This window comes from Aeromonas sp. 2692-1 (assembly GCF_013085505.1).
In the GTDB taxonomy this organism is placed as follows: domain Bacteria; phylum Pseudomonadota; class Gammaproteobacteria; order Enterobacterales; family Aeromonadaceae; genus Aeromonas; species Aeromonas hydrophila.
The window spans coordinates 917,501-974,005 of record NZ_CP038513.1 but is presented as its reverse complement, the minus strand read 5'-3'; the positions used below and the strand labels follow the sequence as shown (position 1 = coordinate 974,005).

50 protein-coding genes, 1 tRNA gene, 2 rRNA genes and 1 pseudogene (2 of these 54 only partly in view) are annotated in these 56,505 nt (G+C 61.9%); 21 read left to right on the top strand and 33 right to left on the bottom strand.

What is annotated here, in order from left to right; genetic code table 11:
• Positions 1-69: the beginning of an AAA family ATPase gene (locus E5E97_RS04785; RefSeq protein WP_118882164.1), read on the bottom strand. Its footprint begins 438 nt before the window's first position; the window shows 69 of its 507 coding nt (coding positions 1-69); its start codon is at positions 67-69; its stop codon lies off the left edge, out of view.
• 572 nt (positions 70-641) lie between these two features.
• Between E5E97_RS04785 and E5E97_RS04780 the strand changes: the two genes are divergently transcribed.
• The 3 genes from E5E97_RS04780 to E5E97_RS04770 all read left to right on the top strand — a co-directional run bounded on the left by E5E97_RS04780 (position 642) and on the right by E5E97_RS04770 (position 2,278).
• Positions 642-1,022: a hypothetical protein gene (locus tag E5E97_RS04780; RefSeq protein ID WP_065480323.1), complete on the top strand. Its 381-nt coding sequence runs from the start codon at positions 642-644 to the stop codon at positions 1,020-1,022.
• Positions 1,023-1,282: 260 nt separating this feature from the next.
• A complete protein-coding gene (locus tag E5E97_RS04775; protein ID WP_118882165.1) occupies positions 1,283-1,687 on the top strand; it encodes a g-type lysozyme inhibitor in 405 nt (134 codons plus the stop codon).
• Between the two features lie 111 nt (positions 1,688-1,798).
• The gene (locus E5E97_RS04770) at positions 1,799-2,278 is read left to right on the top strand and encodes a DM13 domain-containing protein (RefSeq protein WP_171279933.1); all 480 of its coding nucleotides are present in this window, start codon (positions 1,799-1,801) and stop codon (positions 2,276-2,278) included.
• 83 nt (positions 2,279-2,361) lie between these two features.
• Here the strand turns inward: E5E97_RS04770 and E5E97_RS04765 are convergent, their stop codons facing one another.
• Entirely contained in the window at positions 2,362-3,903 is a 1,542-nt protein-coding gene (locus tag E5E97_RS04765) for an AexT-like T3SS ADP-ribosyltransferase toxin (protein ID WP_171279932.1), read from the bottom strand.
• A 198-nt stretch (positions 3,904-4,101) separates the two neighbouring features.
• On the opposite strand from E5E97_RS04765, the gene E5E97_RS04760 reads away from it, so the two are divergent.
• A complete protein-coding gene (locus E5E97_RS04760) occupies positions 4,102-4,482 on the top strand; it encodes a CesT family type III secretion system chaperone (protein ID WP_171279931.1) in 381 nt (126 codons plus the stop codon).
• A gap of 98 nt (positions 4,483-4,580) precedes the next feature.
• Here E5E97_RS04760 and E5E97_RS04755 read toward each other — a convergent pair whose 3' ends face one another.
• The 6 genes and pseudogenes from E5E97_RS04755 to norV all read right to left on the bottom strand — a co-directional run bounded on the left by E5E97_RS04755 (position 4,581) and on the right by norV (position 10,926).
• Entirely contained in the window at positions 4,581-4,880 is a 300-nt protein-coding gene (locus E5E97_RS04755; RefSeq protein WP_029302610.1) for a hypothetical protein, read from the bottom strand.
• Between the two features lie 155 nt (positions 4,881-5,035).
• Positions 5,036-6,262 carry an aromatic amino acid transporter gene (locus tag E5E97_RS04750; protein ID WP_171279930.1) on the bottom strand — a complete coding sequence of 409 codons (1,227 nt, stop codon included), beginning with the start codon at positions 6,260-6,262 and terminating at the stop codon, positions 5,036-5,038.
• Between the two features lie 288 nt (positions 6,263-6,550).
• A complete protein-coding gene (locus tag E5E97_RS04745) occupies positions 6,551-7,768 on the bottom strand; it encodes a 4Fe-4S binding protein (RefSeq protein ID WP_118882169.1) in 1,218 nt (405 codons plus the stop codon).
• 121 nt (positions 7,769-7,889) lie between these two features.
• Positions 7,890-8,231, bottom strand: coding sequence for a DUF1971 domain-containing protein (locus E5E97_RS04740; RefSeq protein ID WP_118882170.1), 342 nt, complete (start codon positions 8,229-8,231; stop codon positions 7,890-7,892).
• A 51-nt stretch (positions 8,232-8,282) separates the two neighbouring features.
• Positions 8,283-9,448 (bottom strand): annotated as a pseudogene (gene norW / locus E5E97_RS04735) (NADH:flavorubredoxin reductase NorW).
• On the bottom strand, positions 9,445-10,926 hold the full coding sequence (norV, locus tag E5E97_RS04730) for an anaerobic nitric oxide reductase flavorubredoxin (RefSeq protein ID WP_118882172.1): 1,482 nt from the start codon (positions 10,924-10,926) through the stop codon (positions 9,445-9,447). Before norV ends, norW begins: the two are co-directional and overlap by 4 nt.
• Before the next feature lie 170 nt (positions 10,927-11,096).
• Between norV and norR the strand changes: the two genes are divergently transcribed.
• Positions 11,097-12,623 (top strand): nitric oxide reductase transcriptional regulator NorR, encoded by a 1,527-nt coding sequence (gene norR, locus E5E97_RS04725; RefSeq protein ID WP_118882173.1) that lies wholly within the window; start codon positions 11,097-11,099, stop codon positions 12,621-12,623.
• 78 nt (positions 12,624-12,701) lie between these two features.
• On the opposite strand, the gene E5E97_RS04720 is transcribed toward norR, so the two are convergent.
• Positions 12,702-13,409 carry a GntR family transcriptional regulator gene (locus E5E97_RS04720; RefSeq protein WP_010635556.1) on the bottom strand — a complete coding sequence of 236 codons (708 nt, stop codon included), beginning with the start codon at positions 13,407-13,409 and terminating at the stop codon, positions 12,702-12,704.
• 284 nt (positions 13,410-13,693) lie between these two features.
• Between E5E97_RS04720 and E5E97_RS04715 the strand changes: the two genes are divergently transcribed.
• The gene (locus tag E5E97_RS04715) at positions 13,694-15,280 is read left to right on the top strand and encodes an alpha-glucoside-specific PTS transporter subunit IIBC (RefSeq protein ID WP_171279929.1); all 1,587 of its coding nucleotides are present in this window, start codon (positions 13,694-13,696) and stop codon (positions 15,278-15,280) included.
• 2 nt (positions 15,281-15,282) lie between these two features.
• Complete coding sequence (locus tag E5E97_RS04710; protein ID WP_171279928.1) at positions 15,283-16,602, top strand: 6-phospho-alpha-glucosidase; 1,320 nt, start codon at positions 15,283-15,285, stop codon at positions 16,600-16,602.
• Between the two features lie 70 nt (positions 16,603-16,672).
• On the opposite strand, the gene E5E97_RS04705 is transcribed toward E5E97_RS04710, so the two are convergent.
• A complete protein-coding gene (locus tag E5E97_RS04705; RefSeq protein ID WP_011704143.1) occupies positions 16,673-17,677 on the bottom strand; it encodes a substrate-binding domain-containing protein in 1,005 nt (334 codons plus the stop codon).
• A gap of 435 nt (positions 17,678-18,112) precedes the next feature.
• On the opposite strand from E5E97_RS04705, the gene E5E97_RS04700 reads away from it, so the two are divergent.
• From E5E97_RS04700 to E5E97_RS04675, 6 genes are all read left to right on the top strand, one after another.
• Positions 18,113-19,234, top strand: coding sequence for a branched-chain amino acid ABC transporter substrate-binding protein (locus E5E97_RS04700; RefSeq protein ID WP_016348967.1), 1,122 nt, complete (start codon positions 18,113-18,115; stop codon positions 19,232-19,234).
• Positions 19,235-19,298: 64 nt separating this feature from the next.
• Positions 19,299-20,225, top strand: a complete 927-nt coding sequence (livH, locus tag E5E97_RS04695) for a high-affinity branched-chain amino acid ABC transporter permease LivH (protein WP_011704141.1) — start codon at positions 19,299-19,301, stop codon at positions 20,223-20,225.
• Positions 20,222-21,490: a high-affinity branched-chain amino acid ABC transporter permease LivM gene (locus tag E5E97_RS04690; RefSeq protein ID WP_130633309.1), complete on the top strand. Its 1,269-nt coding sequence runs from the start codon at positions 20,222-20,224 to the stop codon at positions 21,488-21,490. The genes livH and E5E97_RS04690 overlap by 4 nt, the downstream gene beginning before the upstream one ends.
• Positions 21,491-21,590: 100 nt before the next feature.
• A complete protein-coding gene (livG, locus tag E5E97_RS04685; RefSeq protein WP_171279927.1) occupies positions 21,591-22,370 on the top strand; it encodes a high-affinity branched-chain amino acid ABC transporter ATP-binding protein LivG in 780 nt (259 codons plus the stop codon).
• 10 nt (positions 22,371-22,380) lie between these two features.
• Positions 22,381-23,082: an ABC transporter ATP-binding protein gene (locus tag E5E97_RS04680; protein WP_011704138.1), complete on the top strand. Its 702-nt coding sequence runs from the start codon at positions 22,381-22,383 to the stop codon at positions 23,080-23,082.
• Between the two features lie 3 nt (positions 23,083-23,085).
• Positions 23,086-23,919, top strand: a complete 834-nt coding sequence (locus tag E5E97_RS04675) for an AraC family transcriptional regulator (RefSeq protein ID WP_171279926.1) — start codon at positions 23,086-23,088, stop codon at positions 23,917-23,919.
• On the opposite strand, the gene E5E97_RS04670 is transcribed toward E5E97_RS04675, so the two are convergent.
• On the bottom strand, positions 23,916-24,503 hold the full coding sequence (locus tag E5E97_RS04670) for a LysE family translocator (RefSeq protein ID WP_253265141.1): 588 nt from the start codon (positions 24,501-24,503) through the stop codon (positions 23,916-23,918). The genes E5E97_RS04675 and E5E97_RS04670 overlap by 4 nt on opposite strands.
• A 169-nt stretch (positions 24,504-24,672) precedes the next feature.
• On the opposite strand from E5E97_RS04670, the gene glpE reads away from it, so the two are divergent.
• Entirely contained in the window at positions 24,673-24,996 is a 324-nt protein-coding gene (gene glpE, locus E5E97_RS04665) for a thiosulfate sulfurtransferase GlpE (RefSeq protein WP_011704135.1), read from the top strand.
• On the top strand, positions 24,993-25,826 hold the full coding sequence (gene glpG, locus E5E97_RS04660; protein ID WP_011704134.1) for a rhomboid family intramembrane serine protease GlpG: 834 nt from the start codon (positions 24,993-24,995) through the stop codon (positions 25,824-25,826). Before glpE ends, glpG begins: the two co-directional genes overlap by 4 nt.
• Positions 25,827-25,966: 140 nt before the next feature.
• On the opposite strand, the gene E5E97_RS04655 is transcribed toward glpG, so the two are convergent.
• Positions 25,967-28,381, bottom strand: coding sequence for a VolA/Pla-1 family phospholipase (locus E5E97_RS04655; RefSeq protein ID WP_171279925.1), 2,415 nt, complete (start codon positions 28,379-28,381; stop codon positions 25,967-25,969).
• 301 nt (positions 28,382-28,682) lie between these two features.
• On the opposite strand from E5E97_RS04655, the gene E5E97_RS04650 reads away from it, so the two are divergent.
• Positions 28,683-28,940 (top strand): accessory factor UbiK family protein, encoded by a 258-nt coding sequence (locus E5E97_RS04650; RefSeq protein WP_005307315.1) that lies wholly within the window; start codon positions 28,683-28,685, stop codon positions 28,938-28,940.
• A 129-nt stretch (positions 28,941-29,069) separates the two neighbouring features.
• On the opposite strand, the gene fre is transcribed toward E5E97_RS04650, so the two are convergent.
• The 5 genes from fre to trxA all read right to left on the bottom strand — a co-directional run bounded on the left by fre (position 29,070) and on the right by trxA (position 34,354).
• A complete protein-coding gene (gene fre / locus E5E97_RS04645; RefSeq protein ID WP_171279924.1) occupies positions 29,070-29,768 on the bottom strand; it encodes an NAD(P)H-flavin reductase in 699 nt (232 codons plus the stop codon).
• A 168-nt stretch (positions 29,769-29,936) separates the two neighbouring features.
• Positions 29,937-31,406: a 4-hydroxy-3-polyprenylbenzoate decarboxylase gene (gene ubiD / locus E5E97_RS04640; RefSeq protein ID WP_076362830.1), complete on the bottom strand. Its 1,470-nt coding sequence runs from the start codon at positions 31,404-31,406 to the stop codon at positions 29,937-29,939.
• 30 nt (positions 31,407-31,436) lie between these two features.
• Complete coding sequence (locus tag E5E97_RS04635) at positions 31,437-32,444, bottom strand: hypothetical protein (protein ID WP_118882182.1); 1,008 nt, start codon at positions 32,442-32,444, stop codon at positions 31,437-31,439.
• Positions 32,445-32,554: 110 nt separating this feature from the next.
• Positions 32,555-33,820: a transcription termination factor Rho gene (gene rho, locus E5E97_RS04630; RefSeq protein ID WP_005307308.1), complete on the bottom strand. Its 1,266-nt coding sequence runs from the start codon at positions 33,818-33,820 to the stop codon at positions 32,555-32,557.
• Positions 33,821-34,027: 207 nt separating this feature from the next.
• Positions 34,028-34,354: a thioredoxin TrxA gene (gene trxA / locus E5E97_RS04625; protein ID WP_005307306.1), complete on the bottom strand. Its 327-nt coding sequence runs from the start codon at positions 34,352-34,354 to the stop codon at positions 34,028-34,030.
• 113 nt (positions 34,355-34,467) lie between these two features.
• Between trxA and rhlB the strand changes: the two genes are divergently transcribed.
• The 4 genes from rhlB (at position 34,468) to E5E97_RS04605 (ending at position 38,743) form a co-directional block, all read left to right on the top strand.
• Positions 34,468-35,757 (top strand): ATP-dependent RNA helicase RhlB, encoded by a 1,290-nt coding sequence (rhlB, locus tag E5E97_RS04620; RefSeq protein ID WP_005307299.1) that lies wholly within the window; start codon positions 34,468-34,470, stop codon positions 35,755-35,757.
• Between the two features lie 14 nt (positions 35,758-35,771).
• The gene (gppA, locus tag E5E97_RS04615) at positions 35,772-37,262 is read left to right on the top strand and encodes a guanosine-5'-triphosphate,3'-diphosphate diphosphatase (RefSeq protein ID WP_016348957.1); all 1,491 of its coding nucleotides are present in this window, start codon (positions 35,772-35,774) and stop codon (positions 37,260-37,262) included.
• Positions 37,263-37,467: 205 nt separating this feature from the next.
• Positions 37,468-38,448: a DUF4382 domain-containing protein gene (locus tag E5E97_RS04610; RefSeq protein ID WP_043127990.1), complete on the top strand. Its 981-nt coding sequence runs from the start codon at positions 37,468-37,470 to the stop codon at positions 38,446-38,448.
• Between the two features lie 25 nt (positions 38,449-38,473).
• Entirely contained in the window at positions 38,474-38,743 is a 270-nt protein-coding gene (locus tag E5E97_RS04605) for a Rho-binding antiterminator (RefSeq protein WP_029302594.1), read from the top strand.
• Between the two features lie 59 nt (positions 38,744-38,802).
• Here the strand turns inward: E5E97_RS04605 and E5E97_RS04600 are convergent, their stop codons facing one another.
• The 13 genes from E5E97_RS04600 to E5E97_RS04540 form a co-directional block, all read right to left on the bottom strand.
• Positions 38,803-39,549, bottom strand: coding sequence for a class I SAM-dependent methyltransferase (locus tag E5E97_RS04600; RefSeq protein ID WP_171279923.1), 747 nt, complete (start codon positions 39,547-39,549; stop codon positions 38,803-38,805).
• Positions 39,550-39,643: 94 nt separating this feature from the next.
• Positions 39,644-42,187 carry a bifunctional diguanylate cyclase/phosphodiesterase gene (locus E5E97_RS04595; RefSeq protein WP_171279922.1) on the bottom strand — a complete coding sequence of 848 codons (2,544 nt, stop codon included), beginning with the start codon at positions 42,185-42,187 and terminating at the stop codon, positions 39,644-39,646.
• Positions 42,188-42,391: 204 nt separating this feature from the next.
• Complete coding sequence (gene prlC / locus E5E97_RS04590; protein ID WP_118882185.1) at positions 42,392-44,434, bottom strand: oligopeptidase A; 2,043 nt, start codon at positions 44,432-44,434, stop codon at positions 42,392-42,394.
• Positions 44,435-44,656: 222 nt separating this feature from the next.
• Positions 44,657-45,676 (bottom strand): porphobilinogen synthase, encoded by a 1,020-nt coding sequence (gene hemB / locus E5E97_RS04585; protein WP_024945496.1) that lies wholly within the window; start codon positions 45,674-45,676, stop codon positions 44,657-44,659.
• A gap of 3 nt (positions 45,677-45,679) precedes the next feature.
• Positions 45,680-46,465, bottom strand: coding sequence for a TatD family hydrolase (locus E5E97_RS04580; protein WP_029305262.1), 786 nt, complete (start codon positions 46,463-46,465; stop codon positions 45,680-45,682).
• A 135-nt stretch (positions 46,466-46,600) separates the two neighbouring features.
• The gene (gene tatC, locus E5E97_RS04575) at positions 46,601-47,332 is read right to left on the bottom strand and encodes a twin-arginine translocase subunit TatC (protein ID WP_171279921.1); all 732 of its coding nucleotides are present in this window, start codon (positions 47,330-47,332) and stop codon (positions 46,601-46,603) included.
• Positions 47,329-47,772, bottom strand: a complete 444-nt coding sequence (gene tatB, locus E5E97_RS04570; RefSeq protein WP_016348949.1) for a Sec-independent protein translocase protein TatB — start codon at positions 47,770-47,772, stop codon at positions 47,329-47,331. Before tatB ends, tatC begins: the two co-directional genes overlap by 4 nt.
• Positions 47,773-47,775: 3 nt before the next feature.
• Positions 47,776-48,024: a Sec-independent protein translocase subunit TatA gene (gene tatA / locus E5E97_RS04565; protein WP_011704119.1), complete on the bottom strand. Its 249-nt coding sequence runs from the start codon at positions 48,022-48,024 to the stop codon at positions 47,776-47,778.
• A gap of 40 nt (positions 48,025-48,064) precedes the next feature.
• A complete protein-coding gene (ubiB, locus tag E5E97_RS04560) occupies positions 48,065-49,705 on the bottom strand; it encodes a ubiquinone biosynthesis regulatory protein kinase UbiB (protein ID WP_171279920.1) in 1,641 nt (546 codons plus the stop codon).
• Positions 49,705-50,313 (bottom strand): SCP2 domain-containing protein, encoded by a 609-nt coding sequence (locus E5E97_RS04555; protein WP_043118072.1) that lies wholly within the window; start codon positions 50,311-50,313, stop codon positions 49,705-49,707. The genes ubiB and E5E97_RS04555 overlap by 1 nt, the downstream gene beginning before the upstream one ends.
• Positions 50,314-50,321: 8 nt before the next feature.
• Positions 50,322-51,074: a bifunctional demethylmenaquinone methyltransferase/2-methoxy-6-polyprenyl-1,4-benzoquinol methylase UbiE gene (ubiE, locus tag E5E97_RS04550; protein ID WP_171279919.1), complete on the bottom strand. Its 753-nt coding sequence runs from the start codon at positions 51,072-51,074 to the stop codon at positions 50,322-50,324.
• A gap of 65 nt (positions 51,075-51,139) precedes the next feature.
• Positions 51,140-51,517 (bottom strand): fluoride efflux transporter CrcB, encoded by a 378-nt coding sequence (crcB, locus tag E5E97_RS04545; protein WP_016348946.1) that lies wholly within the window; start codon positions 51,515-51,517, stop codon positions 51,140-51,142.
• An 87-nt stretch (positions 51,518-51,604) separates the two neighbouring features.
• Positions 51,605-52,870: a cytosine deaminase gene (locus tag E5E97_RS04540; RefSeq protein ID WP_171279918.1), complete on the bottom strand. Its 1,266-nt coding sequence runs from the start codon at positions 52,868-52,870 to the stop codon at positions 51,605-51,607.
• Between the two features lie 93 nt (positions 52,871-52,963).
• Between E5E97_RS04540 and E5E97_RS04535 the strand changes: the two genes are divergently transcribed.
• Complete coding sequence (locus tag E5E97_RS04535; RefSeq protein WP_016348944.1) at positions 52,964-53,218, top strand: hypothetical protein; 255 nt, start codon at positions 52,964-52,966, stop codon at positions 53,216-53,218.
• Between the two features lie 49 nt (positions 53,219-53,267).
• On the opposite strand, the gene E5E97_RS04530 is transcribed toward E5E97_RS04535, so the two are convergent.
• The 3 genes from E5E97_RS04530 to E5E97_RS04520 form a co-directional block, all read right to left on the bottom strand.
• Positions 53,268-53,343 (bottom strand) — tRNA-Thr (locus E5E97_RS04530).
• A gap of 106 nt (positions 53,344-53,449) precedes the next feature.
• Positions 53,450-53,564: ribosomal RNA gene (gene rrf, locus E5E97_RS04525) — 5S ribosomal RNA — on the bottom strand.
• 78 nt (positions 53,565-53,642) lie between these two features.
• Positions 53,643-56,505, bottom strand: a 23S ribosomal RNA gene (locus E5E97_RS04520); it runs 26 nt beyond the window's last position.

The window sequence follows — 56,505 nt, the reverse complement described above, 5'->3', positions numbered from 1 at the left end:
CCGCCGGGCCAGAGCCCGTGCTATGGTGCTTTTTCCGCTGCCCGGCAAACCACTGAAGATGATCAGCATGTTCCATTCCCTTGATAAAAGAAGAACCCGAGCCATAGGGTACCGGATTGTCATCGCACCCACAGCGTCTTGTTCAGGGCTGCACAGGATATGCCCGCCAGCGGCTTCTCTTGCTCGACAGCCGTCATCGAATATGCGCGAATATAAGCCTGCCTCTCTACCGATCATCCAAATTTATATGCAGGCTGGCTGCTGCTGATGGATAGAAATAACAACAAAAGATATTTTTTACGCTCTATCTCTTCTTGTTGTGCCTCATCAATGAAGCTGTTATTTATGCCAAGACATACCTAAAAATAAACAACGCAGCATTAAAATGGCGTTGTTTTATATATCCAACCATCTTTCATATCACCGTGATGATGAAAAATTATGACATCCACATTCAAAAACAAACCCTTGAAAATCAACACCTTATTTTCAAGTAAAAATAGGGCACCCAAACAATGCACTTGCAAAGCAATATATAAAATCAATATCAGACTTATCAGAATTAAATAGACATGGCCTTTTCCACCTCCCCATTTTAATTTTCGCCATTCACCCAAAACACACAAATGGAGATGTGTAGAATGATAATGAAACAGAAGTTCGTTATGTTGGCCGCCTTGTCCACCCTGATGTTATCTACCAGTGCCTTGGCCACTTACCGGGTCGACGTGCAGTGTCTTGATCGGGTCATGTTGACCGATGTGCATGCCGGCTATATCAAATCGGCCAGTGGCGGCCCCGACGCCGGCAATGCAGTGGTGATCTCATGGGAAAAGAATTATGAGCAGGGCAGCACGAGCTTCCATGTCTTCAAGAACCTGAATGATTACCCCGGCAGGGGCATGTTCGAGATGGCCCTGCTGGCGCTGGATCGCGGCCTGCCGGTCAGTGCCTGGGGCAATGACTCCCAATGCTCCGGTGGGATTCATCAGTTGAAGATTACCCGCAGCGTCAACCCCTAATCCTGCCCGCGCACTGATTCGAGCGATAAAGGGAGTGAACACCAAGCCGGGCCAGTCAGCTGCGCCCGGCTTTAACAACCCGCGCGACCGTCGCTTGCCTTGCGCTGTAACATGCGAAGCAGCGCCGCCACGTATCTCACCTGTTCATGCCAACTCGGCCGGGACGATATCTCTGGGCCGGATAGGCAACCCGCCGATTTGGGCATATCTTGTCGAGGCGGCTCTGCCAGGGTGACAGGGCCCCTTCACGAGGTGCAACGATGAAACGAGCAATCCAGGCCGCCCTGCTGGCCGCCACCATGGCCGCCGGTGCGCAGGCCGCCGACAAGATCACCACGGTTCCGGTGCAGTTTACCAAGGGGGCCCACAGCGCCCAGCTCAAGGGCAGCTTCACCGGCTATGACACCATCCATTACACGCTAGTGGCCAAGGCGGGCCAGACCATGACGGTCAAGATCGGCGGCAGCAGCAACGCCAACTTCAATGTCTTCGCCCCCGGCGCCCAGCCCGGTCAGGCCGAGGCGATCGGTCGCAACGATGGCGATGGTCAGTGGCAAGGCGCCCTGCCCGCCTCCGGCAAGTACCTGATCCAGGTCTATCAGATGCGTGCCTCCGCCCGTCGCGGCGAGCAGGTGCCCCACACCCTGGCAGTCAGCATCCAGTAAACCCGCCCACGCGATGCCCGTGCAACCACCGTCATGCCCCATCCCGGGCTGGGCATGACGGCGGCCTGCTGGTAGGGTGGTGCCATCAATTAATCAACGACCGAGACAGCCATGCAACGCAAAACCCTGGCCCTGCTGCTGGCCAGCCATCTGCTGGTGGGCGCCGCCGGCTTTGCGGCCGGCATCTATGCCCTGCCGATCCTGATAGCCCCACCCGCCCCCGCCAACGAGCAGGTTGCCGCCCGGCAGGCTCAGGCCAGCTTTCACGGCACCTTTCGCCGGGATCTGCAAGACAGCGACCGGCTACACTGGGGTGAGGGGCAGGTCAGCATCGGATCCGATGCCATCAGCCTGATAGGCAAGCTGGCGCCGGGCCCCGACTACCAGCTCTACCTGTCACCTACCTTCGTCGAGACCGAGGCCGACTTTGCCCGCCTGAAGGAGAAGATGATGAAAATCGGGCCGGTGAAGACCTTCGACAACTTCATCGTCCCCCTCCCTGCCGATGTAAACCCGGCCGACTATGACAGCGTGATCATCTGGTGCGAGACCTTCGGCCAGTTCATCACCGCCGCCCGCTACCGGCAGTAACTCCACAACCGGGCTACTCACCATGCAATAACGGACACCCAGAGGTGTCCGTTATTGCATGCAGTTTCCTTGTAGGGAGCCAATTACTCGAGATAACCGGCCTCGACGCCGATATGGGCCAGGGCCGCCAGCTCCAGCGGGGTCAGCTGGCTGACGGAGTCGATCATGGTCGGCTCACCGCGCGCTGATTCGGGCAGCTGGAGGCGCACCTTCAGCTCGTCGGTCAGGCTGCCCACCAGGTTGCCCATGCGGGTCAGGCGGGAGACCAAGACGGCTTCCGGGCTGCTCTCGCTGTCGGCAAAGGTAGAGACCTGCGCCACCGCGAAGTCGCAGACGGCCTTGGCTCGATCACCAAAATCCCCCTCCAGTTGTAGCAGCACCTGCCGCGCCGCACTGTCGTCAAGACGAGCCAGTTCCGTCTTCATATGGCCGGTATCAAAGCGCAGTCTTGCCCCCGCATCGAGTCGATCCTCCGGCTTGCCAGCGGTCTGGTCTGCCCATGCCTGATCGGTCTGACCGGCAAACTGCATCAGGCCGCCCAGCACCAACCGCTGGTTGGGACGCGCCGAGGCAAGACTGTCGAGTGCATTGCCCAGAGAAGCACCATTGGCATCGCTGCCGCCCGCAAGAGAGAGCGCCAATGTACGCAGGATCTGCAGATCACCCCGGGTCTGCAGCTTGGCCATATGGGAGCCATTGATGGAGCCATCGGCAATGTGCTGGTGCAAGGCATTGAGGTCATCACTGCTCAGGGTAACCTCGGTCGAAGCCTGATCCCGCAGCAGGTAGCTGGCCTGGTAGCTGATGAGCTCCAGCGCCTGCTTGTAACCGGTGATCTCGGTCTGGCGTGCCATGGCAACGGTGTCACGGGCGGCAGGCTTGGCCTCCCCATGTGGAGCCGCCACAACCTCGGCATTAGTGGTGGCCGGCAGAGGTTCGCCGGCGACCTCGGCCTTGACTGCGCACTGCAAGTCGGCCACTTCCGCCATCACGGCATGCAGTTGGTTCATCGCCTCTTGTAACTGCTCCGGGGTGGCACTGGCGATCAACTCCGTTACCTTGCCACCCACCGTGCCCCACTGCTGGAGCGGGATACCAGCGATGGGACGTTCAAGCAACCCGGCCGCCAAGGTTTGGTTCTCCTGCCGCATGGAGCCATCCTTGATCCCGTTCAGTGAGGTTGCCAGCGAGCGCAGGGCGCCATTGCCGGTCGCCAGCCGGGCATGTTCCTGCCCCAGCTGCTGTGCATCTATGTTATTGAGCTCGCTCGCCTTATCGAGGCCACCCAGGGTAAAAGGGAGCGCCTTTTGCAACAGCAGGCGCTTTTGATCGGCCAGGGAGAGATTATCTACCGGCGGAGCAGAGCGGGCGGGCGCTGCGGGGCGAGCCCCCAGCAGATTGCCGATCCACTCTTTCAGTGCCACAAACGGACGGGCCAACTGGGCTCCTAAACGGGACAGCAGCCCCTCTCCTTTTTGCGGTTCGCTGCGGCTGCCCAGCTGAAGGGCATCCTGACTGGTGGCAACCTGACGAGCATCCAGCTGGCCGAACTTGCCAATCCCGGCCGCAGCATCACTGTGCTGGGCGACGGCCTGCAGGCCGCCAGTATGTGTTTGAATCTGCATGATGTTTATCTTCTCGTGATGTTTCGCGCTCAGTCTAGGAGAGGCAATGGGGGCGGACTATCGCGATTGGTCGGGATTTTTGCACTGAGTGCGACAGGCCATCCAACTGGCCGGAAAGCTAAAAAAACAGAGCCACCATTAACAGTGTCGTCAGCGGTGAGCTGCTCTAATTGCACCATCACCAATTTGGAGCCCTCGATGAACTCTCTCTATCACGCCGCCCTCCACCAGCTGTTTCTTTCCCTCTCTCTCCCCATGCCAGCACAGGAAGAGAGCGTCACCAGCCTGCAGATCGGCGAGCAAACCTACCACCTGACCGAACACCCGGCCAACTACCTGCTGATGTTTACCCGCCTGGAAGCCGCCACCAGCGCACAAGCCGCAGCGCAGAACCTGTTCAGCCAGGACCCCTGCAAACCGGTTCTGGCATTCGATCCGGATAGCCTGACCCCAGTACTCTGGAGCCGTCAGCCACTGCAACAGCTAGATCGCGGCCAGATCCATCATCAACTGGAGCAGCTGGTACACGCCGCCAGCGAGATTGGCGCGATCTTACTCGCCCGCAGCAGGGCCGTATGACCGACTGCTGACCACGCCACCCGCAGCCCGATCGGGCTGCAGTTGTCAGCCAATAAAAGAGGCGCCATCAGGCGCCTTTTTGTACTCAACCAAACCACTCAGCTCGGTGGGAAGTGGCCACCTATGCTGATCACCTTAACCTGCTGCAGGGTGCTGTTGATGGTAAAAGCGACCCTGTGCTCCTGGCTGAGGCGGATCGTGTAGATCCCTTTATTCTTGCCGCTCAACTGCTCGTAGTGCATGTCGCCCACCTTGTCGGCAGCATTCTTGGGATCGGTACCGCGCACTATCTCCCGGCGCCACTCGTGGTACTTGCTCATGGCCGACGCCGTCACGGCCACGTGCTTGTCCTTGTTGTAGAGGATGCGGGGTTGCGAATCATCGATAGTCCATGCCATAGCCAGCTCCTATTTTGGCTCCAAAGAGAACCAAACTATAGTGCACACCATCCCACTGGCGAGTCCGAATGGCACCTGACTGCCTGTCTGCGTCACAATTTGGAACGCAAAACGGCGCCATCAGGCGCCGTTTTTTGTCGCAGTCTGCCGGGGTGTCAGCCGGTGTAGACGGGCAGCAGTCCCGCCATGTTGAGCAGGTGGAACGCTGCGGTCAGCACCCCGAACAGGAAGACGCCGGCGATCATCGGCATGCCACCCGGCGCCCGGAAGCCCTCCTGTTTGTCACCTTGCTTGCCCTTGCCGGCGCGCACCTTCCAGGCTAGCAGGGCCGGGATGATGCAGGTCCACAGGGTAGCCACGGCGCCCGCGTAGCCGATGGCCATCAGGAAGCCGAACGGGAACAGCAGGGAGAGCAGCAGCGGCGGCAGGAAGGTGGCCGCCCACGACTTGGCGCGGCCGCCACGGCCGTTGTCGAACTTGAACAGATCCGCCAGATAGTCGAACACCCCCAGCCCCACCCCGATGAAGGAGGAGAGGATGGCCGCCATGGAGAAGAGGTTGAGGGCGCTGGCCACCGCCTCGGATTCGATCACCGAGGCCAGCGCCTTGAGCAGCACGTCGACGTTGCCGCCCTGGGCTACTACGGGGCCGAACTCGCTGCGCGGCAGGTTGCCGAACACGCTCACCAGCCAGATGAGGTAGAACAGCAGCGCGATGGCGGTGCCGCCGAGGATGGCGTAACGGGCGCGGCGCTCCTCACCGTAGTAGGCGCGCATGGACGACACCGAGTGGTGATAACCGAACGAGGTGAGCGCCACCGGCAGCATGGCCAGCGCATAGGGGGCATAGCTGGCGTGCTCGCTCAGGGTATCGAACAGCAGGGTCGGCTTGATGTTGAGCGACAGCCCCGAGATGCCGAACACGAAGCTCAGCCCCATGGCGATGACCAGCACCACTGAGATGCGATCCACCGCCCGGGTGGAGTGCCACACCAGGCCGGAGAAGCCCAGGGTAAACAGGATTGAGCCCCACTGGCTGCCGATGCCGGTCATGCCGTCGATGATGAGGCCGGCCGAGGTGATGTAGGCGTAGAGCAGGATGCCGCCGACGAAATAGACGGTGAGGTTGTTGAGGGCGTTGAGCTTCTCCCCCAGCAGTTCGCGGGTAACGGTATCGAACGACACGCGCAGCGGATAGCCCTGATAGGACTCCAGCAGCATCCAGCCGGAGAGCGTCATCACGATCATGGTCAGGGTGATGGCCAGCACCGACCAGATGGTCCAGGCGCCCGCCCCCGCACTCGGCAAGCCCAGCATGCCGGCCCCTACACAGACGCCGGCAATGATGCATGCCCCGCCCACCAACGATGGTTTCTGTCCCATTTACTTCTCCAAAGACGATTGTGGATCTGATCGCGACCGCGGACCGTTGCATGTGCTACGCCGGTTGTCATGGTAGATCGCGCTCATCTAGGTGCCGGCGCCCGGCGCTGGCTGCTTCGCAAGGGAAGCAAGGTGTGCTCAAGGCGGGCTGCCGGCCCGACACGGCAGCAGGGCCACCATATCGGGGAAGGGACTTTACCCTGCTACCCCTCAGGTATCAAATGCGGGTGCATGTTCAGGCTGCCCAACGGGCCCTTCGCTGACAGCTTGTAACTGGCTCCTTGCGACTCAATGAGTGAGTTGCGGCAGCAGTTGCAGCAGGTGGGCGCGATCTGCCAGCGGCGTCTGGCTGACCCAGATCCCCAGCAAGCCGTAAGCGAGCAGCGGCAACACCAGCAGCAACAGGCAGAGCAGTCCCAGCAACTGGCGGGGCGCGAGCCGGTACCCCTGCGTGCCCAAGTGCAGCGCATCGGCCCGCTTGGGGCAGGCGGCCACGCAGCTCAGGCAGCTGGTGCACTCGAGACTGCGCACCGTGATGAGCTGGTGTACCTGAATGCGGGAAGGGCAGGCCCGGCTGCACTTGTCGCAGTCGTGGCCCGCACTGCGCAGGCAACGGGCCGGGTCACGGCGAATGCGCAGCGGGGTCAGCAGGCCGAGCAGGGCCAGCCAGGCGCCATAGGGACAAAGGTAGCGGCAGAACCCTTGCCGGAAGGTGGCGGTGAGCAGCAGCACCCAGCCAAGGCACAGACCCGAGATCAGGGTCAGGTTGAAGAAGAAGGCCCCCATCTTCATGTCCGCCGCCTGATGGTAGGGGCTGGTGAAGTAGCCGGGCAGGGTGGCGCTTGGCACCGCGATCAGCACGATAAACAGCAGAAAGGCGAGCACCAGAAACTTCTGGCCGCGCAACACGACATCGAGCCAGCGCGGCGGCGTCCACTCCCCCGCCAGCCATCGGCTGCGCAAACCGTGCAGCCACTCGCCCACCAGCCCGAGCGGGCAGAACCAGGCACAGAACGCCCGCCCCAGCAGCAGGGCCGACAGCGAGAGCACCAGCACAGTCACGGTGGCCGCCGGATGGTGCGGATCCACCAGCCCCTGTCCGAGCCAGGCCCGCAGACCGAGTCCGCCGGCGATGGGCAGGAAGCCGTCCACCACGTCCGGGCGCACCAGCCAGGGGCTCATCCCCTGCCCCAGCTGCCAGACATGCAGGCCGTACTGCAGCGTCACCAGCCCCCAGCAGAGCAGCAGCAGCTGGCGCGTGCGCACCCGCAGCCACTGGCTATCGAGCACTTCTAGGGCGGGCAGCGGCCGCCGCTGGTGCCAGAGGGCAAGTGCGCCGGCCACCAGCCCCACGCCGAGCCAGAGCAGGCTGTCCGCCGCCAGCAACCAGAGCATGAGCAGCAGGCCGAGGGCAAAACGCCACTGCCAACCCGATCGCGCCTGCCACGCCAGCAGCACCAGATAGGCCAGGCCGGCGGCCATGGTCACGGCTTCGATCACGCTCATGTTTCCCTCACTGCCTCATCCACCACTGGCGGCAAGGATAACGGACATCTGAATTGATTATTTTGATCTGCATGGGCAGAGGGGGACATTTGCGCCCAATGCCCCTCCCCATGGTTGAACCTTATGCCTTGCGGCTGTTGAACAGCGGCTGGTCGGATTCGGCCTGCTCGGCCCAGAAGTGGATGTTGAAGCGGGCATCCTCCGACAGCTCGACCCTGTGCCAGTACTGGGGCGGGCTGGTGGCAAACTCCCCGGCCCGGATCACCAGGCTCAGCTCGGGTTCCTCGGCCTGTTCGTCGGCAAAGCCGTGATAGGTGACGGTGCCCTCCATCACGCAGAGCTGGCCGAACACCCCGGCCGCCGTGTTGTGGTGGGTCAGCAGGGCCTGGGGTACGTTCTGGCGGGTGAAGAAGGGGGTAGAGCGGCGCACTACCCAGTGAGGCGGAATCAGTTGCATGGCCATATCAGTTCTCCTCGAGTGGCCGGGTCAGCCCGGCCTTCGGCTATTAATGGTTCAACGGGGCAGCTGACGCAGCAGCGGGAAGGCGGCGCTCATCTGGTCGCCCCCCACCACGAAGCCGCACAGCTCGCCGGCTTGATCGCGCGCCTCGGCCACCATGCCGTGGCTGTTCCAGCGGCACTGCCAGGCGAGATCCTCGCCCTTGGTGCGGCCGGCCAACTGCAAGGGATAACGCGGCGTCTTCACCTTCACCAGCATGGGCGGCAGGGCCAGCGGGGTCGGCGTGCCGAGCAGGGTGCGCGCCAGCGCATTGGCTCCCAGCACTATGGGTTGCAGGAAGGGGAGCAGCTGACCCTGCCACTGCACGCAGTCCCCCAGCGCGAAGATATGGGGGTCGCTGGTCTGCAGCCGATCGTCAACCAGGATGCCGCGCTCCACTGCCAGCCCGGCCCCCGGGCAAGGGCCAGATTCGACCGCAGGCCGATCGCGGCGATCACCAGATCCTGCTCGCTGGTGCGGCCATCGGTCAGAGTCACCCGCCAGCCATCGCCCGGCTGGCCGTCTATCCTGGCGAGACCTGTCCCGCACTGCAGGCTGACCCCCTGGCTGCGCAGCGCCTGTTGCAGCGGCTGGGCCAGGGTGGCGGGTAGCAGGGCGCTGAGCGGGCTGTCGGCCAGATCCAGCAGGGTGACCTCGCGGCCATCGCTCGCCATGTCCATCGCCAGCTCACAGCCGATGAGGCCGGCCCCCAGCACCAGGATGCGGCGGGCCTGCTGGATTGCCCCCTCGGCGGCGGCATACTCCTGCTGGCTGTTGAGGGTGACCAGATGTTCGCTGCCCGGCAGCTCGGGGCGTACCGCACTGGCGCCGGTGGCCAGCACCAGCTGGCCATAGGGGAATTCCCCCTGCTCGGTCAGCACCAACCGCCGGGCTGGGTCGATGCCGAGCACCGGGCTGTGGGGCAGCAGCGCAATGCGCTGCTGCTCGGCAAAGTCGCTGCCGCTCTGACGGGTCATGGCCGCGGCGGCGCAGCCCCGGCTCACCACGTGGCTCAAGTCCGGCTTGTTGTACTCGTCGCCGCTGTCGGCGGTGATGAGGCGGATGGGCTGCTCGGCGTCCAGCTTGCGCAGGCTCTTGACCAGTTGCTGGGCGGCGAAGCCGCTGCCGATCACCACTATCTCCCGGCTGATGCCGGCGTCACTCTGCATTGTTGCGCTCATACACAGGCCTCCACCCCACAGGGTTCGAATACCTCCTTGCCGATGCCGCAGCCCGGGCAGAGGAAGCTGTCAGGTACCTGGGCCCAGGGGATGCCCGGCGCCACCAGCTGATCCGGCTCGCCCTGGGCTGGGTCGTAGACCCACTGGCAGACGGTGCAGAGCATGGCCTGGTCGTCATCCCATTCGGCGGCAGCCGGAGTGGCTTGCGGGGCCTTGGCTGGCACGGATACTGGCGTCACGGTTGCCTGGGTTGTGGTGATCGGGCGGGGTGCGTCCAGCGGATGCAGCGCCCATTGGCGAGCGAGTTGGCGACCGTGTTCGCGGCATTCCGCCAGCGCCGAACCATCCGGCCGCCACTTGGCCTTGAGGGAGATGCTGATGTCAAAGCCCGCGTCCATCAATCGGGTCTGGATCCGGTCCACCGCGCCGCCGGTCCAGCCATAGCTGCCGAAGGCCGAGGCGCGCTTGTTACGGAAGCGCAGGCCGGTGATCTCTTCGAGCATGCCCGCCACCTTGGGCATCATGACGTTGTTCATGGTGGAGGAGCCCACCAGTATCCCCTTGGAGCGGAACACCTGGGTCAGGATCTCGTTCTTGTCGTGGCGGGCCACGTTGTAGATCTTCACCGCCACACCGGGGTCCACCTCGTGGATGCCCTGGGCGATAGCGTCGGCCATCATGCGGGTGTTGTTGGACATGGAGTCGTAGAAGAGGGTGATGCGGTCTTCCTGATAATGGTCGGCCCACTCCAGATATTTCAGGATGATCTGGGTGGGGTCCTCGCGCCAGACGATGCCGTGGGAGGTGGCCACCATGCTTACCGGCAGGTTGAAGCCGAGCACTTCCTTGATCTTGGCGGTCACCAGCGGGCTGAAGGGGGTGAGGATGTTGGCGTAGTAGCGCTGGCACTGCTCCATCAGCTCGGTCTGATCCACCTCGTCGTTGAACAGGTGCTCGTCGCAGTAGTGCTGGCCGAAGGCGTCGTTGGAGAACAGCACCGCATCCTCGGTCATGTAGGTCATCATGCTGTCGGGCCAGTGCAGCATGGGGGTCTCGATAAATACCAGCTGCTTGCCGTTGCCGATGTCCAGGCTGTCACCGGTCTTGACCGGGTGGAAGTTCCACTCCGGGTGGTGATGATGGCCGGTGATGGAGTCGATGGCGTTGTGGGTGCAGTAGATGGGGGTGCCGGGGATGCGGGCCATCAGCTCGGTCAGGGCGCCGGCGTGATCCTCCTCGGCGTGATTGATCACCACATAGTCGATGGCGGCGAGATCGATCTCGGCCGCCAGGTTCTGCACGAACTCACGGCTGAACTTGTGATCGATGGTGTCGATCAGCACGTTCTTCCCTTCACGGATGAGATAACTGTTGTAGCTGGTGCCCTTGTGGGTCTTGTACTCGGTACCGTGGAAGTCGCGTACCTCCCAGTCCCGTTGGCCGACCCAGTGGATGTTGTTCTTGACGTGAATGCTCATCAGGCGGTTCCTCGAATGCAATAGTGTATGTTCGACTGAACCAGCTATTGCAGCGGACGTGCCAACATATAACTTGTTGTTTTTATTGGTAACAAAAATCAACAGTTGTCATTTAGACAATCGCTACTTATAGTCAAAAATACAAACACACTGTCATTTGGACAATCATCGTGATCTCGACCGACAGCCTGGCGCGCATCGCCCTCGACCTGCAACTCGGCATCTCCCATCAGGACCGCTTCCACCGCCTGATCCAGAGCGTGCGCAGCCTGCTGAACTCGGATGCCTCGGCCCTGCTGCGTTACGAGGGGGGCCAGTTCATCCCGCTGGCCATCGACGGCCTGATGCAGGACGTGCTGGGGCGCCGCTTCGCCCTCAAGGATCACCCGCGCATGGAGGCCATCGCCCGTGCCGGCGACGTGGTGCGCTTCCCTGCCGACAGCAGCCTGCCCGACCCCTATGACGGCCTGCTGCCGGATCACGACGACTTCAAGGTGCACGCCTGCGTCGGCTTGCCGCTGTTCTCGGATCAGGCGCTGATCGGCGCGCTGACCATAGACGGCATGAACCCCACCCAGTTCGACACCATCAGCGACGAGGAGCTGCGGCTGGTGGGCGCCCTGGCCGCCGCCGCCCTGAGCAACGCCATGCTGCTGGAGCGGCTCGCCCGCCAGAGCAGCGAGCCGCTCGTCCCCGGCACCCGGCCCGGCCCTGAGCAGCCGGAGATGATCGGCCAGTCCCCCGCCATGGCACGGCTGCGCCACGAGATCGAGGTGGTGGCGAACTCGGAGCTGAACGTGCTGATCCTGGGGGAGACCGGGGTCGGCAAGGAGCTGATCGCCAAGGCGGTGCATCGCGGCTCCCAGCGCGCCAAGGCACCGCTGGTCTACCTCAACTGCGCCGCCCTGCCGGAGTCGGTGGCCGAAAGCGAGCTGTTCGGCCACGTGAAGGGGGCCTTCACCGGCGCCATCCACAACCGGGCGGGCAAGTTCGAGCTGGCGGATCAGGGCACCCTGTTCCTCGATGAGATCGGCGAGCTCTCCCTGCCGCTGCAGGCCAAGCTGCTGCGGGTGCTGCAATACGGCGATCTGCAGCGCATCGGCGACGACACCCCGCTCAAGGTGAACGTGCGCATCCTGGCGGCCACCAACCGGGATCTGAAGCAGGCGGTGGTCGAGGGGCAGTTCCGGGCCGACCTCTACCACCGGCTCAGCGTGTTCCCGATCCACGCCCCGGCGCTGCGCGAGCGCCCCGGCGACATCCCCCTGCTGGCCGGTTACTTTTGTGAGCGCTGCCGGCTCAGCCTGGGGCTGGAGCGGCTGCGCATCCAGCCACAAGCGCTGCAACGGCTCGAGCGCCACGACTGGCCCGGCAACGTGCGCGAGCTGGAGCACGCCATCCACCGTGCCGCCGTGCTGGCGCGGGCCGAACAGGGCAGCCAGGCCCCGACCCTCGCCAGCCATCACTTCAACCTGGCAGCCGGCCCCCAGCCCCCCTCCACCAGCCCCGCCACGGCGCCAATGACCCCCTTGCCCGGCGGCCTCGGCCTGCGGGCCGCCACCGACGCCTTCCAGCTCGCGCTGATCGAGCAGACCCTGGCCGCCCACGACGGTAACTGGGCCGCCACCGCCCGCGCGCTGGAGCTCGACGGCGGCAACCTGCACCGGCTCGCCAAACGGCTCGGCCTCAAGGCCTGAGGCGTCCATCCAGGGCCCATCAAACAAAAACCCCCTCGCTGGCGAGGGGGTTGGCATACGCAACAAGATGGGGGCAAGCTAGCCGCGGGCGCGGCGCAGGTGGTAGTCGACGTGATAGTCGTTGGCATTGCGGAACATGATGGAGTAGTTGAGAAACTCGCCGTTCTCGCCGTAGGAGAGCGAGGTGAGCCGCAGGATGGGCGCCCCCTGCTCGATGTGCAGCAGTTCGGCCATGCGCCGGTCGGCCAGCACGGCGCTGAAACTCTCGTAGTTGCCGGCGATGGGGAGCTGGCACTCGTTCTCGATGTAGGCGAACTTGGATCCCTCCAGATGGGCCACCGAGAGGGTGCGAAACAGCCGCACCGGCATGTAGCTCTCCTCCACCAGCAGGGCCCGGCCGTCCACCGAGCGCACCCGGTTGGAGAAGTAGACTGGCTCGTTCACCTTGATCCTGAGCTGGCTGGCGATGGCGGGTGGGGCCGGCATGGTGCGAAACTCCAGCACCTCGCTGGTCAGGCTGCGGCCCTGTTCACGCATCAGCTCGGTGAAACCGCTCAGCCCCTTGGTCTCGTGCTGCACGTCCTTCTTGGTCACGTAGGTGCCGCTGCCGTGGCGCCGCTCCACCAGCCCCCACTCGATCAGCATATCCACCGCCTTGCGCACCGTCATCCGCGATACCCCGAACTGACTCGCCAGGGTTTTCTCGCTCGGCAGGACATCCCCCACCCGGCAATCTGCCCCGTTGACCCGGATACGCAACCGATCCGCCACCGATTTGTAGATCACTGCTAGACCTCTCCTCGCCCCGCCGGGGTGGCGACCAATTTGCTCGCCTTTATTTCAACCAGCTGAAAATAAACAATTTTAAATTCAAATAACCCGATAAAAACGTCACAAAAACAAGACGTACAACAATATCGCAAAATTTAGATCTCTTTGACTAAATCAGTGCATGCGCCGGATCACATAACCACCACATATTTCATGAGGGCCTGATCGCTTGTTGTTAGGTTCAATTCAGCAATACGACAACAGCAGTCAGACAATTCTCTAATAAAAAGGGACGCTATATGCTCAGTCAAATTCAACGTTTTGGCGGGGCAATGTTTACACCTGTATTACTGTTTCCATTCGCAGGTATGGTGGTAGGCATTGCAATCATGCTGAAAAATCCCATGTTCGTGGGAGAGACGCTGGCCAATCCTCAGGGACTGTTTTTTCAAATAGTTCATATTATTGAAGAGGGTGGCTGGACGGTATTTCGAAATATGCCGCTGATATTTGCCATCGGCCTGCCGATCGGTCTGGCAAACAAGGCCCAGGCCCGCGCCTGCCTCTCCGTGCTGGTCAGCTTCATGACCTGGAACTACTTCATCAATGCCATGGGGATGACCTGGGGCGACTATTTCGGGGTCGACTTCAACCAGGCGGTGGGTGGCGAGAGCGGGCTGGCCATGGTGGCCGGCATCAAGACCCTGGACACCAGCATCATAGGTGCCATCGCCATCTCCGGCATCGTCACCGCCCTGCACAACCGGTTGTTCGACCGACAGCTGCCGGTCTTTCTCGGCATCTTCCAGGGCAGCTCGTTCGTCACCATCGTCGCCTTCTTCGTGATGATCCCCTGCGCCTGGCTGACCCTGCTGGGCTGGCCCAAGGTACAGATGGGCATCGCCTCCCTGCAGGAGTTCATGCTGGTCTCCGGCCCGCTCGGCGTCTGGGTCTACACCTTCCTCGAGCGGATTCTAATCCCGACCGGCCTGCACCACTTCATCTACGGCCCCTTCATCTTCGGCCCGGCCGCGGTGGAAGGCGGTATCCAGCTCTACTGGGCCCAACACATGCTGGAGTTCAGCCAGAGCACCCGGCCGCTGATCGAGCTGTTCCCCCAGGGCGGCTTCGCCCTGCACGGCAACTCCAAGATCTTCGGGGCCATGGGGATTGCGCTCGCCATCTACGCCACCGCCGCCAGGGAGAACAAGGCCAAGGTGGCCGGCCTGCTGATCCCGGCCACCCTGACCGCCATGCTGGTGGGGATCACCGAGCCGCTCGAGTTCACCTTCCTCTTCATCTCGCCCCTGCTGTTCGCCATCCATGCCCTGCTGGCTGCCACCATGGCGACCGTGATGTACCTGTTCGGGGTCGTCGGCAACATGGGCGGTGGTCTGCTCGACCAGTTCCTGCCACAGAACTGGATCCCCATGTTCCACAATCACGCCGGCATGATGTTTACCCAGATTGCCATCGGGCTGACCTTTACCGGGATCTGGTTCCTGATATTCCGCACGCTCATTCTGAAATTCAATTTGAAAACCCCTGGGCGTGATGAAAGCGAAATAAAACTTTATTCCAAGGCTGATTATCAGGCCGCCAAAAAACAGCGTGGCCATGATATTGCCGGCCATATTCTGGCGGCGCTCGGTGGCGCGGAAAATATCAACAGCCTGAACAACTGCGCCACCCGGCTGCGCATATCGCTGCGTGATGCGGGGCTGGCGGCACCGGATGATGCTTTCAAACAATTGGGTGCCCACGGCGTGGTCCGCCACGGTGACAGCATCCAGATCATTATCGGTCTGCATGTGCCCCAGCTAAGGGAAAACATGGAGAGCCTGATGAACAACCCCTCCTCCTCTTCTTTCGTAACGGAGTCATGATCATGAAAAAATTCTCTGTCGTCATTGCCGGCGGTGGCAGCACCTTTACCCCGGGCATCGTTCTCATGCTGCTGGAGAACCAGCACCGCTTCCCGCTGCGGGAGATCAAGTTCTACGACAACGATGGCGCCCGCCAGGAGGTGATCGCCGAAGCCTGCCGCGTCCTGCTGCGGGAGCAGGCCCCTGACATCGCCTTCAGCTATGGCACCGACCCCAAGGCGGCCTTCAGCGGGGTGGACTTCGTGATGGCCCATATCCGGGTCGGCAAGTACCCCATGCGCGAGCTGGACGAGAAGATCCCGCTGCGTCATGGCGTGGTCGGCCAGGAGACTTGCGGCCCGGGCGGCATCGCCTACGGCATGCGCTCCATCGGCGGCGTGCTGGAGCTGGTCGACTACATGGAGCAGTACTCGCCGGATGCCTGGATGCTGAACTACTCCAACCCGGCCGCCATCGTGGCCGAGGCGACCCGTCGCCTGCGTCCCCACGCCAGGATCCTCAACATCTGCGACATGCCCATCGGCATCGAGGGACGGATGGCCCAGATCGCCGGCCTGCCGTCACGCAAGGAGATGCGGGTGCGCTACTACGGCCTCAACCACTTCGGCTGGTGGACCCGCATCGAGGATCTGGCGGGCAACGACCTGATGCCGGCCATCAAGGCCCACGTGGCCAAGCACGGCTATGTGCCCAGGCAGGCCGGCCACGCCGAGGCCAGCTGGAACGACACCTTCGCCAAGGCCAGGGACGTGTGGGCCCTTGATCCGGAAACCCTGCCCAACACCTATCTGAAGTACTACCTCTACCCGGACTATGTGGTGGCCCACTCCAATCCGGAGCACACCCGCGCCAACGAGGTGATGGAGCACCGCGAGAAGCACGTGTTCAGCGCCTGCCGCGCCATCGTGGCGGCCGGCAACGCCGCAGCCGGCGAGCTGGAGATCGACGAGCACGCCTCCTACATAGTGGATCTGGCCACCGCCATCGCCTTCAACACCCAGGAGCGGATGCTGCTGATCGTGCCAAACCGGGGCGCCATCCCCAACTTCGACCCGGAGGCCATGGTCGAGATCCCCTGCCTGGTGGGCAGCAGCGGCCCCGAGCCACTGCAGGTGGGCAACATCCCGCTGTTCCAGCAGGGCATGATGGGCCAGCAGGTGGCAGTCGAGAAGCTGGTGGTGGAGGCCTGGATCGAGCGCTCCTATCAGAAGCTGTGGCAGGCGATCACCCTCTCCAAGACGGTGCCGAGCGCCTCGGTGGCCAAAGCCATCCTGGACGACCTGATCGCCGCCAACAAGGAGTACTGGCCGCCGCTGCAATAAACGCGGGCCAAACAAAAAACCCCCTCGCTGGCGAGGGGGTTTTCTTGTTGATGGCTCTGCCGTGGCGCGATCAGCGCAGGGACTTGACCGAGCGGCGGACGATCAGCTCCGGTTGGACCGTCATCGACTCGACCTCCAGCTCCTTGTTGCGGATCCGGCTCACCAGCTGCTGCACCGCCAGCAGACCGAGCTCGGCCTTGGGGTGGCGGATGGTGGTGAGCGGCGGGCTGGAGAAGCGCGCCATCTCCACGTCGTCATAACCGATCATGGAGATATCGTCCGGCACCTTGACCCCGGCTTCCCAGGCGGCGCAGATGGCGCCGATCGCCATGGGGTCGTCGAAGGCGAACACCGCGGTCGGCCGCGGCTTGAGGGCCAGGATCCGCTGCATGGCATCGAATCCGCTCTGGCTCTCGTAATCCCCTTCGAAGATCTGCTCATCTTTCAGGGTCAGTCCCTGCTCGCCCAGGGCATCGCGCACCCCGTCCAGCCGCTGCTGGGTGGTCGGCTTGGCCAATTGACCGGTGATGCAGACGATGTCGCGGTGACCCTGCTCCAGCAGGTGGCGCACGGCCAGGCGCGCACCGATGCGGGCGTTGTCGTTGATGACGTTGGCAAAGTCACACTCGGTACCCCAATCCAGCACCACTTGCGGCACGTTCTTGTGGATGCGCAGCATGTCGCGCAGCGGGGTATCGATGTCGGTTCCCAACACCAGCAGACCGTCGACCCGCTTCTCCATCAGCATGCGCAGGTAGTGCTGCTGACGGGGCGGCTGGTTCTCGGTATTGCAGAGGATCAGGCTGTAGCCCTGCTCGAAGCAATACGCCTCCACCCCTTGCACCACTTCCGCAAAGAAGGGGTTGGCACTGGTGGTCACCAGCATGCCGATGGTCTTGGTCGAGTTTATCTTGAGGCTGCGCGCTACCGAGTTGGGCGCGTAGTTGAGTTCTGCCACCGCCTCAAGCACTTTTTGGGTTGCGTCTTCGCTGACCCGACGGGTGTGATTGAGTACATGTGAGACGGTGGAGATGGATACGCCTGCGCGGGAGGCGACATCCTTGATAGTGGCCATCTCTGTCTCCTGAAGATCAAAGGCGGAACATTAGCAGATTTCCCGAATAAAGGCTTGGTTTTAACGAGCACTGCCAATGAATTGTCAATGCTGGCTAATCTAGGCGCTCCTTTCTATTTGCGCAAACGGATTTTGGTCAAAATGGGAGCAGTGTCAGGGTAAAATATCGTCAGTTTTTTCATCTATCATTTATCGAAAGCACACCTTGTTGAGAAGATGTTAATCAACACCTTCAGCATCAATATCTAAATCAGATTTCAATATTGGTTATTTGTTTCAAAAAAGCACTATTCCACCCTCTCTGGTTAGTATCTTTAACAGCTTGTTATTGCCCAGCGAGGAATGATAGAACCATACCTATTGCCGGACTGGCGGGATCACGGTTCGGAATGGCACACGGAAAATGAAACAATCCACTGATTAAGGGACGAATCGATGAATAAGTTGAGCAAAATGGCAGTCAGGACAGCGGTTTCTATGGCCCTGTTCGGATCGGTATCACTGGTCCACGCGGCGGACACTATCAAGATCGGCATCGCCGGTCCGGTCACCGGCCCGGTCGCCCAGTACGGCGACATGCAGTTCACCGGCGGCAAGATGGCAGTCGAGCAGATCAACAAGGCCGGTGGCATCAAGGGCAAGCAGATCGAAGCCGTCATCTATGACGACGCCTGCGATCCCAAGCAGGCCGTGGCGGTCGCCAACAAGGTGATCAACGACGGCGTCAAGTTCGTGGTCGGCCACCTTTGCTCCGACAACACCCTGCCCGCTTCCGACATCTATGAAGATGAAGGCGTGCTGATGGTCACCCCGGCCTCCACCAACCCCAAGATCACCGAGCGCGGCTATCAGCTGGTGCTGCGTACCATCGGCCTGGACAGCGACCAGGGTCCGACTGCCGCCAAGTACATCATCGAGCAGGTCAAGCCCAAGCGCGTGGCCGTCATCCACGACAAGAAACAGTACGGCGAAGGCATCGCCTCCAGCGTGAAAGCGGCGCTGGACAAGGCCGGCGTCAAGGTGGTGGCGTTTGAAGGCATCACCGCCGGCGACAAGGACTTCTCCGCCCTGATTGCCAAGCTGCAGAAAGAGAACGTCGACTTCGTCTACTACGGTGGCTATCACCCGGAGCTGGGTCTGATCCTGCGTCAGGCTGGCGAGAAGGGCCTCAAGGCCAAGTTCATGGGTCCGGAAGGGGTCGGCAACAAGGACATTTCCGCCATCGGCGGTCCGGCCTCCGAAGGCCTGCTGGTGACCCTGCCGAACAAATATGACCTGGTGCCGGCCAACGCCCCGCTGGTAGCTGCATTCAAGGCCAAGGGCCAGGACTCCTCCGGTCCGTTCGTGTGGACCACCTATGCCGCAGTGCAAACCCTGGCCGCCGGTATCGCCAAGGCGGGTGAGGATGACCCGGCTGCCGTTGCCGCCGCCATCAAGGCCGCACCGATCGATACCGTCATGGGCACCCTGAGCTGGGCTCCGAGTGGCGACCTTAAAGGCTTTGAATTCGGTGTGTTCCAGTGGCACGCCGACGGTACCTCCACTCAAGTCAAATAATCTGCCGGTCGGGGTGACATGAGTCACCCCTCCTTTCTTTGCGGGCAAGTACAGGGAACGCAGTATGTCCGAACACTTCCTTTACCTGGTTCAGCAGTTGCTGAACGGGTTAACCATAGGCAGCACCTATGCGTTGATCGCCATCGGCTACACCATGGTCTATGGCATCATCGGCATGATCAACTTCGCCCACGGCGAGGTCTACATGATCGGCTCCTATGTCGCTTTCATGGTGATGGCGGGGCTCATGATGATGGGCATCGACAGCACCTTCCTGCTGCTGGGGGGCGCCTTCCTGGTCAGCATCGTCATCACCGGCACCTATGGCTGGACCATAGAGCGGGTCGCCTACCGCCCGCTGCGGGGCGGCAACCGGCTGATCCCCCTCATTTCCGCCATCGGCATGTCGATCTTCCTGCAGAACATGATGCGGATGGCCCAGGGCTCGCGCGACATCGCCATGCCCACCCTGATCTCCGGCGGCTGGACCCTGGGTGAAGCCGACGGCTTCCAGGCCAGCCTCTCCTGGATGCAGCTCATCATCTTCGTGGTCACCTTCATCACCATGCTGGCACTGACCCAGTTCATCGGTCGCTCCCGCATGGGCCGCGCCTGCCGCGCCTGTTCGGAAGACATCAAGATGGCCAACCTGCTGGGGATAGACACCCACGTGGTCATCTCCATCACCTTCGTGCTGGGGGCCACCCTGGCCGCCGTCGCCGGCGTGCTGCTCGGCATGTATTACGGCGTCATCAACCCCTATCTCGGCTTCATGGCCGGGCTGAAAGCCTTCACCGCGGCAGTTCTCGGCGGTATCGGCAGCATTCCCGGCGCCGTGCTGGGCGGCCTGCTGCTCGGCGTGGTCGAGGCGCTCACCGCCGGCTACCTCAGTACCGAGTACAAGGATGTGATGGCCTTTGCCCTGCTGATCGGCGTGCTGCTGTTCATGCCGACCGGCATTCTGGGTCGCCCGGAGGTCGAAAAGGTATGAAAAAACAATTCATTCATGCCTGCATCGCCAGCCTGGTGCTGCTGGTGCTCTCCTTCTGGCTGCTCGGCTTCAAGCTCGAAACCGACGGTACTCGCCTGCTGGTGACCAGCCGGCTTGACGTGTCGCTGGCCTGGCTGCTGGGCGGTGCCACTCTGGTGTTCTGGTTCCAGATGCTGCGCGGCCAGATATCCAGGCTGTTCCAGGCCTCCATCAGCGGCTTCTCGGTCGGCTTCACCAAGCTGGTGCTGCCGAGCCCAGAAGAGGCGCCCAAACTCTATAACCTGACCGCCGTGCTGGTGCTGCTGTTTGCGGTAAGCTGGCCCTTCATGGCCTCGCGCGGTGCCATCGATCTGGCCACCCTGGCCCTCATCTACATCATGCTGGGCCTCGGCCTGAACGTGGTGGTCGGCCTCGCCGGCCTGCTGGATCTCGGCTACGTCGGCTTCTACGCGGTCGGCGCCTACAGCTATGCCCTGCTCAACACCTACTTCGGGCTCAGCTTCTGGGAGTGCCTGCCCATCGCCGGGCTGACGGCGGCCACCTTCGGCTTTTTGCTCGGCTTCCCGGTGCTGCGGCTGCGAGGGGATTATCTGGCCATCGTCACTCTGGGCTTTGGCGAGATCATCCGCATCCTGCTCAACAACATGACCAGCCTGACCGGCGGCCCGAACGGCATCTCCGGCATTCCCAAACCGACCCTGGGCGGCCTGGAGTTCAACCGCACCGTCAAGGATGGCGGCTTCGAGACCTTCCACGAGTTCTTCGGCATCACCTATAACGCCAACCACAAGGTGATCTTCCTCTACCTGATGGCGCTGGTGCTGGTGATCGCCACCCTGTTCGTCATCAACCGCCTGCTGCGCATGCCGCTCGGCCGCGCCTGGGAGGCATTGCGGGAAGACGAGATCGCCTGCAAGTCGCTGGGGCTCAACCCCACCATCATCAAGCTGACCGCCTTCACCATTGGCGCCTGTTTTGCAGGCTTCGCCGGCAGCTTCTTCGCCTCGCGCCAGGGCTTCATCAGTCCGGAGTCCTTCGTCTTCATCGAGTCGGCCATCGTGCTCGCCATCGTGGTGCTGGGCGGCATGGGCTCCCAGATCGGGGTGGTGCTGGCCGCCATCGTGATGACGGTGCTGCCTGAGCTGGCGCGCGAGTTCAACGAGTACCGCATGCTGATGTTCGGTCTCTTGATGGTGTTCATGATGATCTGGCGGCCACAGGGATTGCTGCCGATGACCCGTCCGCATCTGGAGTTGAAAAAATGAGTGCAAATCAGAAGTTGTTGGAAGTCTCTGATCTGTCGATGTGCTATTTGGCCGGATTGCTCGCGGTGACTGGCTCCACCTTGAAATGGGAGCTGAGAAAATGAGTACTCATCAGAAGCAGAAGTTAATGGAAGTCTCTGATCTGTCGATGCGCTTCGGAGGGTTGCTGGCCGTCAACGGCGTCAAGCTGGACGTGGACAAGGGGGAGGTGATCTCCATCATAGGTCCCAACGGGGCGGGCAAGACCACCGTCTTCAACTGCCTGACCGGCTTCTACCGCCCGAGCGGCGGCATCATCCGCTACAAGGGTGAGGAGATCCAGGGGCTGCCCGGCCACCTCATCGCCCGCAAGGGGATAGTGCGCACCTTTCAGCACGTGCGACTGTTCAAGGACATGACGGCGGTGGAAAACCTGCTGGTAGCCCAGCACAGGCACCTCAACACCGGCTTTCTGGCCGGACTGTTCAAGACCCCGGCCTTTCGCCGCGCCGAACGGGAGGGGCTGGAGCAGTCCGCCTTCTGGCTGGAGAAGGTGGGGCTCAAGGATCTCGCCAACCGCGCCGCCGGCAACCTGGCTTATGGCCAGCAGCGCCGGCTCGAGATTGCCCGCTGCATGGCGACCCGGCCCGAGCTGCTGATGCTGGACGAGCCGGCCGCCGGCCTCAACCCGCACGAGACCGACGAGCTGAACGAGCTCATCTCCAACCTGCGGGACGAGTTCGGGGTCTCGGTACTGCTGATCGAACACGACATGAAGCTGGTGATGGAGATCTCCAACCGCATCTTCGTGGTCAACCAGGGCACCCCGCTGGCCCACGGCAAGCCGGACGAAATCCGCAGCAATCCGGCAGTGATCAAGGCCTATCTGGGCGAGTCGTAAGGACAAAAAGATGTTAGAACTTCGCAACGTATCGACCCATTACGGCAAAATTCAGGCGCTGCACGACGTCAGCGTCCAGGTAAAAGAGGGGGAAATCGTCACCCTGATCGGCGCCAACGGCGCCGGCAAGACCACCTTGCTGATGACCCTGTGCGGCGAGCCCAAGCCCAGCAGCGGCTCCATCTGGTTTGAGGGAGAACAGATAGACTCGCTCTCCACCGCCCGCATCATGCGTAAAGACATCGCCGTGGTGCCGGAGGGGCGCCGCATCTTCGCTCGCCTGACGGTGGAGGAGAACCTGCTGATGGGGGCCTTCTTCGTCGACAAGGCCGAGCAGCGCGGGCTGCTGGATCAGATTTTCACCCTGTTCCCCCGCCTGCACGAGCGATTGGAGCAGCGCGCCGGCACCATGTCCGGCGGCGAGCAGCAGATGCTGGCCATCGGCCGCGCCCTGATGAGCAAGCCGCGCCTGTTGCTGCTGGATGAACCTTCGCTGGGGCTGGCCCCCATCGTCATCCAGCAGATCTTCGACACCATAGAGCAGCTGCGCCGCGACGGCATGACCATCTTCCTGGTGGAGCAGAACGCCAACCAGGCGCTCAAGCTGGCCGATCGCGGCTATGTGCTGGAAAACGGCCACGTGGTACTGCAGGACACGGGGGCGGCCCTGTTGGCCAACCCGGCCGTCCGCCAGGCCTATCTCGGCGGCTGACCCATGAGCAGGGCCGACACGGCGCCGGATCACCACAGTTTCTGGCACGATCCGGCCCTGCCTTTCATTGAGGCACGGGCGGTGCAGGATGGCCGCCGCGTCTGCTACGACAAACACAGCCACCCCCACTTCTCCATCGGCGCCATCACCGGCGGCCACAGCCACTACCTCAATCAGCGCAGCCGGCAGGAGGTCGGCCGCGGCCACCTGGTGCTGATGAACCCGGAAGAGGTGCACGCCTGCAACCCCGTTGCGGATGAGCCCTGGTCCTATCTGATGTTCTACCTCGATACCGGCTGGCTGCAGCGCCAGCAGGAAGAGGCGGGTCTGGGCAACGCGTTTCGTCCCTTCGACATGACCGCAAGCCGGGATCCCCAGCTCTACCAGGGGCTGTGCTGGCTCCATCGGCAGCTGTGGCAAGAGCCGGAGCCGCTCGCGCGCGAGGTGGCCTGCCACCAGTTCAGTCGCCAGTTGCTGGCCAGGCTCACCCCGGCCAGCTGGGACGATCGGCCGCCGCAGCACCTGCAGCGAGCCGCCGAACTGATGCAGGACGACTGCAGCAGCCCCCTCACCCTCGCGCAATTGAGTACAGTGGCAGGGCTCACCCCCTCTCACTTCGTGCGCAGCTTCAGCCGCCATTACGGCATGACGCCCCACGCCTACCTGCTCGATCAGCGCATCCGCCATGCCCGCACCCTGCTCAGGCGGGGAGAGCCGCTGGCAGAGGTGGCGCTGGCCAGCGGTTTTGCCGATCAGGCCCACTTCCAGCGCCAGTTCAAGCGGCGGGTCGCTGCCACCCCGGGTCACTACCGCACTCAGCTGATCCGGCAGAGCTAGTGCACCAGATAGGTGGCGCAGAGCAGCAGCAACAGCGCCATCGCCCGGTTGAACCAGCGCAGCCGCTGCGGCGCGAGCAGCAACCCCTGCAATCGGCTGCCGGCATAGGCCCAGCAGGCGATGGAGCACAGACAGATGACCAGGTAGAGGCCGCTGAACAGGGCCACCTGCCCCACCCCGCCCGCACTGCCATAGGCGCCCATCCCCATGCTGGCGGCGAGCCAGGCCTTGGGGTTGAGCCACTGCATCAGTGCCCCGTACCAGAAGGAGGGTGCCACCCCGTCGACCCCCTCCACCCGGCCGCTGTCCACCAGCAGTTGCCAGGCCATCCAGCCGAGAAAGATCACTCCGGCCCAGCGCAGCAGCTCCGCCGCCAGCGGCCATTGCAGCAGGGCGGCGCCCAGCCCCAGTCCCATCAACAGCAGCAACAGAATGAACCCCAGGGTGGCCCCGACCACGTGGCGCAGGCTGGCCGCAAAGCCGTGCCTGGCGCCGCTGCCGAGGGCGACCAGATTGACCGGCCCCGGGGTGATGGACATGGCCAGGGCAAACCCGGCCATGGATAACAGCAGACTCGTCTCCATGAATAACGCTCGTATCGGCAAAAGGAGCCCCCAGCCTAGCCGGCACCCCGCCCCCGGTATTGAAGGAAATTGCGATCGGTCACGGCAATAACCGGATACATTGCGGGCTTAGCGCCGGCCCCCGCTTGCGGTAAACTGACCCTCAATCACCTATTCGCAGGACATGTTAATGGACCAGTTTGCCCATATCAGTGCCCATGATGCCCACCAGAAGCTTGCCGCCGGTGCAGCCCGCCTCGTGGATATTCGCGACCCCCAGTCGTTCGAGACGGCCCACGCGGTCGGCGCCTTCCACCTCACCAACGGCACCCTGGTGCGTTTCATGAACGAGGTGGACTTCGATACCCCGGTGATCGTGATGTGCTATCACGGCAACAGCAGCCAGGGCGCCGCCCAGTATCTGCTGCAACAGGGGTACGATGAGGTCTACAGCCTGGATGGCGGCTTCGAGGCATGGCGCAGGGAGTTCCCGATCCAGGCGGGCGACGCATGATCCAGCTGCTGGTGCTCGACAATGCCCGCATGGCCCAGGCGCTGGTGGACTATCTCTCCACCCTCGGCATCTCGTGCGAGCTGACCCAGTCCGAGCTTGGCGTCTCGGTCTGGCTGGCGGACGAACAGCGCCTCGCCCAGGCCCAGCTGGAGGTGAAACGCTTCCTGGCCGAGCCGACCCACCCCCGCTACATGGAAGCCTCCTGGCAATCCGGCCGGGCCGATGCCCGTATCGACTACAGCAAGGGGATGACCGACCCGGTCACCGACTTCCTGCATCAGGCCGGACCGCTGACCCTGGTGGTGATCATCGCCTGTCTGGCCATCTACGGGCTCGATGCCATCGGCCTGCCGATCTTCGATGAGCTGGCCTTCCACCCGACCCTGGCCCAGTTCACCGACTGGCAGGCGTGGCGCTACTTCACTCCGGCCTTCATCCACTTCTCGGTGCTGCACCTGGTGTTCAACCTGCTGTGGTGGTGGTATCTGGGGGGCCAGATCGAACAACGGCTCGGCAGCGGCAAGCTGCTGATCCTGCTGCTGGTAGGCGCCGCCCTGCCCAACCTGGCCGAGTTCTTCGCCAGCGGCCCGCTGTTTGGCGGCCTCTCCGGGGTAGTCTATGCCCTGCTCGGCTACTGCTGGCTGCGCAGCAAGTTGCAGCCAGCCTGCGGCCTCACCCTGCCACCGGCGCTGATGGGCTTCATGCTGTTCTGGCTGGCACTCGGCTTCTTCGATCTGCTCGGCACCCGCACCGCCAATATGGCCCACCTGGCCGGTCTGCTGGTCGGGCTGCTGCAGGGCTGGCTCGACAGACACCACCAGCCCGCCTGAGTGCTAGTGGTCATCAAGGTGCAGCAAGCTGCTCGGCAGCCTGAGCGGCCACCAACTAGGCCAATCTGAACCAGCAACAAGCGCGATGCTGGAAAACAAAACGCCGCCCCGAGGGGCGGCGTTTTTATTGGCCGACTGGCTTACTGCTTGAGCAGGCTGCCGTTGGTCACCTTGACCGCAGTGCCGCCACTCATGAAGAAGCTGGCGAACTGGGACTGCATCTCGGTGGTCACATCGCCGCTCGGGTCGAAGTTCTCGTCCGGCGCCAGCAGCGAGCTGTGGCCACCGGCCACGAAGCGGGCCGCGTTGTGGCTGGCCGCACCGGTGGCGGTCAGCGGCTGCAGTGCCAGCACCTTGAACAGCGGCTCGGTACCACCCAGCGGGGCGGAGGCGATGCTGTTCGGGATCACCTGGTCAGAGAGGCTCAGCGCGCCATCGCCGACGATCTCGGTGGCGAACAGCGGGAAGCTGCTCTGGATGCTGCGGCCGAGGTTGATCGGGTCAGCCGAATCCAGCACCGACTGGGCCGCGAAGCTGTAGCTCTGCAACGTGCTGGCCGCCGCCGCCTGCTGGGTGGTGCTCAGGCTTGGCAGGAACTCGTTGACGAAGCAGGTCGGCACCGCAGTCTTGCAGTTGGGCGCGTAGGCGGTGAAGCCGGCTTTCAGCTCGGCACTGCCACTGGTCAGCACGCCCATCTTGATGGTCGGGCCGAAGGTCGGCGAGTTCAGCAGCAGCGGCGCGATGCCGCCACCCGGCATGGCCAGGCCGCCGGTGTCGAACTTGAACAGGGCATCCGCCTGCGCATTGCCGATGGGCTGGTTGGCAACCGCCAGCAGGTTGGTACCGGAGATGGCACCCAGGGAGTGGCCCAGGAAGTGCACCTTGATGCCAGCCACGCCCAGAGCACCCTTGGCATTGGCCAGACCGACCGCCAGACGCAGGCCCAGCAGATCCGCCACGCTCTGTTTCAGGTTGTCGCGGGCCACGGTCAGGTAGCTCAGGTTCAGATACGGGGTCGGATTTTCGGAGGTGGTCACGGTCGCCATGCTGCCGCTCAGGGCGAAGCCGCGCTCGCCATGCAGCGGGTGATCGATCACCACCAGCGCGACCTTCTTGCCTGCCTGCATGCCGGCATAGATCTGACCCAGCGCCAGTGCATAGGCGTTCTCTTTCACCGAGGTGACACCGTGCTGATAGATGATCACGTCGGTGATGGTATTGAGGGCATCCTTGGCGAAGACCCGCATCGGCACCGACTGCACCTCTTCCAGCTTGGGCAGCGGGTTGAAGCGGCCAATGTTCTGCTCGGCATCCAGCGGCTTGCCGCCGGAGGTGAGGGTCACCCCGATCAGCTTGCTCGCCTCGGCCAGCAGTTCGGCCTGACGGGTCGGATCGGCAATCAGCGTCGCCAGCAGAGCCGGATCCACGCCCGCCCCCACCAGCCCGGCGATCACTTCGCTGTCGCCCGCTTTCAGGGCATTGGCGATGGCGTACAGGCTGGAGATGGCGCCGTGCCAGGACTGGGTCTTGGCCTTGTCCCAGGAACCGGCGGTAGCCGGCGAGGAGAGGAAGTAAGGCAGTTTGACGGTACCGGTATAGACCTTGGTCGCTTGAGCAATCGGGTTGAGCGGGGCGCCAGGGCCGAAGGCGGTGGCCAGCGCATCTTTCTGCTCCTGCGGCAGGAACTGTTCGTCGTCCAGCTGGGTCAGGAAGGGGTTGCTGCCGGTCACGGCCAGGGTATAGGTGCCCGGCAGGCTGGTGTTGCCCTTGGCATCCTGTTTCCACAGGGCAGCCGCATCCAGGGTCGGGCTCTTCAGCACGGACGCTGCAGCGCCTTTCACCGCCACCAGCACATCGGCACCGGACTGGGTACCGAACCAGTCGGAGAAGATGACGTGATCGGTGGAGACGCCGGTGGCAGCCTTGAACAGCCCTTCCTGCAGGGCGATCAGACCGTTGATGGTCTGCTCCTGGGCATTGCTGCCGACGTTGTTCTTGTAGTTGCCGTAGTCGTTGCCGGCCTTGACCGCGTTGCCGCTGCTGTCCTTGAGGGAGTCGGTGGCCACGATCATGTAGTAGGAGGAGGGATTCAGCGGCTTGAGCGGCACCAGGTTCAGTTTGCCAGCCGCAGCGGCCACCACGAAGTCCACCCCGTAGGTCAGCACCTTCTTCACGCCGTTCGGGCGCAGGGCGGCGCTGTCAAAGCTCAGTTCCAGCAGGTAGAGCGGCGCGACCGAGGCGGCAAACTCCGCCGCGGCCGGGGCCTGCACCTGGATGCCGGATGACGTCACGGGCACGATCTGGATAGCCTGGGTCGTGGACCAGCCATCCAGGGTCGACATGGCCGAGACCGGGTTGGAGAGATCTGCCGTTTCGGTGGAGAATTTCAGGGTGCCATCGCTGGCCCGGGCTGCCAGAGCACTGGGGCGCACGGCGTTGGAACCGGTCAACAGATAGTCGAGATAGCTGGAGGTGTCGCCTTTGTTATCGTCACTGCCACCACAGCCAGCCAGCATAGCACTGACAACCGCGGCATAAATTAGCTTCTTTTTCATATCCTTATCTCTTTTTAGTTGTTATCCATGAAATGCTGACTGAGTTGGGTGAGAACCCGACCGGTACATCTTAACAGCAACGCAACAATTATTAAGCCTCTGGTCGGTCATCTGATCTGCTTTTTTTGTGTACAGCATCAAGGAATTGGAATAGAAACGGGACTCGATAGGTTAACAGCTTCATCCCGAATACCAGACCCGACCAGCGACGGCCCCTATGGCAGCTGGCAAAAAGCGACCCTCGATCTCGGCAAAGCGGATCAATTGCCGGTAGAATGGCGCATTGCTTAAGGAGAACCACATGATCGACCCGAAGAAACTGGAAGAGATCGCCAAACAGGTGCACAACTCCCTGCCGCCCGGCATTCGCAGCATGGGTGAAGAGGTGGAGAAGAAGATCCGTCAGGTGCTGCAGTCCCAGCTGGGCAAGCTGGACCTGGTCAGTCGCGAAGAGTTTGACGTGCAGACCAAGGTGCTGCTGCGCACCCGCGAGAAGCTGACTGCGCTCGAGGCCAAGCTGGCCCAGCTCGAGCAGCAGCTCGGCGCCAAGGGCGAATAACGCAGGTCGCCCATAAAGCAAACCCCAGCCAGGCTGGGGTTTGTTGTTTCTGGCCTGCCGCAGGGCAAGCAGCAGGCTGATTCAGCGAGGCCGCCTCGGTCACGCTATGTGGCCGACCTCATGCCGAACTCAGATGAATTCGTAGGCGTCGCCGAAGATGCGCTCTGGCTCGGCGCCCAGGATCTTGAACTCCTCCCGCGCCGCGCCTGCCATCTCGAAGCGACCGGCGACATAGATGTCGTAGTCGTGCAGGCTGACGAAATCATCCATGATGGCCTTGTGCACCAGCCCGGTCTTGCCGGTCCAGTCCGCTTCCGGCTCCTGCACCACCGGGATGAAGGTGAGCGGGGCGTAGTCGCGCTCCCACTGCTGCATCTGCTCCTGCTCGTAGAGCCAGTGCGCCTGGCGCACGCCCCAGTAGAAGAACACCGGGCGCTTGCTGCCGGTATCGATCAGGTATTCCAAAATGGAGCGGGCATAGGAAAAACCGGTGCCACCGGCCATCAGGATCAGCGGTCGGGGCGACTCTTCCCGCAGGAAGGCCTTGCCCGCCGCCAGTTCAATCTCGATCTCCCCCTGCTCGCGCATGCGGGCCAGCACCTGGCCGGCATAGGCGTTTTCCGGGGTGGCGCCGATCTGCAGCTCCAGCATGCCCGGACTGGTCGGCGAGTTGGCGATGGAGAAGGGACGCTTGTCCGAATCGCTCATCACCACCAGCAGATACTGGCCCGGCTTGAAGCTGACCTCTTGCAGCGGCGTCAGGGCCACGTGCCAGATGGTGTCGACATATTCGCGCAGTTCCTCTACGCGGCACTTGATACGTTGCATTCTTATCCTTGTGACGGGCTCGCTCGGCCCGCTTTCGCTCTTGATTCACTGTGGACTGGCGACCAGCAAAGTGGTCAGGTCAGTCGAGCATACCCAATTCAGCTCAAATGGCATCAATCTTTTGCATCCCGGCCAGGCGGCATGGCCCGTCGGGCCTGCCGCCGGTCTTCAGCCGAGAATGTTCAGCTCGTCCCAGAGAGCATCGATCTTCTGCTTCACCGCCTCGTCCTGGACGATGGGCTGGCCCCACTCGCGATTGGTCTCCCCCGGCCACTTGTTGGTGGCGTCCAGCCCCATCTTGGAGCCGAGCCCGGAGACCGGCGAGGCGAAGTCCAGGTAGTCGATCGGGGTGTGCTCGATCAGGGTGGTGTCACGGGCCGGGTCCATCCGGGTGGTGATGGCCCAGATCACGTCCTTCCAGTCGCGGGCGTTGATGTCGTCGTCGCAGACGATCACGAACTTGGTGTACATGAACTGGCGCAGGAAGGACCAGACCCCCAGCATCACCCTCTTGGCGTGGCCAGGGTAGCGCTTCTTGATGGTCACCACCGCCATCCGGTAGGAGCACCCTTCCGGCGGCAGGTAGAAGTCCACGATCTCGGGGAACTGCTTCTGCAACAGCGGCACGAACACCTCGTTGAGCGCCACCCCGAGCACCGCCGGCTCATCGGGCGGACGGCCGGTGTAGGTGCTGTGGTAGATGGCATCCTTGCGCATCGTCATGTGGGTGATGGTGAATACCGGGAACTCGTCCACCTCGTTGTAGTAGCCGGTGTGATCGCCATAAGGCCCTTCAGGGGCCATCTCACCCGGCTCCAGATAGCCTTCCAGCACGATCTCGGCGCTGGCGGGCACCTCCAGATCGCAGCTGACGGCCTTCACCACCTCGGTGCGGCTGCCCCGCAGCAGACCGGCAAAAGCGTATTCGGAGAGGGTATCCGGCACCGGTGTCACCGCGCCGAGGATGGTCGCCGGATCGGCACCGAGCGCCACCACCACCGGGAAGCGCTCACCTGGGTGGGCCTCCTGCCACTCGCGAAAATCGATGGCTCCGCCGCGGTGATCCAGCCAGCGCATGATCAGCTTGTTCTTGCCGATCTTCTGCTGGCGATAAATGCCGAGGTTCTGCCGCTTCTTGTAGGGACCGCGGGTGATGGTCAGCCCCCAGGTCACCAGCGGGGCCACGTCGCCGGGCCAGCAGTGCTGGATCGGGATCTGGTCCAGATCGACCGCCTCTCCCTCCAGCACCCGCTGCTGACAGGAGGCAGAGGAGAGCCGCTTGGTCGGCATGTTGAGCACCTGCTTGAAGATCGGCAGCTTCTCCATCAGCTCCTTGAAGCCGCGGGGCGGCTCCGGCTCCTTCAGGTAGGAGAGCCAGATCCCCACCTGGCGCAGGGCGGCCACGTTGGGCTGGCCCATGCCCATGGCGACCCGGTCCGGGGTGCCAAACAGATTGGTCAGCACCGGCATGGTGTAACCCTTGGGATTTTCAAACAGCAGGGCAGGGCCGCCCGCCCGCAGGGTGCGGTCGCTGATCTCGGTCATCTCCAGATAGGGGTCTATCTCGCGACTGATGCGCTTGAGTTGTCCGCTTTGTTCCAGCTGCGCGATGAAATCACGCAAATCCTTGTATTTCATGCAGGTACCCTGTGTTCAGGCGATGCCGCATTATAACCCTGGGCGGGCGGCGGGTGTACCCGAATCGGGCAGCATCACCGGACTTGCATGGCGCTTTTCCTGCCGGGTCAGCCGATCGGCAAGCTGGGCCAGCAGCCTGGGTTCGTCCATCTGCAGCAGCAGGCTGGCCACCTGACCGCTGTATTGGCGATTGCCCAGCTCCGCCAGCAGGAACTGCTGGGCCGTGTCCGGCAGCGGCGAAAGTTGACTGAGTTGCTGCAAAGCAGGCAGCTTGAGACGGGCATTGCGACTCGCGGCAATCAGCAGATCGCTGGCCGCCTGGCCCTGATGAAAGCGGCCCACGCTGGCGAGCGCGGCCACGCTGTCGTGATCCACCGGTTGATGCCACAGCTTCTGATAGAGGGCGCTGTCACCGGTACGCTCGGCCAGCAGCCGCAGCAGCCGGTTGTCGGGCAGGAAGATGCTCATGGCGGCCAGCGTGTGCGCCTCCCGTTGCAGGAGCGGAAGCGGCTGCCGATCGAGTACGGTCAGCAGCGCCTGCTGCTGCTGGGCCAGATCGGGATTGCGGCTGTTGTAGATCTGCTTGAACTCGAACGTGCCCTCTTCCAGCTGCTGGCGATAGTTGTCCTGCCAGGCCTGCTGCTGCCAGCGGCTCAACACCTGCCGCGCAGCGGCGGCAAAGTCGTAGGCGGGTTGCTGTACCAGAAAGCCGTCCACCTCTTTTTCCACCAGCCAGCTGGGGGCCTTGAACGACTGGGCGCGCACCCAGGCCAGCAGTTGTGGGCTGGTGGCTCTGGGCTGGCTATTGAGGGTGGCCAGCAGCTGGCACAACAGATACTCCCGCTGCCCCACCGCCAGGGAGTCCAGCAGGGTGTCGATGGCGGCAAACTGCCCCAGCTGCAGCCGGCCGGTCAGATAGTCGAGGTGACCCTGCAGCCCCTCGTCGGCCACCAGTGCCGTCCGGGGCGGCTGCGTCTCGGCAGCCCCGACCGGCAGCACCAGCAGCCAGCTCAGCAATATCAGGAGTACATGCTTCATGACGTCCCTATCCTTGTGACATCGAGGTTTCATACTACTCAGGCGACCGTAAATAAAATAGATAAACAAAAACCGCGACCTGGGCCGCGGTTTGATGATTTTCGAGTCGGTTACTTCTGCTGGCGCCGCATGGCGTCGAAGAACTCGTCGTTGGTCTTGGTCATGGCCAACTTGTCGATCAGGAACTCGATGCCGTCGATCTCGCCCATCGGGTGCACAATCTTGCGCAGGATCCACATCTTCTGCAGCTCGTCGCCGGTGGTCAGCAGCTCTTCCTTGCGGGTGCCGGAGCGAGTGATGTCGATGGCCGGGTAGACACGCTTCTCGGCAATCTTGCGCGAGAGGTGCAGTTCCATGTTGCCGGTACCCTTGAACTCTTCGTAGATGACTTCATCCATCTTGGAGCCGGTATCGATCAGCGCGGTGGCGATGATGGTCAGGCTGCCGCCCTCTTCAACATTGCGCGCGGCACCGAAGAAACGCTTCGGACGGTGCAGGGCGTTGGCGTCCACACCACCGGTCAGTACCTTGCCGGATGACGGGATGACGGTGTTGTAGGCACGGGCCAGACGGGTGATGGAATCCAGCAGGATCACCACGTCCTTCTTGTGCTCGACCAGGCGCTTGGCCTTCTCGATCACCATCTCGGCGACCTGGACGTGACGGGAAGCCGGCTCGTCGAAGGTGGAGGCGATCACTTCACCCTTCACCATGCGCTGCATCTCGGTCACTTCTTCCGGACGCTCGTCGATCAGCAGGACGATCAGTTCGCAGTCAGGGTGGTTGTAGGCGATGCTCTGGGCGATGTTCTGCAGCAGCATGGTCTTACCGGCCTTGGGCGGTGCGACGATGAGGCCGCGCTGGCCTTTACCGATCGGTGAAGCCAGATCCAGTACGCGGGCGGTGATGTCTTCGGTGGAACCGTTGCCACGCTCCATGCGCAGACGCTCGTTGGCGTGCAGCGGAGTGAGGTTTTCAAACAGGATCTTGTTGCGGGAGTTTTCCGGACGGTCGTAGTTGACCTCGTTGACCTTGAGCAGCGCGAAGTAGCGTTCGCCCTCTTTCGGCGGCCGGATCTTGCCGGAGATGGTATCGCCGGTACGCAGGTTGAAACGGCGGATCTGGCTCGGGGAGACATAGATGTCGTCCGGGCCGGCCAGGTAGGAGCCGTCTGCACTACGCAGGAAGCCGAAACCATCGGTCAGGATTTCCAGCACACCGTCGCCAAAGATATCCTCGCCACCCTTGGCGTGCGCCTTGAGGATCGCGAAAATAATGTCTTTCTTGTGCGCCCGAGCCAGATTTTCCAACCCCATGGATTCGCCAAGCTGTACCAGCTCGGACACAGGAGTGTTCTTTAATTCAGTCAGATTCATAGTGGTGAAAGTCTGTAAGCAAGGATTGAAATGAGGAGACAGTCTGCTGGATTGATGCTGATCGGATTTGATTTGCCAGGCTGATGTGTGAGCAAAGAATCAGGCAAAAAGGTTAGCAAACGAGCGATAAATTAGCACCAATCGGGGTGAGCGTCTAGGTGATAAAACAGAAGGAGCGCATTATTGCAATGCGCTCCTCTTTGATTATTACAGGTTACCGTCCAGGAACTCTTTCAGCTGAGTCTTGGACAGGGCACCGACCTTGGTCGCTGCCACTTCGCCATTCTTGAACAGCAAGAGGGTCGGAATACCACGAATGCCATACTTGGGCGGAGTGTCGGCGTTATGGTCGATGTTCAATTTCGCCACGGTCACGCGACCGGCATACTCTTGGGCGACTTCGTTCAGGATCGGGGCAATCATCTTGCACGGACCACACCATTCGGCCCAGAAGTCGACCAGAACGGCGCCATCGGCTTTGATTACATCTGCCTCGAAGCTGGCATCGCTCAGCTGAACAATCTTGTCACTCATCTCCAACTCCAGTCAGTAATTAAGGCTTTATTGACGTATCAACAAAGGCAATAGTTGCCCTATTTGAAATGATCCTGTTTATTATTGCAAGCCTAACCTGATAACCTACCGCCATGAGCAAAACACACTTAACGACCGACAAATTCGCCCAAATGGGCCTCGAACCCGAAGTTCTGGCTGGTCTGGAATCAAAGGGATTTCACTATTGCACCCCCATCCAGGCACTCTCTCTGCCGCTGCTGGTAGAAGGCCATGACCTCGCCGGCCAAGCCCAGACGGGTACCGGCAAAACTATCGCCTTCCTGGCTGCCACCTTCAACTATCTGCTGACCCACCCGCTGACCAAGCCGCGCCTCATCAATCAGCCGCGCGCCATCATCATGGCCCCGACCCGGGAGCTGGCAGTACAGATTTACAACGATGCCGACAGCATGGCCGCCTCGACCGGCCTCAAGCTCGGCCTCGCCTACGGCGGTGAAGGGTACGACAAGCAGCTGGCCGTGCTGGAGCAGGGTGTCGACATCCTGATCGGCACCACAGGCCGCATCATCGACTACTTCAAGTCCAAGGTCATCGATCTGAGCAACATCCAGGTCGTGGTGCTGGACGAAGCGGATCGCATGTTCGATCTCGGCTTCATCAAGGACATCCGTTTCCTGTTCCGCCGCATGCCGCCCGCTACCGAGCGTCTGAGCATGCTGTTCTCCGCCACCCTCTCCCTTCGGGTGCAGGAGCTGGCCTACGAACACATGAACCACCCGGAACATGTGCAGGTCGAGCCGGAGCAGATGACCGGCGTACGAATCAAAGAAGAGCTCTTCTACCCTTCCAACGAAGACAAGATGTTGCTGCTGCTCTCCCTGATGGAAGAGGAGTGGCCGGAGAAAGCCATCGTCTTCGCCAACACCAAGCACGTCTGTGAAGACGTTCACGCCTGGCTGGAGAATGACGGCCACCGGGTCGGTCTGCTGACCGGCGACGTGCCACAGAAGAAGCGGATGAAGATCCTGGAGGACTTCACCAAGGGTGCGGTAGACATTCTGGTTGCCACCGACGTGGCCGCCCGTGGTCTGCACATCCCCGACGTGACCCACGTCTTCAACTACGACCTGCCCGACGACGCCGAGGACTACGTACACCGCATCGGTCGTACCGGTCGTGCCGGCAAGAGCGGTCACTCCATCAGCCTGGCCTGTGAAGACTATGCCTTCAACCTGCCGGCCATCGAGGAGTACATCCACCACCCGATCCCAGTCAGCAAGTATGACCGCGAGGCGCTGCTGGATGACGTGACCGCACCGAAGCGGGTGTTCCGCAACCGTCAGCCGGTGAATCGCAACATGCGCGATCGCCAGGGCGGTGGCAACAGCAACAACCGCCGTCGTCCGCCCCGCAAGAGCTGAAAGGACTGGCCCTGTTGCACAACTCGCCGCTCTATGCCGCCATCGACCTCGGCTCCAACAGCTTTCACATGCTGGTGGTGCGCGAGGTCGCCGGTGCCCTGCGCACCGTCACCAAGGTCAAGCGCAAGGTTCGCCTCGCCGCCGGGCTCGATCCGGAGTTTCGTCTCAGCCGTGCCGCCATGGAGCGGGGCTGGGACTGCCTGCGCCTGTTCTCCGAACAGTTGCAGGACATTCCGGCCGACAACATCCGGGTAGTGGGCACCGCCACCCTGCGCCTTGCCACCAACGTCGACGAGTTCCTCAGCGAAGCGGAACGGGTGCTCAACCACAGCATCGAGATCATCTCGGGCGAGGAAGAGGCCAAGACCATCTATGAGGGAGTCTCCTGGACCTCGGCCGGCGAAGGCAACCGGCTGGTGATCGACATCGGCGGCGCCAGCACCGAGCTGGTGATCGGCGAGCACAGCGAAGCGAAACTGCTCAACAGCCTGCACATGGGCTGCGTCACCTGGCTCAACAACCACTTCGGTGACGGCGAGCTCTCCGAGGCCCGCTTCAAGCAGGCCATCGCCGCCGCCAAGGCGGTGCTGGAGAAGGTGGCGGAAGATTATCGTGCACTCGGCTGGCGTACCTGTGTCGGCGCCTCCGGCACGGTACAGGCATTGCAAGAGATCATGCTGGCACAGGGGAAGAGCGAGCGGGTCACGCTGCCCAAGCTGCAAGAGCTGATGGGTCAGGCCATCGCCTGCGGCAAGCTCGACCAGCTGCAGCTGGAAGGACTGGCGGCCGAACGGCTGACCGTGTTCCCCTCCGGTCTCGCCATCCTGATCGCCATCTTCGAAACCCTGAACATCGAGAGCATGACCCTGGCGGGTGGCGCCCTGCGCGAAGGGCTGATCTACGGCCTGCTCGGCAACAATCACGACTGTGATGCCCGCGATCGCACCGCCGACAGCCTGATCAATCGCTACCAGCTGGACAAGGAGCACGCCGAACGGGTGCGTGACACCGCCGTCGAGGCGTTCAACCAGCTGCAGCCGGCCTGGCGACTTTCAAAACGCTATGGGCGGCCGATCCTGCGCTACGCGGCCCTGCTGCACGAGATCGGTCTATGCATCGAGTACAAGAAGGCGCCGCAACACGCCGCCTACATCATCGACAACATCGACATGCCTGGCTTTACCCCGGCCCAGAAGAAGCTGTTGTCGGCCCTGCTGTTCAACCAGCGGGACGAATTCAAGCTGGAACCGCTGGAGAAGCAGGGAGCCGTCACCGGTCGCCAGGCGATCCGGCTGGCCCGTATCCTGCGCATCGCGCTGATCCTCTGCATGCGCCGCACCCAGGGCACAGTGCCCCGCTTCACCCTCGAAGCCGATGAAGATGCACTGACCCTGACCCTGCCGAGCGGCTGGCTGGACGAGCACTACCTGCGCGCCAGCGAACTGCGCTTCGAAGTGGAACGCCAGCAGAAGATGGGCTGGCCCACCCGGCTGTTGGAAGCCTGATTGGGCCTCGCCCAATCAGTGCACCAAACCACCAGCCCCGCCGTTCCGACAATCTCTTTCGCAGCCATGACTGGCGCCGTTCAAAGCTGACCCTTGATTTCATTGGGCTGGCGCACCGAGCTCGTCCTTTTCTCGCTGGCTGTCACCTGCGCCATTAGCACCGCTCGACTAGAGTAGGGTTGTCTTCACAACCGGAATGGACGCCATGAAACCCTTGATCCTGATCGGCCTGACCGCCCTGCTCACCGCCTGTGGCGGCGGAGGCGGCGGCGACAACAACAGCCCGCAACAGGCCCAGCTGTCGCTGGCCTTCTCCGACGCCCCGGTGGATGCAGTCAGCAAGGTCTGCATCGCCGTCGCCAACATCAGCATCCACCCCGTCGCCGGCACCGAGCAGAGCTGGACTACCGCCAGTTTCCTCACCTCGGCCCAGGACGATGGCTGCACCCCGAGCGGCGAGACCATCCCGCTCGACAGTGCGGGCCGGTCGCTGTTCACCTACATCGACCTGCTGCACTACCAGGGTTCCGTCAGCCGCCCGCTGCTGGCCAGCCAGAGCGTGGTGCCCGGCGACTACAGCCAGATGCGGCTGCGGGTGCTGGACGGACGAGAGGTTGCCAACCAGTTTCTGGATGGCACCCCCTACTCCTACGTCAAACGGGATGATGGGGTGATCAAGCCGCTGGAGGTGCCCAGCAGCGAACTCAAGCTGGATGCCTTTACTATCGCCGCCAACGGCCTCAGCGCCTTCACCACCGAGTTCGATCTGCGCCAGGCCATGGTGCTGCCGGGCCACGAGCAGTACTACAAGCTCAAGCCCAGAGGGGTGCGGCTGGTGAACAACACCCAGGTCACCACCGTCAAAGGCACGGTCGCGGCCGGGCTGTGCGGCGGCCAGCTGACCGACAAGGCCTTCGTCTACTTCTACCAGCCCAGAAGCGATGACAACTACCCCGACATGGCGGACAGCGACAACGGCTTCTATGCCAGCGCACCCGTGCTGCCGCAAAGCGGTGGCGGCTTTGGTTACGAACTGGGATTTGTTAATCTCGGCAGCTACGATCTGGCGCTGGTCTGCAATGGCAACGAGGACGATCCGGCGCTGGCCGGCGACCCGCTGCAACTGGAACAGGTGCAGAAAGCCCAGGCGGTGGTGGCGCCCGCCACCAGCATCAACTTCCAGTAACCGGCGACCAGAGGGCAACCCGCACATGAGCACCTACCAACCCATCAGTTGCGATCTCTACGACTGGCTGGAGATCGCCGCCAGCTGGCAGCTGCCGGTCACCCTCACCGGCCGGGACGGCCGCCAGTGGGCGGACAAGATCCGCACCATCGAGGCCAGAGCAGGGGTCGAGTACCTGCTGCTGCAAGGTGGCGAGCGACTGAGCCTGGCGGAGCTGGCCACCATGGCGCTCAGCTGGCAGGGGGAGGAGAAACTGATCCGCTTTGCCCCGCCAGCCCCAGCCGACAGCCAATAGATGGCAAGAGGGCCAACCCCGCCGGGTTGGCCCTCTTCTTTTACCTCTCGCGTGCGGCGTTATCCCGCCAGCGCCGCCATCACGTAGACGTCGAAGCGGTTGCTCTTGGTCTCGATGGCCATGCTCGGCTTGTGCTCGTTGAGCCAGCCGGCGTAGTCCGGCCGTTTCACCACCACCCGCTTGTCCGCCATGGCGAGCGCCGCCGGCAGCAGGGCATCGGCGTCAAGATCCGGCCCCACCAGCGACTGGAACACCCGCATCTCTTTTTTCACCAGCGCCGACTTCTGCTTGTGGGGAAACATGGGATCGAGGTAGATGACGTCGGGCCGCTCGCTCAGCCCCAGCAAGGTCTCCACCGCCGGGCCGTGCAGCAACTGCATCCGCTCGCGCACCCAGGGGCCGATCTCGGGGTCCTGCGCCGCCCGCGCCAGCCCGTCCTGCAACAGGGCGGCCACCACGGGGCTGCGCTCGATCATGGTCACCTTGCAGCCGAGGGAGGCGAGCACGAAGGCATCGCGCCCCAGCCCGGCGGTGGCATCCACCACGCGCGGCATGGCACCCGCCTTGAGCCCCACCGCCTTGGCGATGGATTGGCCACGGCCGCCGCCGAACTTGCGGCGATGGGCGACCGCTCCTTCGACGAAGTCCACGTAGACCGCGCCCAGCTTGGGTTCGTCCAGTTTGCGCAGCTCCAGCCGCGCCGCGGTGAACACCAGGGCAAACTGGGCAAGGTCGGTCTGGCCGAGCTGGCTGGCCAGGGCTTCGGCCTGAGGCGCCTTGGCGGGGTCTTCGAGGAGGATCTGCATGGTATAGACTGTGTGGCGGTATCTGTGGGCGGAGTGTACCACAGCCCCCGAAGGTCGCTGTAGGGGCTCCGGCCGAAGGAGAGGGGCGGAGGGGCTAGCTGGTCTGCAGGAACATGCTCTTGTCGTTGAGCTGCAGGTACTCGGTGAGGTCGTCGTAGGCCAGCGGCCGGCTCAGCAGATAGCCCTGCGTGAAAGCACACCCCTTCTGGCAGAGGAAGTTGAGCTGCTCGCGGGTCTCCACCCCCTCGATCACCACCTGCATGCCGAGGTTGTGCACTATGTTGATGATGCCGTCCAGCAGCAGCCGGTCCTGTTCATTGAACGGGATGTGGCGCACGAAGGCCCGGTCGATCTTGACCAGGTCCACCGGGAAGTTGCGCAGATAGTTGAGCGCCGAGTAGCCGGTGCCGAAGTCGTCGATGGCCAGCTTGCAGCCGGCCTCGCGCAGGGCATCGATCCGCACCCTGTGCTGATCGCTGGTCTCCATCAGCAGGGACTCGGTGATCTCGATGACGATGTCCGCCGGGTCCAGCCCGAAGTGGTGGATCACCTTGAGCCACTCGCTCGCCTCCGGATCTATGGTCTGGAACTCCAGGGTGGAGCGGTTGATCGACATCTGCAGGTCCGGGAAGCCGGATTGCTGCAGCCGCGCCAGATCCCGGCACGACTGCCACAGCACCAGCGCCCCCAGCCCCTGGATGAGCCCGGCCTCCTCCGCCAGCGGAATGAAGTCCGCCGGGGACACCTGGCCCCAGTGCGGGTGATACCAGCGCACCAGCGCCTCCAGCTTGGCGACCCGGCCGCTGCGGTTGTCCCAGATCGGCTGGTAGGCCATGGTCAGCTGCTCGAGCTTGATCGCCTCCGCCAAGTCCTGCTGCATCTGGTGGCGCTGGCGCACCTCTTCGCGCATGGAGGCGCAATAGCTGCCGAGCAGCCGTCCCTGCCGCTTGGCGGCAAACAGCGCCTGCTCGGCGTTGCGCAGCAGCTCGTCGCTCTCCAGACCATCGCCCGGGCAGAGGGTGATGCCGATGGTGGCCGTCACGTAGAGGTGCTGGTTGGCCAGCATGAAGGGACGGGCGAAGCCGCCGATCACCTGCTTGGCAAACACCTCGGCCTGACGACGGTTGACGATGCCGGGCACCAGGAAGGCGAACTCGTCGCCGCCGATGCGGGCCACCAGGTCCTCGGTGCGCACCCGGCTCACCAGCCGATCCGACACCTCCCGCAGCAGGGCGTCACCGGCGTGGTGATCCATGCTGTTATTGACCGCCTTGAAGTTGTTGAGGTCGAGCACCATCAGCGCGAAGCGCTCGCCCCGCTCGCAGAAGCGGCTGAGGCAACGGCCGAACAGCCAGCGGTTGGGCAGCCCGGTGAGGTTGTCGTAATTGGCCTGGGCGGCGATCTTCTGCTCCGCCAGCTTGGTCTGGGAGAGATCGCTGAAGATGGCGATGTACTGGCTGATCCGCCCCCCTTCCCGCAGGGTGCTGATCATCAGCTGCTGGGGGTAGAGCTTGCCGTTCTTGCGCTTGTTCCACACCTCGCCGCGCCACACCCCCACCCGCTCCAGCGCGTGGTACATGTCGGCGTAGAAGGCCTGATCGTGCAGCCCGGACTTGAGCATGCTGGGGCGCTGGCCGCACACCTCCTCCTCGCTGTAACCGGTGATCTGCTCGAACGCCGGGTTGACCGAGATGATGCGGCTGTCGGCATCGCACACCAGGATCGCCTCCGAGAGGTTGTCGTAGACCCGGTGGGAGAGCTTGAGCTGTTCGGCATGGCGCTTGAGGGGATCGATGTTCTCCAGCACCACCATCAGGTAGTCGGGCTGCAGCTGATCGTCCCGCACCAGGGTGACGGTGACCCGCCCCCACAGCACCTGACCGTCCCGGTGCAGGTAGCGCTTCTCCTGGGTGAAGGCGGTGCGCTCGCCGAGCTTGAGCTCTTCATAGCAGGCGGCACTGCGCAGCCAGTCTTCCGGGTGATTGAGCTCGGCGGCGGTGCGGTGCAGCAGCTCGCTCTGGCTGTAGCCCAGCATCTTTTCGATGGCCGGGTTGGTCCAGAGGATCTTGCCGTTCAGATCGAGCTTGCCGATCCCCACCGGCGCGTGGGACATCATGGTGTGCAGAAAGTCGTGGTACTCGGGCTGGGGCGGTGCCGGCTGTTGCAGCATCAGCGCCAGTTCGCGCCCGGCCAGCGGAGCCAGCAGCCGCAACAGGCCCATCACCTTGTCCATGTTGGTGAGCGGCCGCTTGAACAGCACGCTGCAGATGCCGACCGTCTCCCCCTGGGCACTCTTGAGGGCAATGCCGGCATAGGCCTGGATGTGCCAGGCCTGCAACACGGCAGCATGGGGAAACAGCTGCTGTACCCGATCGCTGAACCAGGTCTCTCCCTCCTGCAGGGTGATCTCCCCCAGGGTGGCGCTGACCGGAAAGCTGAAATTGGTGGTGTCGAGAGAGGCGGGGTGGGCGGCGTGCACCTTGAAAGAGAGCCCCGCTTGATCCCTGCCTGAAATCAGGACGAAGTCGGCCCCGACCGCTGCTGCGATTTCACTCACAAAGGTATCGAAATATCCCTGACCACTCGAATGAGACAGACTTGAGATGATTTGATAGACAGACTCGAGTGCTCGCCTCATGGCAAGGTTCTTTCTCTCCTTGGAAGGTAGGACCCGACTCTACTGAAGAGCCGGGGACAGTGCAAACATGCTATCCGCAAGATATTAAAAAGCCTTGAGAAAAGGGACCAAAAGGTCCCTTTTTATCTCAAAAATCACGCTGTGATCCCACTATGTGGCAAAACTGTACCTGCTTGAAGCTCACGCCAGCCGGGGCCCGCAAACTCACGCGGCAATCCCGCTGTGGCGGAGCAGCGCATCCACCTGAGGCTCGCGGCCACGGAAGGCTCGGAACAGCTCCATCGGCTCCTTGGAGCCACCCTTTTCCAGGATGTTCTTCAGGAAGGACTGGCCGGTGGCCGGGTTGAAGATCCCCTCCTCCTCGAAGCGGGAGAAGGCATCCGCAGAGAGCACCTCGGCCCACTTGTAGCTGTAGTAGCCCGCCGCATAACCGCCGGCGAAGATATGGGAGAAGCTGTGCTGGAAGCGGTTGAACACCGGCGGCGTCATCACCGCCACCTGGCTGCGCACCTCATCCAGCAATGCCGGGATCTGATCCGCTCTGGCCGGGTCAAACTCCTGATGAAGACGGAAGTCGAACAGGGCGAACTCCAGCTGGCGCAGCATCTGCATCGCCGCCTGGAAGTTGCGGGCGGTCAGCATCTTCTCCAGCAGGTCAGCAGGCAGCGGCTCGCCGGTTTCGTGATGGCCGGAGATAAAGGCCAGCGCCTCGGACTCCCAGCACCAGTTCTCGAGGAACTGGCTCGGCAGCTCCACCGCGTCCCAGGCCACGCCGTTGATGCCAGCCACGCCGGCCACGTCGATGCGGGTCAGCATGTGGTGAATGCCGTGGCCGAACTCATGGAACAGGGTGACCACTTCGTTGTGGGTGAACAGGGCGGGTTTGCCGTCCACCGGACCGTTGAAGTTGCAGGTCAGGTAGGCCACCGGCTTTTGCAAGGATCCATCCTGACGGTAGCGACGACCCAGGCAGACGTCCATCCAGGCACCGCCCTGCTTGTGCTCACGGGCATAGAGGTCGAGGTAGAAGCTGCCACGCAGCTCGTCCTCGGCGTCGAAGATGTCGTAGAAGCGAACGTCAGGGTGCCAGGTGTCGATGCCGAGGCGCTCGCGCACCTTCATGCCGAACACCCGCTTGACCACCTCGAACAGCCCCTTCACCACCTTGCTGGCGGGGAAGTAGGGGCGCAGCTGCTCGTCGGAGATGGAGAACTTGTGCTGTTTGAGCTTCTCGGCGTAGTAGGCGAGATCCCAGGCGGCCAGCTCGCCCTGACCGTGTTGCTCGGCGGCGAAGGCGCGGATCTCTTCCAGCTCGGCCTTGCCCTGCGGCAGGGACTTGGCCGCCAGATCGGTGAGGAAGTTCACCACCTGCTCCGGCTTGTCCGCCATCTTGGTGGCCAGGGAGAGCTCGGCGTAGTTGGCAAAGCCGAGCAGCTGGGCCAGCTCGCGGCGCAGGGCAAGCAGCTCGGTCATGATGGCAGAGTTGTCCCACTTGCCAGCGTTGGGGCCCTGATCCGAGGCGCGGGTGGTGAAGGCCTCATACAGCTCGGCACGCAGCGCACGGCTGTCGGCATACATCATCACCGGCAGGTAGGAGGGGATGTCCAGAGTGAACAGCCAGCCTTCCTTGCCCTTCAGCTCGGCCAGCTGGCGGGCGGCGGCCTGTGCGCTCTGCGGCAAACCGGCCAGCTCGGCCTCGTCGGTCACCAGCTTCTGCCAGCCCTGGGTCGCGTCCAGCACGTTGTTGCTGAAACGGGAAGCCAGCTCGGAGAGGCGGGCCTGGATCTCGCCGTAGCGCTGCTGCGCCTCGGCGGGCAGACCGATGCCGGACAAGCGAAAATCGCGCAGGGTGTTCTGGATCTCCTTGCGCTGGGCGCCGCTCAGCAGCGGGAAGTCGTCGCTCTCGGCCAGTTCGCGATAGGCCTGATAGAGCCCCTCGTGCTGGCCGACATAGGTCTGGAATTCAGACAGCAGCGGCAGGCAGGCGTCGTGGGCCGCGCGCAGCGCTTCGCTGTTGAGTACGGAGTTGAGGTGACTGACCGGCGACCAGATCCGCGCCAGGCGGTCGTTGACCTCTTCCAGCGGGGCGATCAGGCTGTCCCAGGTGTGGGGGTCGCGCTGGGCCAGCACATCGCTGATCTTCTGTTTGCAATCGGCGATGGCCTGCGTCACGGCAGGCTGGACCTGATCGGGCTGGATCTGGCTGAAAGGGGGCAGCGAGTCCATTGTCAGCAAAGGGTTGTTCATCCTGCGATACCTCTAAATTCTCTACAGCCCCTGCCGTCCAGAAGCTTGCTTGGACTACCTAAGATGTAGGCAGAAACCTCATTAATCAAGCCTTTGCCTGCCAGAGCGCGGCCTGTTGTCCACTTTTCGCCGAGATCTGCTCATTAAAACGGCGATCCGGATGCCAAAGACGACAATGCCGGCCCAGGGGCCGGCATTGTGGGTGACATCAGGCAAGATGCATCAGCGTCTGGCGTCTTCCTGCAGCCACTGGGCAGCCCGCTTGGCGAAGTAGGTGAGGATGCCGTCGGCACCGGCCCGCTTGAAGCAGAGCAGGGACTCCATGATGCTCTCTTTCTCCTTCAGCCAGCCGTTCTGGATGGCCGCCATGTGCATGGCGTACTCGCCGCTCACCTGATAGGCGAAGGTCGGCACCCCGAACTGATCCTTCACCTGACGGATCACGTCCAGATAGGGCATGCCCGGCTTGACCATCACGCTGTCGGCCCCTTCCTGGATATCCAGCGCCACCTCGTGCAGGGCTTCGTTGCTGTTGGCCGGATCCATCTGGTAGGTGGCCTTGTTGCTCTTGCCGAGGTTGCCGGCAGAGCCCACCGCGTCGCGGAACGGGCCGTAGTAGCAGGAGGCGTACTTGGCGGAGTAGGCCATGATCTGGGTGTTGATGAAGCCGTTCTCTTCCAGCGCAGCGCGGATGGCACCGATGCGGCCATCCATCATGTCGGACGGCGCCACGATGTCGACCCCGGCAGCGGCGTGGGAGAGCGCCTGTTTCACCAGGATCTCGGTGGTGATGTCGTTCAGCACATAGCCTTCGTCATCAATGATGCCGTCCTGACCGTGAGTGGTGAAGGGATCGAGCGCCACGTCGGTGATGACCCCCAGCTCCGGGAAGCTCGCCTTGAGGGCGCGCGTCGCCCGCTGGGCCAGCCCGTCCGGGTTGTAGGCCTCTTCCGCCAGCAGACTCTTCTGCTCCAGCGGGGTGACCGGGAACAGGGCGATGGCCGGCACGCCCAGCGCAACCAGCTCGGCAGCCTCTTTCAGCAGCAGATCGATGGAGAGCCTGTCCACCCCCGGCATGGAGGTGACGGCCTCACGACGGTTCTCCCCCTCCAGCACGAACACGGGATAGATGAGATCGTTGGCGGTCAGTACGTTCTCGCGCACCAGACGACGGCTGAAATCATGTTTGCGCACCCGGCGCAGGCGGCGACCCGGAAAGGCACCTGGAAGAGTTGTAGCCATGAATCACTCCTGAAGAGGAAGTTGGAAGAACGCGGCGGAGGTGGCCCGGGTGTGGGCCAGCAAGGCCTCGGGCGCTTCACCACGGCAAGCCGCCACCACCTGGGCGATGTGCGGCAAAAAAGCGGGTTCGTTGCGTTTTGGTCTGGGCTTCAGATCCCGTGGCACCAGATAGGGAGCATCGGTCTCGATCATCAGCCGGCCGGCCGGAATGCGGGCCACCTGCTCGCGCAGCAACTGGCCACGACGCTCGTCGCACAGCCAGCCGGTCACCCCGATATGCAACCCCAGCGCCAGACACTGATCCAGCTCCTCGTCGGAACCGGTGAAGCAGTGCAGCACGGCCCCCGGCAGTTTGGGCAGCCAGGGGCGCAGGATCTCGATGAAACGGGTGTGGGCATCGCGGCAGTGGAGAAACACCGGCATCCCGAGCTCGGCAGCCAGCGCCAGCTGGGCATCGAATACCGCATCCTGCACCGGACGAGGGGAGAAGTCGCGATTGTAGTCGAGCCCGCACTCGCCGATGGCCACCACCTGTGGCAAGGCTGCCAGCTCGCGCAGGGCGGGCAGGGTCGCCTCATCGACGCTTTTGGCGTCGTGGGGGTGGACTCCGGCGGTGGAGAAACAGTAACCCGGCCAGCGGGCGGCAAGAGTGGCGCTCTCGCGGCTGCCGACCAGATCGGTGCCGGTCAGGATCAGCGCCTCCACCCCGGCGGCGCGGGCGCGGGCCACCAGATCGGCCTGTTCATCGGCAAACTGGCTGCTGGTCAGGTTTACACCTATGTCGATCATGGGGTCAGCGGGTCCGAACAAAAGGAAGACATATCAGGTATTTGAAAACCATCTACTCAATGGGGCCTTACCATACGCCTCGAACGGGGGCATGAAAAGAGGAAGGGAGCCTTAGCTCCCCTCTTCAGTCTGCTCCTACTTCTCTTCGCTCTCTTCTTTCACGTAGAAACGGGCGAAGAACAGACCTATCTCCCACAAACCCCACATGGGGATCGCGAGCAGAGTCTGGGAAAAGACATCGGGCGGCGTCAACAGCATGCCGACCACGAACACCCCGACGATGACGTAGGGACGCTTTTCCCGCAGGCTCTTGGGACTGGTCACCCCGGTCCAGCACAGCAGTATGGTGGCAACCGGAATTTCGAACGCCACCCCGAACGCGAAGAACAGGGTCAGTACGAAGTCCAGATAGCTGGCGATGTCGGTCGCCACCGTCACCCCGGCGGGGGCGGTACTGGTGAAGAAGCCGAATACCAGCGGGAACACCACGTAGTAGGCAAACGCCATCCCCGCGTAGAACAACAGGGCACTGGAGACCACCAGCGGCATGATGAGCCGGCGTTCATGCTGGTACAGACCGGGGGCGATAAAGGCCCAGGCCTGATAGAGCAGATAGGGGATCGCCACGAAGAAGGAGACCACCAGCGTCAGCTTGATCGGCGTCAGGAAGGGGGTCGCCACATCCGTCGCTATCATGCTGGTGCCTGCCGGCAGCTGGCTCAGCAGCGGCTGCGCCACGAAGTCGTAGATGTTGTTGGAGAAGTAGATCAGCGCCAGAAAGACCAGCAGGATGGCCGTCACCGACCGCAACAGGCGGGTTCTCAGCTCCACCAGATGGCTGATCAGTGGTTGCTCAGCCTGACTCATGGCTTCACCTCCCCTTGTTCGGCGCTCGGCTGGGCACTTGCGGCGGGGATCACGGTAGGCTCCTCATCAGGTGTCGCCACACTGACGGGGGCTGCCGGCTCCTCCTTCACCTCGGCAGCGGCCGGCGCTGGCTGGATGGTATTTTGTTGTTCGTATGGACGGGTCACCGATTGTGCGGCCGTTTTCAGCTGCTCGATAGACTCCTGCAGCTCGGGGCTCAGGTTGTTCATCTGCAACTGTTCGGCCTTCTTCAGGTCATTGTGCAGATCCTGCAACTTGAGCTCCTGCTCCAGCTCGGCCTTGACCGAGTTGGCGGTGCTGCGGATCAGTCTGATCCAGTGGCTGGCGGTACGGATCGCCACGGGCAGCCGCTCGGGGCCGAGCACCACCAGGGCGACGACACCAATGACAACCAGCTCCCAGAAACCGATATCGAACATGGCTTAGGCCTGATCTTTATCTTTCTGCTTGGCAGCATCGCTAGGCTGACCGGCTGCTTCGTTCAGCTGTTTCGGCGGAAACTCGGCATCCTTCTGCTCGGACTTGGTCTCCGGCTCGTCGGACAGCGCCTTCTTGAAGCCCTTGACCGCAGCGCCCAGATCACCGCCGATGCCGCGCAGTTTCTTGGTACCGAACAGCAGCACGACGATGACTGCGATGATCAACAATTGCCAAATACTGATACCACCCATGACTTTCTCTCCAGAACAGGCGCCTGCTGGCGCAGTTTATTTAATGAGAACGGGTTCGCAACCAACCCAGCAGCCAGCATAACCCGGCGCCGGCGAGGCTGATTTGTCCCCACTCAATGTGTTGTTTTTGGGTCAGCAAGAATACACCGGCCAATAGCAGGCTGGCTCCAACCCCTAAGAGGTAGCGAGCCTGACCCTGGCGGCGACTGTGCCGGCGAAAATCGGCAAACATCTGGTCGAAGTGGCGCTGCTGATGACGGGTCTGGCGCAGGGTCTCGTAGACCAGCTCCGGCAGTTCCGGCAGCTTTTCCGCCCAGAATGGCGCCTTCTCCTTGATGGCATTCCACACCGCCTTGGGTCCTACCTGCTGATGCATCCAGTTTTCCAGATAGGGCTTGGCGGTCTGCCACAAATCGAGCTGCGGGTAGAGCTGGCGACCCAGCCCCTCCACATAGAGCAGGGTCTTCTGCAGCAGCACCAGCTGCGGCTGCACCTGCATGTTGAAGCGGCGCGCGGTGTTGAACAGGTTGAGCAGCACGTGGCCAAACGAGATCTCGGACAGCGGCTTCTCGAAGATGGGCTCCAGCACGGTGCGGATGGCGAACTCGAACTCGTCCACCTTGGTATCGGGCGGCACCCAGCCGGACTCCACGTGCAGCTCGGCCACCCGACGGTAGTCACGGTTGAAGAAGGCGAGGAAGTTCTCGGCCAGGTAGCGCTTGTCTTCCCGGTTGAGGGTGCCGACGATACCGCAGTCGATGCCGATCCAGAGCGGATTCTCCGGATGTTCGTAGGAGACGAAGATGTTGCCCGGGTGCATGTCGGCGTGGAAGAAGCTGTCGCGGAACACCTGGGTGAAGAACACCTCCACCCCGCGCTCGGCCAGCAGCTTCATGTTGGTGCCGTTGGCCTCCAGCGCGGCAATGTCGGAGACCGGAATGCCGTAGATCCGCTCCATCACCAGCACCTGCTCACGGCAGTGCTCGGTGAACACCTCGGGCACGTAGAGCGCCTCGGAGCCGGTGAAGTTGCGGCGCAGCTGGATGGCGTTGGCCGCCTCCCGCATCAGATTGAGCTCGTCGAGGATGGTCTTGCGATACTCTTCCACCACCTCGATGGGGCGCAGTCGTCCGCTCTGGGGCACGAAACGGGCCACCAGACGGGCCAACGCCTGCATCAGTCGCAGGTCGGCCTCGATGACCGGCTCGATGTCGGGACGGATCACCTTGATGACGATCTCGCGGCCGTTCTCCTTCAGCCGGGCGGTGTGCACCTGGGCGATGGAGGCCGACGCCAGCGGCGTCTCTTCGAAGTCGTCAAACAGGGTCTCGATGGTGCAACCCAGGCTCGCCTCGATCTGGCGGCGGGCCGCCTGACCACAGAAGGGGGGCACCCTGTCCTGCAGCAGTGCCAGCTCCTCGGCGATGTCCGGCGGCAGCAGATCGCGCCGGGTGGAGAGCATCTGGCCGAACTTGATGAAGATGGGGCCGAGCGCCTCGAAGGCGAGCCGGATGCGGGCACCGCGGTTCAGCCCCTGGCGTTTGTTCTTGAGCCAGAACAGGCTGCGACGGGCCAGCCGGCCGGGCCAGGGCTGGTAACGGGCTGGCACCAGCTCGTCGATGCCCTGCTCCAGCAGGATGCTGATGATGCGATAGAGGCGCTTGAACTCCTTCGGGGTCATCAGGCTACCTGCTGCTCGAAGCGGGCCAGCCGCAGCTCGACCGCTTTCATCTGCTGGGCCAGCAACTCGACATCGTCGTTGAAGCTGGCCACTTCCAGCGGACCCGGCGCAAGCCGGATCTCTTCGGTCAGGTATTCGGCCAGCTGGCGCTGGCTGCGGCACAATTCACGCCCCAGCAGCCGACGTGCCTGACTGGCACCGCGCAGCAGGGTGTGGGCCAGCACATCGCCGGTATAACGGGATAGCTCCTCTTCCCAGTCGATATCCAGCTCGCCCAGCAACACGCTGAACGCCTGCACCAGCTGAGGGTCGCCGCTCAGATCCAGCTTCTCCTCGCGGATGTAGCGGGTCAGGGCGGAGGGGTCCTTGAGCAGGCCGAGCGCGGTCAGGGAGAGGCTCAGCACCGCATCGGCCTCCCCTTCGAATTTGGCCAGCACATCCAGCCGGCGCTCGGAGAAGACAAACCAGAGTGGCTTGAGCTCGCGCAGCTCCAGCTTGAGTACCTTGCCCGTCAATTTGCGCAGCCGCTCCGGACTCTGCTTGTCGAGTCGCAGCAGCTGGTTGAGGCTGGTTTCGATCACCGCGGTGACCATGGCATCCATCGGCATAGGCGACCTTAAAACTTGTAACCGCGGTGCAGGGCGACCACGCCCTGGGTCAGGTTGTAGAACTCGACCTGCTCGAAACCGACATTCTCCATCATGCCTGCCAGGGTCTGCTGATCCGGGTGCATGCGGATCGATTCCGCCAGGTATTTGTAGCTTTCGCTGTCGTTCGCGACGATTTCGCCCATTTTCGGCAGCAGTTTGAAGGAGTAGAGATCGTACAGCTTGGCGATCACTTCGCTGACCGGCTTGGAGAACTCCAGCACCAGCAGGCGGCCACCCGGCTTGAGCACCCGGAACATGGAGGCAAGCGCCTTGTCCTTGTCGGTGACGTTGCGCAGGCCGAAGCCGATGGTGATGACGTCGAAATGGTTGTCAGGGAACGGGAGCGCCTCGGCATTGGCCTGCACGTAGGAGACGTTGTTGGCCACCCCCAGATTGCGCAGCTTGTCGCGGCCCACCTTGAGCATGGAGTCGTTGATATCCGCCAGCACCACCTGGCCGGTCTCACCGACGATGCGGGAGAACTTGGCGGTCAGATCGCCGGTACCACCGGCCAGATCCAGCACCTTCTGACCTTTGCGCACGCCGGAGCAGTCGATGGTGAAGCGCTTCCACAGGCGGTGGATGCCGAACGACATCAGATCGTTCATCAGATCATACTTGGCTGCCACCGAATGGAAGACGCCGGCGACCAGGGTTTCCTTCTCGGTCGAGGTCACGGTTTTAAAGCCAAAATGCGTTGTCGTAGTCTGTTCTGACATCCCTTAAACACCCATAGAGCAAAGAATGGCCGCCAGTTTACCAGAGCCAATGGCGTGCGGACACCTTAAACCCGGCTGGCGACCAACTGCATCCCCAGCACTACCATGGCCAGACAGAGAAACAGGTTGAGGCCGATATTGAGGGCGGCTTTCAGATAGGCCCCCTGTTGGGCCAGTACCACTGTATCCAGCGCGAAGGAGGAGAAGGTAGTCAGGGCACCGAGGATACCCACCATCAGCAGCGGTTTCAGCGGGTGCTCCACCACATGACCATGACTGATCAGCGCAAAGGCAATGCCCATGATGAAGGAGCCGACCACGTTGACCATCAGGGTGCCATAGGGGAAGTGGCGTCCCAACAGCAGCGCCATCAGTTCGGCGATACCAAAGCGCAGACAGGCGCCGATGGCCCCACCGGCGGCAACATATAACCAGGTTTGCATGGGAGCATGTCTCCATAGTATCGGGCCGACATTATGCAAAATGTCAGGCCCGGGGGACAGCAGGGCAATTAATCGACATCACCCGCATCAGCGGCGAAAGTCGACCGGCTCGACCTGAGCGAGATGAATCGAGGTGCGGGATGGAGTGGTTTGCGCAATCACCCGGCCGCGGCGAATGGAGTAACGCACCGCCACCTGGCGGCGCACCGCATCAAAGCCGTTCTCGGCGGGCAGGATCAGCAGGTTGGCCGGTTTGCCCACCTCGATGCCGTAGCGATCCTGCACATTCAGGGTGCGCGCGCTGTGGCAGCTGATCAGCTTGAGGCTGTCGTTGATCTGCTCGTAGCCCATGATCTGGCAGACATGCAGCCCCATGTGCAGTACCTGCAGCAGGTTGGCGGTGCCCATGGGATACCAGGGATCGAACACGTCGTCGTGGCCGAAGCAGACGTTGATGTTGGCCTCCAGCATCTCCTTCACCCGGGTGATGCCGCGACGCTTGGGATAGCTGTCGAAGCGCCCCTGCAGGTGGATGTTCACCAGCGGGTTGGCGACGAAGTTGATGTCCGCCATCTTCAGCAGCCGGAACAGGCGCGATGCATAGGCGCCGTTATAGGAGTGCATGGCGGTGGTGTGGCTGGCGGTGACTCTATGGCCCATGCCGCGCTCATAGGCCAGGGTCGCCAGCGTCTCGATGAAGCGGGACTGCTCGTCATCGATCTCGTCGCAGTGCACATCCACCAGAACCTGATACTTCTCGGCAAGATCGAACACGTAGTGCAGACTTTCGACCCCATATTCCCGGGTAAACTCGAAGTGGGGAATCGCACCAATCACATCGGCCCCCAGCTTGAGAGCCTCCTCCAACAGCGCCTTGCCGTTGGGGTAGGAGAGGATCCCCTCCTGCGGGAAGGCCACTATCTGCAGCTCCACCCACTCCTTAATCTCCTCCCGCACCTCCAGCATCGCCTTCAGGGCGACCAGATTGGGGTCGGAGACATCCACGTGGGTGCGGACGAACTGGATGCCATTGGCAATCTGCCACTTCAGCGTCTGGATGGCCCGCTGCTTCACATCCTCGTGGGTCAGCAGTGCCTTGCGCTCGGCCCAGCGTTCTATCCCCTCGAACAGGGTTCCTGAGAGGTTCCAGCTCGGCTCACCGGCCGTCTGGGTAGTATCAAGATGGATATGAGGCTCGACAAAGGGGGCGATGGCGAGCCCCTCCTCACCATCAAGCTCATGGGCTGCGAGCAGATGGGTGCTCATGGGTTCGATGGCACGGATCAGGCCATCCTGGCAGAGGATCTGCCACATCCCCTCCCTGCCGACCAGACGCAGGTTCTTTATCAGCATGTTTTTGCTTCCTTTTTTCAAACACCAACAGCTTTTTCAATCCACAACTTAGCTTGGATCAATTTGATAGAAAAGCGTTCATATTGAATACATATGAGACTGTTACTATTGATAAACAGCAACAATAAAAGGGAGTTGATTGGGATGAAAGCAGGATTGACCGAGATCGGCAGCGCAGGCTTGTTTCACGAGTATCTGCAGACACTGGGTATCAACAAGCCACCGTTGACGTCGATCGACAAGCAGTGGGAATACACCCGCAATGAACGACTGGTGGCAGCCATTCAGATAGAAGCCTCCGGACAGGCTCGGTTCTATCTCGATGCCAGGCAGATTTCGGTAAACTGAGAAAAGCGGATACAAAAAAGCCTCCCGATTGGGAGGCTTTAATATTTAATGGTGCTGATACCCAGAGTCGAACTGGGGACCTCATCCTTACCAAGGATGCGCTCTACCAACTGAGCCATATCAGCACACTAACCGGTAAAGACCACACTATGTGCGCTATCTAAATCTTCTGTCCAACACAACCTGACGCTGTATCGCGACCAACCACATCGCTGTGATTGCTTAATTGATGCCTGGCAGTGTCCTACTCTCGCATGGCGAATGCCACACTACCATCGGCGCTACCGCGTTTCACTTCTGAGTTCGGCATGGGTTCAGGTGGTTCCACGGCGCTATGGCCGCCAGGCAAATTCTTCAATCTGTGAAAGCTGACGTAAGTAGTTTCGTATTTGTCACAAGGCCAGAAACACTTCTTGGGTGTTGTATGGTTAAGCCTCACGGGTAATTAGTATGGGTTAGCTCAACACGTCGCCGCGCTTACACACCCCACCTATCAACGTTGTGGTCTCCAACGGCCCTTTAGGACCCTCAAGGGGTCAGGGATGACTCATCTCAGGGCTCGCTTCCCGCTTAGATGCTTTCAGCGGTTATCGATTCCGAACTTAGCTACCGGGCAGTGCCACTGGCGTGACAACCCGAACACCAGAGGTTCGTTCACTCCGGTCCTCTCGTACTAGGAGCAACTCCCTTCAATCATCCAACGCCCACGGCAGATAGGGACCGAACTGTCTCACGACGTTCTGAACCCAGCTCGCGTACCACTTTAAATGGCGAACAGCCATACCCTTGGGACCGACTTCAGCCCCAGGATGTGATGAGCCGACATCGAGGTGCCAAACACCGCCGTCGATATGAACTCTTGGGCGGTATCAGCCTGTTATCCCCGGAGTACCTTTTATCCGTTGAGCGATGGCCCTTCCATTCAGAACCACCGGATCACTATGACCTACTTTCGTACCTGCTCGACCTGTCCGTCTCGCAGTTAAGCTGGCTTATGCCATTGCACTAACCTCCTGATGTCCGACCAGGATTAGCCAACCTTCGTGCTCCTCCGTTACTCTTTGGGAGGAGACCGCCCCAGTCAAACTACCCACCAGGCACTGTCCGCGACCCAGATTCATGGGCCTGCGTTAGAACATCAAACATACAAGGGTGGTATTTCAAGGACGGCTCCAGCGCAACTGGCGTCACGCCTTCAAAGCCTCCCACCTATCCTACACATGTAGGTTCAATGTTCAGTGCCAAGCTGTAGTAAAGGTTCACGGGGTCTTTCCGTCTAGCCGCGGGTACACCGCATCTTCACGGCGAATTCGATTTCACTGAGTCTCGGGTGGAGACAGCATGGCCATGGTTACACCATTCGTGCAGGTCGGAACTTACCCGACAAGGAATTTCGCTACCTTAGGACCGTTATAGTTACGGCCGCCGTTTACCGGGGCTTCGATCAAGAGCTTCGCTTGCGCTAACCCCATCAATTAACCTTCCGGCACCGGGCAGGTGTCACACCCTATACGTCCACTTTCGTGTTTGCAGAGTGCTGTGTTTTTGATAAACAGTCCCAGCCATCTGGTCACTGCGACTCCCAACTGCTCCATCCGCAAGGGACTTCACTGTCAAGAGCGAACCTTCTCCCGAAGTTACGGTTCTATTTTGCCTAGTTCCTTCACCCGAGTTCTCTCAAGCGCCTTGGTATTCTCTACCCGACCACCTGTGTCGGTTTGGGGTACGATGACTTGTAATCTGAAGCTTAGAGGCTTTTCCTGGAAGCAGGGCATCAATGGCTTCCGCACCGTAGTGCGTTCGTCTCGTGTCTCAGTGTTGTGTCTCCGGATTTGCCTAGAAACACCACCTACGCACTTTCACCAGGACAACCGTCGCCTGGCCCACCTAGCCTTCTCCGTCCCCCCATCGCAATTACAAGTCGTGCAGGAATATTAACCTGCTTCCCATCGACTACGCCTTTCGGCCTCGCCTTAGGGGTCGACTCACCCTGCCCCGATTAACGTTGGACAGGAACCCTTGGTCTTCCGGCGAGGAGGCTTTTCACCCCCTTTATCGTTACTTACGTCAGCATTCGCACTTCTGATATCTCCAGCATACCTCTCGATACACCTTCGCAGACTTACAGAACGCTCCCCTACCACTCACGCTTAGCGTGAATCCGCGGCTTCGGTGCCTGGTTTGAGCCCCGTTACATCTTCCGCGCAGGCCGACTCGACTAGTGAGCTATTACGCTTTCTTTAAATGATGGCTGCTTCTAAGCCAACATCCTAGCTGTCTGAGCCTTCCCACATCGTTTCCCACTTAACCAGAACTTTGGGACCTTAGCCGGCGGTCTGGGTTGTTTCCCTCTTCACGACGGACGTTAGCACCCGCCGTGTGTCTCCCGGATATTACTTACTGGTATTCGGAGTTTGCATGGGGTTGGTAAGTCGGGATGACCCCCTAGCCCAAACAGTGCTCTACCCCCAGTAGTATTCGTCCGAGGCGCTACCTAAATAGCTTTCGGGGAGAACCAGCTATCTCCGAGTTTGATTGGCCTTTCACCCCCAGCCACAGGTCATCCCCTAACTTTGCAACGTTAGTGGGTTCGGTCCTCCAGTTGATGTTACTCAACCTTCAACCTGCCCATGGCTAGATCACCCGGTTTCGGGTCTACACCTTGCAACTAGACGCCCAGTTAAGACTCGGTTTCCCTACGGCTCCCCTATACGGTTAACCTCGCTACAAAATGTAAGTCGCTGACCCATTATACAAAAGGTACGCAGTCACCCCGAAGGGCTCCCACTGCTTGTACGTACACGGTTTCAGGTTCTATTTCACTCCCCTCACAGGGGTTCTTTTCGCCTTTCCCTCACGGTACTGGTTCACTATCGGTCAGTCAGGAGTATTTAGCCTTGGAGGATGGTCCCCCCATATTCAGACAGGATGTCACGTGTCCCGCCCTACTCGATTTCACATCAAGGTTGTTTTCGTGTACGGGGCTATCACCCTGTATCGCCGGCCTTTCCAGGACCGTTCCACTAACTTCCAAGATGCTTAAGGGCTAATCCCCGTTCGCTCGCCGCTACTGAGGGAATCTCGGTTGATTTCTTTTCCTCGGGGTACTTAGATGTTTCAGTTCTCCCGGTTCGCCTCGCTACGCTATGTATTCACGCAGCGATACCTAGCTTATGCTAAGTGGGTTTCCCCATTCGGAAATCCGTGAGTCGTAATGTCTCTTACCGACTGCTCACGGCTTATCGCAGGTTAGTACGTCCTTCATCGCCTCTGACTGCCAAGGCATC

Excerpts from the sequence above, each read along its gene's own strand:
- E5E97_RS04780 (WP_065480323.1), top strand. The coding sequence starts at position 642 with ATGATAATGAAACAGAAGTTCGTTATGTTGGCCGCCTTGTCCACCCTG.
- E5E97_RS04775 (WP_118882165.1), top strand. The coding sequence starts at position 1,283 with ATGAAACGAGCAATCCAGGCCGCCCTGCTGGCCGCCACCATGGCCGCC.
- E5E97_RS04770 (WP_171279933.1), top strand. The coding sequence starts at position 1,799 with ATGCAACGCAAAACCCTGGCCCTGCTGCTGGCCAGCCATCTGCTGGTG.
- E5E97_RS04765 (WP_171279932.1), bottom strand. The coding sequence starts at position 3,903 with ATGCAGATTCAAACACATACTGGCGGCCTGCAGGCCGTCGCCCAGCAC.
- E5E97_RS04760 (WP_171279931.1), top strand. The coding sequence starts at position 4,102 with ATGAACTCTCTCTATCACGCCGCCCTCCACCAGCTGTTTCTTTCCCTC.
- E5E97_RS04755 (WP_029302610.1), bottom strand. The coding sequence starts at position 4,880 with ATGGCATGGACTATCGATGATTCGCAACCCCGCATCCTCTACAACAAG.
- E5E97_RS04750 (WP_171279930.1), bottom strand. The coding sequence starts at position 6,262 with ATGGGACAGAAACCATCGTTGGTGGGCGGGGCATGCATCATTGCCGGC.
- E5E97_RS04745 (WP_118882169.1), bottom strand. The coding sequence starts at position 7,768 with ATGAGCGTGATCGAAGCCGTGACCATGGCCGCCGGCCTGGCCTATCTG.
- E5E97_RS04740 (WP_118882170.1), bottom strand. The coding sequence starts at position 8,231 with ATGGCCATGCAACTGATTCCGCCTCACTGGGTAGTGCGCCGCTCTACC.
- norV (WP_118882172.1), bottom strand. The coding sequence starts at position 10,926 with ATGAGCATTCACGTCAAGAACAACATCCACTGGGTCGGCCAACGGGAC.
- E5E97_RS04715 (WP_171279929.1), top strand. The coding sequence starts at position 13,694 with ATGCTCAGTCAAATTCAACGTTTTGGCGGGGCAATGTTTACACCTGTA.
- E5E97_RS04710 (WP_171279928.1), top strand. The coding sequence starts at position 15,283 with ATGAAAAAATTCTCTGTCGTCATTGCCGGCGGTGGCAGCACCTTTACC.
- E5E97_RS04705 (WP_011704143.1), bottom strand. The coding sequence starts at position 17,677 with ATGGCCACTATCAAGGATGTCGCCTCCCGCGCAGGCGTATCCATCTCC.
- E5E97_RS04700 (WP_016348967.1), top strand. The coding sequence starts at position 18,113 with ATGAATAAGTTGAGCAAAATGGCAGTCAGGACAGCGGTTTCTATGGCC.
- livH (WP_011704141.1), top strand. The coding sequence starts at position 19,299 with ATGTCCGAACACTTCCTTTACCTGGTTCAGCAGTTGCTGAACGGGTTA.
- E5E97_RS04690 (WP_130633309.1), top strand. The coding sequence starts at position 20,222 with ATGAAAAAACAATTCATTCATGCCTGCATCGCCAGCCTGGTGCTGCTG.
- livG (WP_171279927.1), top strand. The coding sequence starts at position 21,591 with ATGAGTACTCATCAGAAGCAGAAGTTAATGGAAGTCTCTGATCTGTCG.
- E5E97_RS04680 (WP_011704138.1), top strand. The coding sequence starts at position 22,381 with ATGTTAGAACTTCGCAACGTATCGACCCATTACGGCAAAATTCAGGCG.
- E5E97_RS04675 (WP_171279926.1), top strand. The coding sequence starts at position 23,086 with ATGAGCAGGGCCGACACGGCGCCGGATCACCACAGTTTCTGGCACGAT.
- E5E97_RS04670 (WP_253265141.1), bottom strand. The coding sequence starts at position 24,503 with ATGGAGACGAGTCTGCTGTTATCCATGGCCGGGTTTGCCCTGGCCATG.
- glpE (WP_011704135.1), top strand. The coding sequence starts at position 24,673 with ATGGACCAGTTTGCCCATATCAGTGCCCATGATGCCCACCAGAAGCTT.
- glpG (WP_011704134.1), top strand. The coding sequence starts at position 24,993 with ATGATCCAGCTGCTGGTGCTCGACAATGCCCGCATGGCCCAGGCGCTG.
- E5E97_RS04655 (WP_171279925.1), bottom strand. The coding sequence starts at position 28,381 with ATGAAAAAGAAGCTAATTTATGCCGCGGTTGTCAGTGCTATGCTGGCT.
- E5E97_RS04650 (WP_005307315.1), top strand. The coding sequence starts at position 28,683 with ATGATCGACCCGAAGAAACTGGAAGAGATCGCCAAACAGGTGCACAAC.
- fre (WP_171279924.1), bottom strand. The coding sequence starts at position 29,768 with ATGCAACGTATCAAGTGCCGCGTAGAGGAACTGCGCGAATATGTCGAC.
- ubiD (WP_076362830.1), bottom strand. The coding sequence starts at position 31,406 with ATGAAATACAAGGATTTGCGTGATTTCATCGCGCAGCTGGAACAAAGC.
- E5E97_RS04635 (WP_118882182.1), bottom strand. The coding sequence starts at position 32,444 with ATGAAGCATGTACTCCTGATATTGCTGAGCTGGCTGCTGGTGCTGCCG.
- rho (WP_005307308.1), bottom strand. The coding sequence starts at position 33,820 with ATGAATCTGACTGAATTAAAGAACACTCCTGTGTCCGAGCTGGTACAG.
- trxA (WP_005307306.1), bottom strand. The coding sequence starts at position 34,354 with ATGAGTGACAAGATTGTTCAGCTGAGCGATGCCAGCTTCGAGGCAGAT.
- rhlB (WP_005307299.1), top strand. The coding sequence starts at position 34,468 with ATGAGCAAAACACACTTAACGACCGACAAATTCGCCCAAATGGGCCTC.
- E5E97_RS04610 (WP_043127990.1), top strand. The coding sequence starts at position 37,468 with ATGAAACCCTTGATCCTGATCGGCCTGACCGCCCTGCTCACCGCCTGT.
- E5E97_RS04605 (WP_029302594.1), top strand. The coding sequence starts at position 38,474 with ATGAGCACCTACCAACCCATCAGTTGCGATCTCTACGACTGGCTGGAG.
- E5E97_RS04600 (WP_171279923.1), bottom strand. The coding sequence starts at position 39,549 with ATGCAGATCCTCCTCGAAGACCCCGCCAAGGCGCCTCAGGCCGAAGCC.
- E5E97_RS04595 (WP_171279922.1), bottom strand. The coding sequence starts at position 42,187 with ATGAGGCGAGCACTCGAGTCTGTCTATCAAATCATCTCAAGTCTGTCT.
- prlC (WP_118882185.1), bottom strand. The coding sequence starts at position 44,434 with ATGAACAACCCTTTGCTGACAATGGACTCGCTGCCCCCTTTCAGCCAG.
- hemB (WP_024945496.1), bottom strand. The coding sequence starts at position 45,676 with ATGGCTACAACTCTTCCAGGTGCCTTTCCGGGTCGCCGCCTGCGCCGG.
- E5E97_RS04580 (WP_029305262.1), bottom strand. The coding sequence starts at position 46,465 with ATGATCGACATAGGTGTAAACCTGACCAGCAGCCAGTTTGCCGATGAA.
- tatC (WP_171279921.1), bottom strand. The coding sequence starts at position 47,332 with ATGAGTCAGGCTGAGCAACCACTGATCAGCCATCTGGTGGAGCTGAGA.
- tatB (WP_016348949.1), bottom strand. The coding sequence starts at position 47,772 with ATGTTCGATATCGGTTTCTGGGAGCTGGTTGTCATTGGTGTCGTCGCC.
- tatA (WP_011704119.1), bottom strand. The coding sequence starts at position 48,024 with ATGGGTGGTATCAGTATTTGGCAATTGTTGATCATCGCAGTCATCGTC.
- ubiB (WP_171279920.1), bottom strand. The coding sequence starts at position 49,705 with ATGACCCCGAAGGAGTTCAAGCGCCTCTATCGCATCATCAGCATCCTG.
- E5E97_RS04555 (WP_043118072.1), bottom strand. The coding sequence starts at position 50,313 with ATGCCGATGGATGCCATGGTCACCGCGGTGATCGAAACCAGCCTCAAC.
- ubiE (WP_171279919.1), bottom strand. The coding sequence starts at position 51,074 with ATGTCAGAACAGACTACGACAACGCATTTTGGCTTTAAAACCGTGACC.
- crcB (WP_016348946.1), bottom strand. The coding sequence starts at position 51,517 with ATGCAAACCTGGTTATATGTTGCCGCCGGTGGGGCCATCGGCGCCTGT.
- E5E97_RS04540 (WP_171279918.1), bottom strand. The coding sequence starts at position 52,870 with ATGCTGATAAAGAACCTGCGTCTGGTCGGCAGGGAGGGGATGTGGCAG.
- E5E97_RS04535 (WP_016348944.1), top strand. The coding sequence starts at position 52,964 with ATGAGACTGTTACTATTGATAAACAGCAACAATAAAAGGGAGTTGATT.